At 56.5% G+C, this 56,255-nt stretch carries 53 protein-coding genes, 1 pseudogene and 1 riboswitch (2 of these 55 only partly in view); of the genes and pseudogenes, 30 read left to right on the top strand and 24 right to left on the bottom strand.

All coding sequences use genetic code 11. From position 1 onward, the window contains the following. A protein-coding gene (locus tag AC6I7A_RS20820) for an EAL domain-containing protein (protein ID WP_195910814.1) crosses the window boundary here: on the top strand, window positions 1-1,214 show its 3' portion. 157 nt of this gene lie to the left of the window's left edge; the window shows 1,214 of its 1,371 coding nt (coding positions 158-1,371); the start codon falls outside the window, past its left edge; the stop codon is at window positions 1,212-1,214. 464 nt (window positions 1,215-1,678) lie between these two features. Here the strand turns inward: AC6I7A_RS20820 and AC6I7A_RS20815 are convergent, their stop codons facing one another. Continuing rightward, window positions 1,679-2,353 carry a GntR family transcriptional regulator gene (locus AC6I7A_RS20815; RefSeq protein WP_046102950.1) on the bottom strand — a complete coding sequence of 225 codons (675 nt, stop codon included), beginning with the start codon at window positions 2,351-2,353 and terminating at the stop codon, window positions 1,679-1,681. Window positions 2,354-2,467: 114 nt separating this feature from the next. Between AC6I7A_RS20815 and AC6I7A_RS20810 the strand changes: the two genes are divergently transcribed. From AC6I7A_RS20810 to AC6I7A_RS20795, 4 genes are read left to right on the top strand one after another with little or no spacing between them, the layout of a single operon-like run. Then, the gene (locus AC6I7A_RS20810) at window positions 2,468-3,148 is read left to right on the top strand and encodes a DUF2848 domain-containing protein (protein ID WP_009093024.1); all 681 of its coding nucleotides are present in this window, start codon (window positions 2,468-2,470) and stop codon (window positions 3,146-3,148) included. An 11-nt stretch (window positions 3,149-3,159) separates the two neighbouring features. Continuing rightward, entirely contained in the window at window positions 3,160-4,491 is a 1,332-nt protein-coding gene (locus tag AC6I7A_RS20805) for an amidase (RefSeq protein ID WP_058957819.1), read from the top strand. Next, window positions 4,491-5,126 carry a DUF4286 family protein gene (locus tag AC6I7A_RS20800; RefSeq protein WP_195910815.1) on the top strand — a complete coding sequence of 212 codons (636 nt, stop codon included), beginning with the start codon at window positions 4,491-4,493 and terminating at the stop codon, window positions 5,124-5,126. The genes AC6I7A_RS20805 and AC6I7A_RS20800 overlap by 1 nt, the downstream gene beginning before the upstream one ends. After that, window positions 5,119-6,429 carry an MFS transporter gene (locus AC6I7A_RS20795; RefSeq protein ID WP_058957820.1) on the top strand — a complete coding sequence of 437 codons (1,311 nt, stop codon included), beginning with the start codon at window positions 5,119-5,121 and terminating at the stop codon, window positions 6,427-6,429. The genes AC6I7A_RS20800 and AC6I7A_RS20795 overlap by 8 nt, the downstream gene beginning before the upstream one ends. A 175-nt stretch (window positions 6,430-6,604) precedes the next feature. Here the strand turns inward: AC6I7A_RS20795 and AC6I7A_RS20790 are convergent. Further along, window positions 6,605-6,817: pseudogene (locus AC6I7A_RS20790) on the bottom strand (VF530 family protein); the annotation flags it as partial. A gap of 204 nt (window positions 6,818-7,021) precedes the next feature. Between AC6I7A_RS20790 and AC6I7A_RS20785 the strand changes: the two are divergent. Next, on the top strand, window positions 7,022-8,326 hold the full coding sequence (locus AC6I7A_RS20785; protein ID WP_058957821.1) for an MFS transporter: 1,305 nt from the start codon (window positions 7,022-7,024) through the stop codon (window positions 8,324-8,326). Between the two features lie 369 nt (window positions 8,327-8,695). On the opposite strand, the gene AC6I7A_RS20780 is transcribed toward AC6I7A_RS20785, so the two are convergent. From AC6I7A_RS20780 to AC6I7A_RS20770, 3 genes are all read right to left on the bottom strand, one after another. Beyond that, window positions 8,696-10,162 carry a pyridoxal phosphate-dependent decarboxylase family protein gene (locus AC6I7A_RS20780; protein WP_058957822.1) on the bottom strand — a complete coding sequence of 489 codons (1,467 nt, stop codon included), beginning with the start codon at window positions 10,160-10,162 and terminating at the stop codon, window positions 8,696-8,698. A gap of 14 nt (window positions 10,163-10,176) precedes the next feature. Beyond that, window positions 10,177-11,562: a diaminobutyrate--2-oxoglutarate transaminase gene (locus AC6I7A_RS20775; protein ID WP_009093017.1), complete on the bottom strand. Its 1,386-nt coding sequence runs from the start codon at window positions 11,560-11,562 to the stop codon at window positions 10,177-10,179. A gap of 474 nt (window positions 11,563-12,036) precedes the next feature. Then, a complete protein-coding gene (locus tag AC6I7A_RS20770; protein WP_058957823.1) occupies window positions 12,037-12,612 on the bottom strand; it encodes a TetR/AcrR family transcriptional regulator in 576 nt (191 codons plus the stop codon). A gap of 95 nt (window positions 12,613-12,707) precedes the next feature. Between AC6I7A_RS20770 and AC6I7A_RS20765 the strand changes: the two genes are divergently transcribed. The 8 genes from AC6I7A_RS20765 (at window position 12,708) to AC6I7A_RS20730 (ending at window position 20,725) form a co-directional block, all read left to right on the top strand. Next, window positions 12,708-13,601: an ABC transporter six-transmembrane domain-containing protein gene (locus AC6I7A_RS20765; protein ID WP_058957824.1), complete on the top strand. Its 894-nt coding sequence runs from the start codon at window positions 12,708-12,710 to the stop codon at window positions 13,599-13,601. Between the two features lie 156 nt (window positions 13,602-13,757). After that, window positions 13,758-14,954, top strand: coding sequence for an MFS transporter (locus tag AC6I7A_RS20760; protein WP_058957825.1), 1,197 nt, complete (start codon window positions 13,758-13,760; stop codon window positions 14,952-14,954). A 423-nt stretch (window positions 14,955-15,377) separates the two neighbouring features. Then, window positions 15,378-15,590, top strand: coding sequence for a transcription antiterminator/RNA stability regulator CspE (gene cspE, locus AC6I7A_RS20755; protein ID WP_003855207.1), 213 nt, complete (start codon window positions 15,378-15,380; stop codon window positions 15,588-15,590). A 279-nt stretch (window positions 15,591-15,869) separates the two neighbouring features. Further along, window positions 15,870-16,061: a hypothetical protein gene (locus AC6I7A_RS20750; protein WP_009093013.1), complete on the top strand. Its 192-nt coding sequence runs from the start codon at window positions 15,870-15,872 to the stop codon at window positions 16,059-16,061. Window positions 16,062-16,323: 262 nt separating this feature from the next. Next, a complete protein-coding gene (locus AC6I7A_RS20745; RefSeq protein ID WP_058957826.1) occupies window positions 16,324-17,235 on the top strand; it encodes a DMT family transporter in 912 nt (303 codons plus the stop codon). Between the two features lie 142 nt (window positions 17,236-17,377). Continuing rightward, window positions 17,378-18,607 (top strand): MFS transporter, encoded by a 1,230-nt coding sequence (locus AC6I7A_RS20740; protein ID WP_058957827.1) that lies wholly within the window; start codon window positions 17,378-17,380, stop codon window positions 18,605-18,607. Window positions 18,608-18,633: 26 nt separating this feature from the next. Further along, window positions 18,634-19,698: a TIM barrel protein gene (locus AC6I7A_RS20735; protein ID WP_058957828.1), complete on the top strand. Its 1,065-nt coding sequence runs from the start codon at window positions 18,634-18,636 to the stop codon at window positions 19,696-19,698. Window positions 19,699-19,744: 46 nt separating this feature from the next. Beyond that, window positions 19,745-20,725, top strand: coding sequence for a LacI family DNA-binding transcriptional regulator (locus tag AC6I7A_RS20730; RefSeq protein ID WP_058957829.1), 981 nt, complete (start codon window positions 19,745-19,747; stop codon window positions 20,723-20,725). A 129-nt stretch (window positions 20,726-20,854) separates the two neighbouring features. On the opposite strand, the gene AC6I7A_RS20725 is transcribed toward AC6I7A_RS20730, so the two are convergent. Next, window positions 20,855-21,676: an alpha/beta fold hydrolase gene (locus AC6I7A_RS20725; protein WP_058957830.1), complete on the bottom strand. Its 822-nt coding sequence runs from the start codon at window positions 21,674-21,676 to the stop codon at window positions 20,855-20,857. Between the two features lie 649 nt (window positions 21,677-22,325). Between AC6I7A_RS20725 and fdhF the strand changes: the two genes are divergently transcribed. Then, window positions 22,326-25,298 (top strand): formate dehydrogenase subunit alpha, encoded by a 2,973-nt coding sequence (gene fdhF, locus AC6I7A_RS20720; RefSeq protein WP_498004886.1) that lies wholly within the window; start codon window positions 22,326-22,328, stop codon window positions 25,296-25,298. Beyond that, a complete protein-coding gene (locus tag AC6I7A_RS20715; RefSeq protein ID WP_498004885.1) occupies window positions 25,298-25,783 on the top strand; it encodes a helical membrane plugin domain-containing protein in 486 nt (161 codons plus the stop codon). The genes fdhF and AC6I7A_RS20715 overlap by 1 nt, the downstream gene beginning before the upstream one ends. 15 nt (window positions 25,784-25,798) lie before the next feature. Here the strand turns inward: AC6I7A_RS20715 and AC6I7A_RS20710 are convergent, their stop codons facing one another. The 5 genes from AC6I7A_RS20710 to AC6I7A_RS20690 form a co-directional block, all read right to left on the bottom strand. After that, a complete protein-coding gene (locus AC6I7A_RS20710; protein WP_033736762.1) occupies window positions 25,799-26,206 on the bottom strand; it encodes a GFA family protein in 408 nt (135 codons plus the stop codon). Between the two features lie 150 nt (window positions 26,207-26,356). Further along, window positions 26,357-26,998: an NrsF family protein gene (locus tag AC6I7A_RS20705; protein WP_058958093.1), complete on the bottom strand. Its 642-nt coding sequence runs from the start codon at window positions 26,996-26,998 to the stop codon at window positions 26,357-26,359. Further along, window positions 26,985-27,539, bottom strand: a complete 555-nt coding sequence (locus AC6I7A_RS20700) for a sigma-70 family RNA polymerase sigma factor (RefSeq protein WP_058958092.1) — start codon at window positions 27,537-27,539, stop codon at window positions 26,985-26,987. Before AC6I7A_RS20700 ends, AC6I7A_RS20705 begins: the two co-directional genes overlap by 14 nt. A gap of 47 nt (window positions 27,540-27,586) precedes the next feature. Next, window positions 27,587-28,828 (bottom strand): protein-disulfide reductase DsbD family protein, encoded by a 1,242-nt coding sequence (locus AC6I7A_RS20695; protein WP_058958091.1) that lies wholly within the window; start codon window positions 28,826-28,828, stop codon window positions 27,587-27,589. A gap of 24 nt (window positions 28,829-28,852) precedes the next feature. Further along, window positions 28,853-29,410 (bottom strand): peroxiredoxin, encoded by a 558-nt coding sequence (locus AC6I7A_RS20690; protein ID WP_009092991.1) that lies wholly within the window; start codon window positions 29,408-29,410, stop codon window positions 28,853-28,855. Window positions 29,411-29,776: 366 nt separating this feature from the next. On the opposite strand from AC6I7A_RS20690, the gene AC6I7A_RS20685 reads away from it, so the two are divergent. From AC6I7A_RS20685 to AC6I7A_RS20675, 3 genes are all read left to right on the top strand, one after another. Next, entirely contained in the window at window positions 29,777-30,985 is a 1,209-nt protein-coding gene (locus AC6I7A_RS20685) for an aldose 1-epimerase family protein (protein ID WP_058958090.1), read from the top strand. 201 nt (window positions 30,986-31,186) lie between these two features. Next, a complete protein-coding gene (locus tag AC6I7A_RS20680; RefSeq protein WP_009092989.1) occupies window positions 31,187-31,447 on the top strand; it encodes a type II toxin-antitoxin system ParD family antitoxin in 261 nt (86 codons plus the stop codon). Further along, window positions 31,447-31,755 (top strand): type II toxin-antitoxin system RelE/ParE family toxin, encoded by a 309-nt coding sequence (locus tag AC6I7A_RS20675; protein ID WP_009092988.1) that lies wholly within the window; start codon window positions 31,447-31,449, stop codon window positions 31,753-31,755. Before AC6I7A_RS20680 ends, AC6I7A_RS20675 begins: the two co-directional genes overlap by 1 nt. A gap of 192 nt (window positions 31,756-31,947) precedes the next feature. Here AC6I7A_RS20675 and AC6I7A_RS20670 read toward each other — a convergent pair whose 3' ends face one another. After that, entirely contained in the window at window positions 31,948-32,343 is a 396-nt protein-coding gene (locus AC6I7A_RS20670; protein ID WP_058958089.1) for a hypothetical protein, read from the bottom strand. A gap of 3 nt (window positions 32,344-32,346) precedes the next feature. Continuing rightward, window positions 32,347-33,720, bottom strand: a complete 1,374-nt coding sequence (locus AC6I7A_RS20665; protein ID WP_058958088.1) for an MFS transporter — start codon at window positions 33,718-33,720, stop codon at window positions 32,347-32,349. A 124-nt stretch (window positions 33,721-33,844) separates the two neighbouring features. On the opposite strand from AC6I7A_RS20665, the gene AC6I7A_RS20660 reads away from it, so the two are divergent. The 3 genes from AC6I7A_RS20660 to AC6I7A_RS20650 all read left to right on the top strand — a co-directional run bounded on the left by AC6I7A_RS20660 (window position 33,845) and on the right by AC6I7A_RS20650 (window position 36,829). After that, complete coding sequence (locus tag AC6I7A_RS20660; protein WP_058958087.1) at window positions 33,845-34,753, top strand: LysR family transcriptional regulator; 909 nt, start codon at window positions 33,845-33,847, stop codon at window positions 34,751-34,753. Window positions 34,754-34,919: 166 nt separating this feature from the next. Further along, on the top strand, window positions 34,920-35,690 hold the full coding sequence (locus AC6I7A_RS20655; protein ID WP_058958086.1) for an ABC transporter substrate-binding protein: 771 nt from the start codon (window positions 34,920-34,922) through the stop codon (window positions 35,688-35,690). Window positions 35,691-35,725: 35 nt separating this feature from the next. Next, window positions 35,726-36,829, top strand: coding sequence for a DUF2817 domain-containing protein (locus AC6I7A_RS20650; RefSeq protein ID WP_058958085.1), 1,104 nt, complete (start codon window positions 35,726-35,728; stop codon window positions 36,827-36,829). Here the strand turns inward: AC6I7A_RS20650 and AC6I7A_RS20645 are convergent. Then, window positions 36,788-37,561: a HalD/BesD family halogenase gene (locus tag AC6I7A_RS20645; RefSeq protein ID WP_058958084.1), complete on the bottom strand. Its 774-nt coding sequence runs from the start codon at window positions 37,559-37,561 to the stop codon at window positions 36,788-36,790. The genes AC6I7A_RS20650 and AC6I7A_RS20645 overlap by 42 nt on opposite strands. A gap of 100 nt (window positions 37,562-37,661) precedes the next feature. Between AC6I7A_RS20645 and AC6I7A_RS20640 the strand changes: the two genes are divergently transcribed. Further along, window positions 37,662-38,564, top strand: a complete 903-nt coding sequence (locus tag AC6I7A_RS20640; RefSeq protein WP_058958083.1) for a LysR substrate-binding domain-containing protein — start codon at window positions 37,662-37,664, stop codon at window positions 38,562-38,564. Between the two features lie 41 nt (window positions 38,565-38,605). Here AC6I7A_RS20640 and uca read toward each other — a convergent pair whose 3' ends face one another. From uca to AC6I7A_RS20605, 7 genes are all read right to left on the bottom strand, one after another. Further along, complete coding sequence (uca, locus tag AC6I7A_RS20635) at window positions 38,606-42,211, bottom strand: urea carboxylase (RefSeq protein WP_498004884.1); 3,606 nt, start codon at window positions 42,209-42,211, stop codon at window positions 38,606-38,608. Between the two features lie 163 nt (window positions 42,212-42,374). Beyond that, a complete protein-coding gene (locus AC6I7A_RS20630; protein WP_058958082.1) occupies window positions 42,375-43,010 on the bottom strand; it encodes an urea amidolyase associated protein UAAP2 in 636 nt (211 codons plus the stop codon). A 10-nt stretch (window positions 43,011-43,020) separates the two neighbouring features. After that, window positions 43,021-43,749 carry an urea amidolyase associated protein UAAP1 gene (locus tag AC6I7A_RS20625; RefSeq protein ID WP_058958081.1) on the bottom strand — a complete coding sequence of 243 codons (729 nt, stop codon included), beginning with the start codon at window positions 43,747-43,749 and terminating at the stop codon, window positions 43,021-43,023. Further along, window positions 43,746-44,531 carry an ABC transporter ATP-binding protein gene (locus AC6I7A_RS20620; protein ID WP_058958080.1) on the bottom strand — a complete coding sequence of 262 codons (786 nt, stop codon included), beginning with the start codon at window positions 44,529-44,531 and terminating at the stop codon, window positions 43,746-43,748. Before AC6I7A_RS20620 ends, AC6I7A_RS20625 begins: the two co-directional genes overlap by 4 nt. After that, complete coding sequence (locus AC6I7A_RS20615; RefSeq protein ID WP_009092975.1) at window positions 44,528-45,343, bottom strand: ABC transporter permease; 816 nt, start codon at window positions 45,341-45,343, stop codon at window positions 44,528-44,530. Before AC6I7A_RS20615 ends, AC6I7A_RS20620 begins: the two co-directional genes overlap by 4 nt. A 24-nt stretch (window positions 45,344-45,367) precedes the next feature. After that, window positions 45,368-46,426 carry a putative urea ABC transporter substrate-binding protein gene (locus tag AC6I7A_RS20610; protein WP_058958079.1) on the bottom strand — a complete coding sequence of 353 codons (1,059 nt, stop codon included), beginning with the start codon at window positions 46,424-46,426 and terminating at the stop codon, window positions 45,368-45,370. Between the two features lie 60 nt (window positions 46,427-46,486). Next, window positions 46,487-46,585: riboswitch (guanidine-I (ykkC/yxkD leader) on the bottom strand. A 352-nt stretch (window positions 46,586-46,937) separates the two neighbouring features. After that, window positions 46,938-47,324 (bottom strand): cupin domain-containing protein, encoded by a 387-nt coding sequence (locus AC6I7A_RS20605; RefSeq protein WP_058958078.1) that lies wholly within the window; start codon window positions 47,322-47,324, stop codon window positions 46,938-46,940. A gap of 290 nt (window positions 47,325-47,614) precedes the next feature. Here AC6I7A_RS20605 and AC6I7A_RS20600 point away from each other — a divergent pair, with 290 nt between their 5' ends. Then, the gene (locus AC6I7A_RS20600) at window positions 47,615-48,412 is read left to right on the top strand and encodes a MetQ/NlpA family ABC transporter substrate-binding protein (RefSeq protein ID WP_009092972.1); all 798 of its coding nucleotides are present in this window, start codon (window positions 47,615-47,617) and stop codon (window positions 48,410-48,412) included. Between the two features lie 147 nt (window positions 48,413-48,559). On the opposite strand, the gene AC6I7A_RS20595 is transcribed toward AC6I7A_RS20600, so the two are convergent. Continuing rightward, window positions 48,560-49,267 (bottom strand): phage antirepressor KilAC domain-containing protein, encoded by a 708-nt coding sequence (locus tag AC6I7A_RS20595; protein WP_009092970.1) that lies wholly within the window; start codon window positions 49,265-49,267, stop codon window positions 48,560-48,562. Between the two features lie 377 nt (window positions 49,268-49,644). Between AC6I7A_RS20595 and AC6I7A_RS20590 the strand changes: the two genes are divergently transcribed. Both AC6I7A_RS20590 and AC6I7A_RS20585 read left to right on the top strand, forming a co-directional pair. Beyond that, window positions 49,645-50,079: a 6,7-dimethyl-8-ribityllumazine synthase gene (locus AC6I7A_RS20590; protein WP_058958077.1), complete on the top strand. Its 435-nt coding sequence runs from the start codon at window positions 49,645-49,647 to the stop codon at window positions 50,077-50,079. Window positions 50,080-50,142: 63 nt separating this feature from the next. Next, window positions 50,143-50,616 (top strand): nuclear transport factor 2 family protein, encoded by a 474-nt coding sequence (locus AC6I7A_RS20585; RefSeq protein WP_009092968.1) that lies wholly within the window; start codon window positions 50,143-50,145, stop codon window positions 50,614-50,616. A 45-nt stretch (window positions 50,617-50,661) separates the two neighbouring features. Here the strand turns inward: AC6I7A_RS20585 and AC6I7A_RS20580 are convergent, their stop codons facing one another. Continuing rightward, window positions 50,662-51,057 carry a hypothetical protein gene (locus tag AC6I7A_RS20580; RefSeq protein WP_046102667.1) on the bottom strand — a complete coding sequence of 132 codons (396 nt, stop codon included), beginning with the start codon at window positions 51,055-51,057 and terminating at the stop codon, window positions 50,662-50,664. Window positions 51,058-51,419: 362 nt separating this feature from the next. On the opposite strand from AC6I7A_RS20580, the gene AC6I7A_RS20575 reads away from it, so the two are divergent. The 3 genes from AC6I7A_RS20575 to AC6I7A_RS20565 all read left to right on the top strand — a co-directional run bounded on the left by AC6I7A_RS20575 (window position 51,420) and on the right by AC6I7A_RS20565 (window position 54,434). Continuing rightward, complete coding sequence (locus AC6I7A_RS20575; RefSeq protein WP_058958076.1) at window positions 51,420-52,190, top strand: MerR family transcriptional regulator; 771 nt, start codon at window positions 51,420-51,422, stop codon at window positions 52,188-52,190. A gap of 124 nt (window positions 52,191-52,314) precedes the next feature. Next, the gene (locus AC6I7A_RS20570; RefSeq protein ID WP_009092965.1) at window positions 52,315-52,704 is read left to right on the top strand and encodes a DUF1090 domain-containing protein; all 390 of its coding nucleotides are present in this window, start codon (window positions 52,315-52,317) and stop codon (window positions 52,702-52,704) included. Between the two features lie 455 nt (window positions 52,705-53,159). After that, window positions 53,160-54,434, top strand: a complete 1,275-nt coding sequence (locus AC6I7A_RS20565) for a Glu/Leu/Phe/Val family dehydrogenase (protein ID WP_009092964.1) — start codon at window positions 53,160-53,162, stop codon at window positions 54,432-54,434. A gap of 40 nt (window positions 54,435-54,474) precedes the next feature. Here the strand turns inward: AC6I7A_RS20565 and AC6I7A_RS20560 are convergent, their stop codons facing one another. Continuing rightward, on the bottom strand, window positions 54,475-55,644 hold the full coding sequence (locus AC6I7A_RS20560; protein ID WP_009092963.1) for an ROK family transcriptional regulator: 1,170 nt from the start codon (window positions 55,642-55,644) through the stop codon (window positions 54,475-54,477). 293 nt (window positions 55,645-55,937) lie between these two features. Here AC6I7A_RS20560 and AC6I7A_RS20555 point away from each other — a divergent pair, with 293 nt between their 5' ends. Beyond that, on the top strand, window positions 55,938-56,255 hold the start of the coding sequence (locus AC6I7A_RS20555; protein ID WP_058958075.1) for an extracellular solute-binding protein. The gene runs 930 nt beyond the window's last position; only the first 318 of its 1,248 coding nucleotides appear in the window; its start codon is at window positions 55,938-55,940; the stop codon falls past the right edge of the window.

Here is a 56,255-nt window from a genome sequence, read left to right as displayed (position 1 = left end):
ATGATAAACTATATCTGGCCGCAATATGTTCATCTGTTGTCATGCTAGGAATTTATTCATTATATACAGCATATAAGGGACTTCGAAAAAGAGATGTCTCTATATTTTGCCATCTTATTCTTTTCATTTGCATAATTATTTCCCTTACTGATTATCCACTGGTTAATATCCCGCGTTCATCTCATACATATTTGCTGGTTTATTCAATAGGTGGGTTGTTATTTCTCAGGAATGAATCTGCTTATTTTAAAAACTTTATCCCACTGTTCAGCCTGTTGCTTTACTTCACCTTTTCCGTCTCTGATATTAGCTTTACCTCTGAAAAATTTCATCCTCCCGTGTCGATAATGATCAATGGCGTATATGTTAACTATGCTCTTTGCCTTCTTCTGATATCTGGTATTCTTGTTATATATCGTAGTGATTATTCTAATGAGAAATATATTGAATTAGCGCTGACTAAGGCAATGATAAAGAAAGAATTATTTGTCTGCTATCAGCCACAGATAGATAATAACGGACATATTCGATCAGCAGAAGCGCTACTAAGATGGAATCACCCGACTAAAGGTTTTATACCGCCTGATAGTTTCATCCCCGTAGCTGAAGCTTCAGGGCTAATTATACCTTTAGGGTATTGGGTTCTGGAACAGGTCTGCAGAGATATGCGGGCAATGAATAGTCATAACATTAATATTAAAGTATCTGTTAATTTAAGCCCTTTACAGTTAATGGAACCAGATTTTGATTATAATACCCAAAATATACTTGGCAAAGAATTAATATCATTCAAAGACATAACTCTGGAAATCACTGAAAGTACATTTCTTTACGATAAGAAAAAAGTAGCCATCATTATGAATGATCTTTCAAAAAAAGGAGTGTCATGGTCTCTTGATGATCTCGGTTCTGGTTATGCCTCACTCAATGTTTTGAACGAAATGCCATTCGATGAAGTCAAAATAGACAGAGCGCTTTTGAAAAATGGAATTAATAATTCGAAGAACATTATAATTATTGAGAACGTAATTGAAATGGCAGAAAAAACTGGAATGAGCGTTGTTGTAGAGGGGGTTGAAACTGAAGAGGTCGCACAGATCTTATTTAACATGGGAAATGTTATCCTGCAGGGCTTTCATTACTCCAGACCATTACCTGTTGACGAATTTATTGAATTTATGAAGACGAATCATCAAATCAATGTTTTCAATTAATGTAACATCTCTATGATATACCCTGTCTGTCATTTTCGCGTGACGGCCCGGAAAGTGCTATATGTACCCGTCTTAAACAAACTCTTCGTTTTTTAATGTCACTCTTCTTACCTTCATTTTCAGGAAATGGCTGACATTGCTTTTATAGTGTTCTACTGGTTCAGGCATTAAATTGACACAACACCTGTTGAGCTGCTCCCCGCAGATTAGTTCATCCCGATGTCAGCAATGTCCGCTTCTGACACCAGGCGGACGTGCCCCTGCTTCAACGCGATTGCCCCAGGCTAAACAGCGAACCGGCAACACTCCCCACTGGGCATATCATGCTCCCGAGCGCCGATGCCGCCCTGAAAACTTTATCAGCCGCCAGCCATCATTAGCGCGCTGCCTGCAGCAACCGGGTCTTGCATAAACTGAAATCGATCAGGCGCTGTCAAAACTTGCGACGGCACGCGGTCTGGCCTTTAAGCGGAAAGTAGGGCGCGCTTAAATGAGAAAATATGCGCACGTGCGGCTTCGGCTGCACGTTGTGTGTCCCCTGATTCCAGCGCGGCAATGATTTCATTATGCTCAGCGATCACTTCATCCATGTGCGCCACGTTGGAAAGGGTGGTGGCCCAGAAGCGCTGCGCTTGTGCATGAATCACGCTAAGGATATCGGCAAGATGGCGATTACCGGCAATCTCGGCCAGGACCTGATGAAACTCGCGATCCAGCAGCATCATCTGTTCGCGGCTGCGTAACTGGCTCGCCTCATCAATTTGCTGATTAAGATGACGCAGACGTTCAAGCTGCGCCTCCGTCACCTTCTGGCTGCCAAGCTCCACACAGAGCGTTTCATTTACCAGCCGTACTTCAATCAACTCCAGTGCGTCATCAATCGATAATGGCGCCACCATGACACCTTTACGCGGGATAATTTGCAGTAAACCTTCGGTTGCGAGGCGATGAACCGCCTGATTAACCGGTGTGCGGCCTATCGCCAGATCATCCATCACCTGAGCGGTATTAAGGTATTCGCCAGGTTTATAACGCAACGTAATGAGCTTGTGCCTGAAAGCCAGATAGGCTTGTTCATTAAGAGAAAGGCTTTTATCTGCACGGCCTGGGTTCACATTTTCCGCCACTGATTCACTCATCACCACGTTCCTTTTTTTACCTGTAAGACATCTTACACAAAAATCTGGCATGAAAATCGCTAGTTTAAAATTACTGTGAAATTTCACTGTGATTTTTCAACCGGAGGTTTTCTCATGCAGTTGCGATTCTCTACGGGCGACAAAGCCGCGACCACACTGAACGTGGACATTACGCATTTCATTATTGCTGGCTGGGCCGGCCGCGATAAGGAAGCCGTGTTGCACCATATTCGTGAATTAGAAGCCCTCGGCGTGCCCGCACCCGGTGCAGTACCGCTTTTTTACCGGGTTGCGGTTAATCAGCTCAGCCAGCAATCAGAGCTTGAAGTGGTAGGCGAGCAGACCTCCGGCGAAGCCGAACCCTTCGTTTTCTCGCATCGCGGCGAATTGTGGGTGTCCCTCACGTCTGATCATACCGACCGCCATCTGGAAACCTTCAGCGTTGCGCTCTCTAAGCAGGCGTGTATCAAGCCGGTTGCCAGCGCCGCGTGGCGCATGAGTGACGTTACCGAACACTGGGATGTGCTTGAACTCAGCTCATGGATTAAAGAGCAGGGTAAATGGGTCATCTATCAGCAGGGCACGCTGGCCTCTCTGCTGACACCACAGGATTTGCTCGCGCGCTATTTTGCTGGCGGTGTCGTGGAAGAGGGCGTTGCTATGTCCTGCGGCACGCTGGGCGCCATTGGCGGCATCCGGCCATCCAGCCAGTTCCGCATGGCGCTGCATGACCCGGTGCTTAATCGCACGCTGGAACACACTTACACCACCGGCGCGCTGCCGGTGGTGGCATGAGGAGAGCGCCGATGACCACACTCTGGCAAGCCAGTCAGCAGTTGCAGAGCGGCGATGCTCTGCCCGAAGCCTTTACTGAATCCGCGTTGCAGGCCGCGCAGGATCCTGAACAACAGGGTGCTCTGGTGTTCACGCAACGCTACGCCGCGTCTTGTAGCGCGGCAAACGCCCGCTGGCAGGCAAAGCAGGCGCTAAGTCCCATCGATGGACTGCCAGTCAGCATTAAAGATCTGTTCGATGTCGAGGGAGAGGCGACCACGGCCGGGTCACGCTTACTGGCCGATGCGCCCGTGGCGGCTGCCAATGCCAGCGTCGTCGATAAGCTACTGCTGGCGGGCGCCGCCATCGTTGGTAAAACCACGATGACGGAGTTCGCTTTTTCCGGCCTGGGCATCAATCCCCATTACGGCACGCCAGTCAATCCGTGGCAGCGCGAACATCAACGTATCCCCGGCGGATCGTCCTCTGGCGCGGCCGTGGCGGTTGCTGAGGGCATGTGTCTGGCTGCCGTTGGCACCGATACCGGCGGTTCAGTGCGGATCCCTGCTGCACTCTGTGGCCTGACCGGCTTCAAACCCACGGCAAAGCGCATCAACCAGCGGGGAACGTTGCCGCTTTCGACCTCACTCGACAGCATCGGGGTGATCGCGGACGACGTACGCAGCTGCTGGCTGCTGGATAGCGTCATTGCCGATCGGCCGCTGGCGTTACAGTCGCTGGATGTGCGAAACGCGCGCTTTGCTGTGCCACAAACGCGCGTACTGGATGGTCTGGATCAGCATGTGGCGCAGGCTTGGCAGCGAGCCATCACGCTTCTGAAGCAGGCGGGTGCGACAGTTACCGACATCACGTTGCCTGAGCTGGATGAGCTGAATGCTATGAATGCGCGTGGCGGCATTACGGCTTATGAAGCCTGGCAATGGCATAAAAAAAGCGCGCAGGCACACCCTGAAGCTTACGATCCCCAGGTGCTGGTGCGCATTCAGCGCGGCAGCCATCTCACCGTGCAGGATGCCACTGAGCTTTACCAGCAGCGTGCTGCATGGCAACAGCGCATCAACGCAGCGCTAGGGGATTTTGATGCGTTACTCATGCCAACCGTTCCGCTTGTCGCGCCCACTATCGCGTCACTCAGTGATGCGCAGCGCTATATGGAGATTAACGCGCTGATGCTGCGCAACCCCAGCATTATCAACATGCTGGACGGCTGTGCGCTCTCTTTACCCTGCCATCAACCGGGCTCTGCTCCGGTTGGCCTGAGCCTTGCTTCGACTCATGGTGATGACGCCCGCTTAATCAGCTGGTCGCTTGCCGTGGAAACTGCCCTTAACCGGAGATTCTGATGATGACTCAACCCCACGGCATGCTGTATGTCGCCACCAACATTGGCGCTGAAGATGAGGCTGACTTTAACCAGTGGTATGACCATGAACACGTAGAGGAGCGTGTAGCCATTACGGGATTCCTGAGCGGTACACGCTATCAGGCAGTTAACGCTGAGCATCAGTATCTCGGTTTATATGAAACCGACTCGCTGGACGCCTTTTCCAGCGCCGATTATCACGCCGCATTCACGCACCAGACGGCATGGTCGGTGCAGAATCTGCAAAAAATGGTTAACCCCATGCGCCGGGTGAGCACGGTCGTGCACAAGCATGGCAAAGGCACGGGCAATCAGTTAGCGGTGTTGACGCTGCAGGCGATCGATGGCAGTGCGCTAAGCGCCTGGCAGCAGCAAATAAGCCAGACGCCGGGCTACATCTCCTCCTGCGTGCTGATGCCAGACAGCATCCTGAGTTCGCCGTTACCGAAGGAAAGCCAGGAACAGCGGAAAATGCAGCCGATGCTGCTGATTCATTGCAGCGATGCACGGAGCTGCGATCGCCTCGCTGCGGCCGCGGCACAGCTGTTTGCGGGAGAGATACAGCGTTATGCCCTCAACTGGCAGTTAACAAAACAGGAGCTGACCAATGGCTGATACCGATTCTCTGCAACATGCAGCAGGCGCCGTGCGCACCAAATCGAAGACCGGGCGTCTGGCTGCTGCCAGTTCGATTGGCACCGCGCTTGAGTGGTACGACTTTACCGTTTACAACATCATGGCCGCGCTGGTGTTTAACCATATCTTTTTCCCCAGCTTCGATCCGCTGGTCGGCACCATTCTGGCGTTTTCGACCTACGCGGTAGGCTATATTTCACGTCCGCTGGGGGGCTTCGTGTTCGGCCACCTTGGCGATGTCGCGGGGCGTAAAGCGGTGTTGATCATCACGCTGGTGATAATGGGCATAACCACGGCGTTAATGGGCCTGCTGCCGGGCTATGCGGTCTGGGGCATCTGGAGCCCGGTTCTGTTAGTCGCACTGCGGTTTGTGCAGGGCATCGCGCTGGGCGGCGAATGGGCAGGGGCCGTGTTGTTATCGATGGAGCATGGCGACGCGAATAAACGCGGGCGTAACGCCTCCTTTGCGCAGGTTGGTCCATCCTGCGGCACGCTGATCGGCACGGGCTTTATTACGCTGGTTACGGTGATGATGAGCGCCGATCAGTTTCAGGCGTGGGGCTGGCGCATTCCGTTCCTGCTAAGCCTGGTACTGGTCATATTTGGTCTGTGGCTGCGGCGCGGTGTGGAAGAGACACCCACCTTTGTCGCAATGCAGGAACAGGAGAAAACCACGCACACCCCGTTAAAAGAGGTTTTCGTAAACTATCCGAAACAGCTATTCATTGCCGGAGGATCGCGTATCGGCTCGGATGTCCTTTATGCGCTGGTGGTCGTCTTTACGCTGACCTACGTCACCACCGTGCTGCAATTACCGCGACCGCTGGCGTTAATGGCTACAATGCTGGGCGCAATAGTTAACGCGATTACGGTGCCGATGTTTGGCGCGCTTTCAGACAGGTGGGGACGACGCCCGGTTTACATTACCGGCGCGCTGCTGGCGATTGTATGGTCATTTCTGTTCTTTGTGCTGCTTGATAGCGCGCATCCGGTGTTGATCGTGCTGGCGGTGATTGGCGGTTTGCTGATCCATGCGATGATGTACGGGCCGCAGGCCGCATTTGTCACTGAGCAGTTTCCGGGACATGTGCGTTACGCGGGTTCATCCCTGGCCTATACCCTGGCGGGCATTGTCGGCGGGGGCTTTGCGCCCCTGATCATCACCACGTTATTTAAAGAAATGGGCAGCACGCTGTGGGTCTCTTTGTACGTCAGTTTGGCACTGGCGATTACGCTATTCGCGTTGTGGAAAGCCAGAGAGACAGCTCATCGTCAGGATTAAGATTGTCAGGGCGAAGGATTGCCCTTGTCCGGGCTATCGCTGAAAGCGATGCTGCGCATAATGTTCACCCGCGGGCTTGTTAATGCCTGGAGGTGCAGCATCAGTAACAACAGAGGATAAGCTCAGACTCACCCCGGTTCTGCTTCAGAGAAACAAGTGTGCCGCGTTACGCTTTTAGCGAGGCGAGATAGAGCGCTTCCACTTCCGCCCGCGCCCAGGGGGTGCGTCGCAGAAACTTCAGGCTCGATTTCACGCTGGGATCGTTTTTAAAGCAGTTGATGTTGACCCGATTTCCCAGTTCCGCCCAGCCATACTGCGCGACTAAATGGTTGATCTGCATCTCCAGGGTGACGCCGTGCAGAGGATCTTTTGAGGTGTGCGCGTTCATTATCTTTTCGCCTGATTCAGTCAATGGCGCACATCCTGACAACGGTAAAGCGGATGTGCAAGGGCTGAGGATGAAAAAGGTCTGTCACACCGTGCTATCGCCCTTTTTCTGTGTCCGCGCTAACGTGACGGGCAGAAGCGTGCGCAGCCGGGCAGCGATTGTGCTAATCATAAGCGACCCATGATTGACTGAGGATCGCCTGCCATGTCCGCTTCCGATACTGATCTGCTCAGCTCCCCTCGCCGCAAACGTGCCCTGATTGCCGGTTCGGTCGGAAATTTCATTGAATGGTATGAGTTTGCCGTTTATGGCTTCCTGGCTACCCTGATTGCGGAGAACTTCTTCCGGCTTCAGGGCGAATCCGCGCTGACCGGTGTCCTGCTGACCTACGCCTCTTTTGCCATCGCCTTTTTCTTCCGTCCGCTTGGCGCCGTGCTGTTTGGCCGGATGGGGGACAGGATTGGGCGCAAGCCCACCCTGATATTTGTGCTGATCATGATGACGCTGGCCACCGCGGCTATCGGCCTGGTGCCGACCTATGCCCAGCTGGGCGTGCTGGCTCCCCTGATCGTTACCGGGCTGCGTATTCTGCAGGGGCTGTTTGCCGGAGGCGAGTATGGAGGGGCGGTGTCGCTGATGACCGAATTTGCTCCGCCCGGCAGGCGTGGCCTGTATGGTGCCTGGCAATCCTTTACCGTTGCGCTGGGATTGCTGGCGGGTGCAGCGATCGTTGCGCTGCTTTCGCGGCTGCTGACGCCGGAAGAGATGCTGAGCTGGGGCTGGCGCATCCCGTTCTTTGTTGCCCTGCCGCTGGGGGGGATCGCGCTCTGGCTGCGGGCTGGCATGGAGGAGACTCCGGCGTTTATCCGGCAGCAGACGCAGCCCCGCGAAAAAGTGACCGCCAGCCTGAGTGACACCCTGAAAACGATTCTGCTCGGTATCTGCCGGCTGATGGTGTGGTCGGCGGCCGGGTACACCTGGCTGGTGATTATGCCGACCTACCTGCAGGCCTCACTGCACACCGGCTTTAATGAGGCGCTGCTGATTGCGGTGATTTCGAACCTCGGTTTTGCCGTCACGATTATTCCGGCGGGAATGCTGAGCGACAGGATTGGCCGCCGGACGGTGATGGTCTCGGCGGCGATCCTGCTGCTGGTGCTCTCTCTGCCGCTGCTCAACCTGTTGCAGGCTGAGAACACCGCAACCGGGCTGAAAGGGCTGGTGGTCTTTATCGCAGGGGGTGTAGTGGGCCTGCTGGCCGGGCCGGGACCGGCGATGCTGTCAGAGATGTTTCCGACGCGGGTGCGTTATACCGGTCTGGGCCTGGCCTATTCACTCTCTAACGCGCTCTTCTCCGGCTGTGCCGGTCTGATCATCACCGGGCTGATTAAAGAGACGGGCAATCCCGATATTCCCGCCTGGTATGTCATGGCGACCGCACTGGTCAGTATTGTGGCGCTGATGACGCTGAACAAAGACGATCATAAGCGAGCGCTGGATGAGGGGTGACCGCAGGCTTAGCGGCGTCGCTCAGCGCCCGGAAGGGGCATTCAGGCTGAAAATCTGATCGCGGTTGTGAACCTTGGTTCCGTGACTATCGGCGATCAGGATGATGGCGGCCATTGCTAACGCCAGAAGGAGGATGAAGATTTTACGCATGATAGTAAATGTGTATTCCTGACAGTTCAGTGAGGTCTGATACCGGGGCCGTAACGGCTGGCCAGCTCGGCTTTAATTACAACACCCATAGAGAGTGCCTGATGGCGGGATCGCATTCTTTGATCCTGATACTGAATTGACCGGAAAGCGTGAAAAGAGGGAAACAGCGGCATAAAAAAAGGGCGCCTTCAGGCGCCCTTCAGAGTTTTAGCAGAACTGTTAAACCAGCTGCTGAGCCGTGGTTTCTACCAGCGTCAGCAGGATTTTAATGTCTTCCAGTGTCACGGTCGGGTTGAGCAGCGTCATCTTCAGACAGGTCACGCCATCGTGCTCGGTCACGCCGACGTTAGCGCGGCCCGACTCCAGCAGGGCATCCCCGATACGCTGGTTCAGCAGCGCGATATCCGCGTCGCTGAGGTGCGCCAGATGCGCCGGACGGTAGCGGAACAGCACGCTCGCCAGCTGCGGCTTCATTACCAGCTCCAGCGCCGGCTGCGCATCCACATACGCTGCCACGTGCTGTGCCAGCGTCACACCGTGGTCGATGATGGCGGCATACTGTTTCTGACCCAGGGCTTCCAGACCCATCCACAGTTTCAGTGCATCAAAACGGCGGGTGGTCTGCAGGGATTTCGACACCAGATTCGGTACGCCCTGCGCTTCGTCAAATTCAGAGTTCAGATACGCAGCCTGGTAACGCATCAGCTCGTAATGACGTGCTTCCTTCAGCAGGAAAGCGCCACAGCTGATGGTCTGGAAGAACTGCTTGTGGAAGTCCAGCGTAATGGAGTCCACCAGCTCAATGCCGTCCAGATAGTCGCGATACAGCTCGGAGAGCAGCAGTGCACCGCCCCACGCAGCATCCACGTGAACCCAGATGTTCTCTTCAGCCGCCAGCGTGGCAATTTCACGCAGCGGATCGATCGCACCGGCATCGGTGGTGCCTGCGGTGGCAACAATCGCCAGAATATGCTCGCCGTTGGCTTTAGCTGCGGCCAGCTTGTGACGCAGGTCATCCATATCCATGCGGGCAAAGCTATCGGTTTTCACCTGCGTGACGGACTGATAACCCAGACCCAGCAGCGCCATGTTCTTCTGAACGGAGAAGTGCGCATTTTCTGAACAGAAGACTTTCATCTTCTTCAGGTCACCGGTTAAGCCATCCTGCTGAACAGAGTGACCCTGACGGGCATACCACGCGTCGCGCGCCAGCATCAGGCCCATCAGGTTGCTCTGGGTGCCGCCGCTGGTGAAGACACCGGCATCGCCCGGCTGATAACCCACCTGAGTACGCAGCCATTCGATCAGCTTCATCTCAATCAGGGTTGCAGAGGGCGCCTGATCCCAGGAGTCCATACTCTGGTTGGTGGCGTTGATCAGCACTTCCGCCGCCTGGCTGATCACCAGGCTAGGGCAGTGCAGGTGCGCCACACACTGTGGGTGATGCACCGACAGGCTGTCTTTCAGGAAGTACTCAATGGCACGTTCAATCGCAGCCTGGTTGCCCAGGCCGTCAGGATTGAAGTCCAGCGTAATACGCTCGCGCAGCTCTGCGACGGTTTTTCCCTGATACATCTCAGGTTGTTCCAGCCACTTAACGACCGCCGCGCTACTCTGGGCGATCGCCTGCTGGTAGGCCTCGGTACTCTGAGATGAGGCCGCCAGGATTGGGTTTAACCGGGACATTGCATTCACTCCACTTATACTGGTTTCACGCCAGCTGACAGCAGGGCGTTTTCAAATTTATCCATAAACACGTCAAGTTCAGCATCGGTGATCAGCAGGGAAGGCAGCAGGCGCAATACGCTACCGTGACGTCCGCCGCGCTCCAGGATCAGGCCGTTCTCGAAACATTTCTTCTGTACCAGCGCAGAGAGCTCGCCGTCAGCCGGGAAGCTGCCCATGTGATCAGCGGCTTCGTCAGGTTTCACCAGCTCGATACCGATCATCAGACCCAGGCCACGGACGTTGCCAATCACCGGGTAGCGCTGCTGCAGTTCGTTCAGTTTGCCTTTCAGCAGTTCGCCCTGTGCCGCGACTTTATCTGCGATGTTGTTCTCTTTCAGCAGTTTCAGCGTGGTCAGGCCGGTTGCCATCGCCAGCTGGTTTCCGCGGAAGGTGCCGGTGTGGTGACCCGGTGACCAGGCATCGAACTCTTTCTTAATGCCCAGCACGGCCAGTGGCAGACCGCCACCCACAGCTTTGGACATCACGATGATGTCTGGCTCAATACCCGCGTGCTCGAAGGCGAAGAATTTACCGGTACGGGCAAAGCCTGCCTGAACTTCGTCGAGGATCAGCAGGATGCCGTGCTCCTGGGTGACTTTACGGATGCGCTGCAGCCATTCCGCCGGAGCCGGGTTCACGCCGCCTTCACCCTGAACGGCTTCCAGAATGACCGCCGCAGGTTTACGTACACCGCTCTCAACGTCGTTGATCAGGTTTTCGAAATAGTAGGTCAGCGCTTTCACGCCCGCTTCGCCGCCAATGCCCAGCGGGCAGCGGTAGAGGTGCGGATAAGGCATGAACTGCACTTCCGGCATCATGCCGTCAACGGCTTCTTTCGGTGACAGGTTACCGGTCACTGACAGCGCGCCATGGGTCATACCGTGGTAGGCACCGGAGAAGCTGATAACACCGGAACGGCCGGTGTGCTTTTTCGCCAGCTTCAGCGCCGCTTCCACGGCATCGGCGCCGGACGGGCCGGTAAACTGCAGGCAGTAATCCTTGCCCTGACCTGGTAACAGGGAGAGCAGGTACTCAGAAAACGCGTCTTTTAACGGCGTGGTTAAATCCAGAGTATGTAACGGCAAGCCGCTGGTAATGACATTTTGAATGCTCTGCAGAACGTCTGGGTGGTTATGGCCCAATGCCAGCGTTCCGGCACCCGCAAGACAATCAAGATACTGATTGTTCTCGACGTCGGTGATCCAGACACCCTGTGCTTTCGCAATAGCGAACGGCAATTTGCGCGGATAACTTCGAACGTTAGATTCAAATTCGGCCTGACGGGCTAAATAGGTCTCATTGGTTGCGTTTAATGTCTGTGCATTCGAACTGTCAATACGGACTTTATCCGTCATCATATCTCTCCTACAACCGCGACGGGAGTAACGTCTCAGTTGAATAAATGAATTAAAAAAGTCATGGGTATGTTTAAAGCGCGGCCAATATAGGGGTTTTTAAGGTCCGACTCAATGATTAATTTGATCAGATAAAAAGTACTTCTTTGCTATAGTTATCAACCAGTTGTTGAGTTTATGACCGCATGCTTTACTGCCGCTTCGCTAAAGGTTAAATAATAAATGGCGAAAAAACACCGGCTTACAGCTCACAGCCTGTGCTAAGTCAATGATAATAATCTGTGTAAACAGCTGTTTCGGAGCCGAAACGCTATCAAAAAGGGCGCTTTTCAGACAGAAAAAGCATAAGTCAGTTTAATTAGCGAAGCTGCATATATCCCGCTATAGATGTAATGACCAATTAAAATAATAAACCTTTTTTTAACATTTAATTAAAAACGTCCCGTTGCAGTTGAGTCAGTGTGCGGATTAATCCCTTTATCCCAGCACACAATCTATAAACTGGTTTAAATCCGCCAGCGCTTCACGTGCCTTCGCCTCTGAGGGATTAACCGTCAGTAAGTCGGCATAACCGTTAAGCATGGCGCTGATCTGCCTGGCGGTGCGGGCGATATCGGCGCAGCGCAGTGTCCCGTCAGTGACGCCGTCACGGATAATCGTCTCCATCAGTTCCTGCCACTCTGCCGTCATCGTCTCTGCCAGCCCGGCATAGGGCTGATAGTGTGCTGCACTCTGCCAGAAGGAGGCATAAAGCTGCCAGGTGGCATCCGGTGCGGCGGGCAGATGGCTTTCAAAGAGGCGCAGCAGTTTCTGACGCGGCATGAGGCCGGACAGGGAATCTGCGAAGGCTTCATAATCCTGCCGCATGAAGCGCTCCAGTGCAGCCAGACAGAGGCTCTGCCAGTTACTGAAGTAGTGATAAATGTGGCTGCGTGAAATGCCTACCGACTCGGTCAGCTCGCGGGTGGTGACCTTTTCTATCCCTTTCTCAATAAATAATGCTATCGCGGCATCCAGGATTTTTGTCTTCAGTGCTTCTGCTGACGCTTTCATCATGACTCTCACATTGACTTTGAGCAAATGCTCAAATAGACTCTTTTTCATCCTTGAGCAACCGCTCAAGGATAACACTATCAGAAACTGAAACGATGTCTTCCTCTAAACTTATCCTTCCCGTTGCGGCTCCCCGCAGCGCTATTCTGACACTGAAAGCACTTGGCCGTCGCCATCGCCGCAAGCTCTTCTTCACGCTGCTGCTGGTGGTCGCGGAAAATGTCATGTATCTGCTTTATCCGCTGCTGGCGGGCTTTGCTATCAATGCCATCCTCTCCGGCAGAACCTGGCAGGCGATACTCTATGCGGCGATGGTGTTTACCATGTGGGCGATTGGCGCAGCCCGGCGCAGCGTCGACACCCACACCTTTGCCCGCATCTATGCGGAGCTGGCGGTGCCAGTGATTGTGGCGCAGCGCAGCGAAAATCATAGCGCGTCGACGATTGCGGCAAGGGTGGCGTTATCACGCGAGTTTGTCGATTTCTTTGAGAAGCATCTGCCGGTGCTGATTACCTCGCTGGCGTCGATGACCGGGGCGGCGGTGATGCTGCTGGCCATTGAGTTCTGGACTGGCGCAGGGTGCCTGGCGATCCTGCTGTTTTTCGCCTGTTTTCTGCCAGGCTTTACCCGCAAAAATGATGCGTTGTTTAATCGACTTAACAACCGGCTGGAGAAAGAGGTGAATTTCGTTACCCATGCGAACGCCGCTTCACTCAGCCGTCATTATGGGGTTTTAGCCAGCCTGCGTATCCGTCTCTCTAATCGGGAAGCCTGCGGTTATCTGGCCATCGGCAGCATGGCCGCGCTGCTGTTTGCTGGCACCATCGCGTTAATGGCGGGCCGGGGTGGCACCAGCGCGGGTCACATCTATTCGGTGATGACCTATATGTGGATGTTTGCCATGAGCCTCGATGATGGCCCTCAGCTGCTGGAGAAGTATTCCCAGCTGAAAGACATAGGCCGTCGGGTGAATACCGGCATGCCATAGTCGCCTGTGCGGATGGAATGTGCGCCAGATCACAAAATGGGTTGCCATGCGCGGCCTGACTTTTTATAGTCTGGCCGCTTCATCCGGACGGAACACGCTCTGCTTCCTTCCTCCGGCTCACTTCAGTTTTTCAGCTCAGGCCATTGGGAATCCATTTTGTTAAGAAAAGATCATAAAACCGACGATGCCGGTTTTGTCCGCTGGGCATTGCTGGCCCTTGCACTGGGCGGCTTCGGCATCGGAACCGGCGAATTCATCATGATGGGCCTGCTGCCGGACGTGTCGCGCTCGCTCGCCATCACCGAACCGCAGGCGGGCAACGCTATCGCCAGTTATGCGCTGGGGGTGGTGGTTGGCGCGCCATTTATTGCGGTGCTGGCGGCGCGGATGGCGCGTAAATCGCTGCTGCTCATCCTGATGGCACTGTTCAGTATCGGCAACGTCGCCAGCGCGATGGCCGACAGTTACCACGGCCTGATTGTGGCGCGTTTTCTGACCGGCCTGCCGCACGGCGCTTACTTTGGCGTGGCCTCTCTGGTCGCGGCGTCACTGGTGTCGCCGGCGCGGCGGGGCCGTGCGCTGGCCTCGCTGATGCTGGGACTGACGGTGGCCACCCTGATCGGAGTGCCGCTCGGCTCCTGGATAGGTCAGCTGTTCAGCTGGCACGTGGTCTTCACCTTTGTCGGCGCGATTGGTCTGCTGACCTGTCTGCTGATTGGCCGCTATGTGCCTTATACAGCTGGCGATACAGAGGCTCATCCGCTGCGTGAACTGGGTGCGCTGAAAAACGCGCAGGTGCTGCTGACTCTGCTGGTGGGCGCCGTCGGTTTTGGCGGCATGTTTGCGATCTTCAGCTATATCGCGCCGACGCTGATCAATATTGCGGGTATCTCTCCCTCGCTGATCCCGTGGGCGATGGTGGCGTTCGGGCTGGGGATGATCATCGGTAATCTGGTCGGTGGCCGTCTGGCGGACGGGCCGGTGCTGAACATTATCGGCTGGACACTGCTCTGGAACGTGCTGGTGATGCTGGCCTTCCCGGTGCTGGTCCAGCATGTGGCAACCGGCCTGCTGGCGACCTTCCTGATCGGTACCTGTTCAGTGCTGCTGCCATCACTGCAGATCCGCCTGATGGATGTTGCCAATGAGTCACAGACCCTGGCGGCCGCGATGAACCATTCGGCGCTGAATATCGCCAATGCGATGGGCGCCTATCTCGGTGGCCTGACGGTGTCGCTGGGTTATGGCTGGCTGTCAACGGCGTGGGTTGGCGTGGCGCTGGGGGTCGGCGGCCTGATGGTCTTTGTGATGACGGCGCGGCATGCCGCCCGCCAGCAGGCTGAACTGGCCTGATAGCCGCCGGGCAGGGCGCAGCGGCAGCCGGGGTTGTCGCTGCGCGGGGCTGGCTGAAACCCGTGGGAAACGGGGTGCAGCCAGCCTCAGAATCGGGTTGCGGCTTTAAAGATTCAGCGTTCGTTATCTTTTCCGCCGTCCCGGAAATAAAAAAGGCCAGACAAATCAGTAAAGATGCCTGGCCGTCTGGATGTTAAAATTAAATTAAAATAATGTTTGCTAATGTCGGGCAGGCATGACTTAATAGCGTCATCGGTTTGGAACACAGACCTTATCAAAGCAGTTTTAGTCAAGCAGTCCTCAGTGCAAGCGATATCTCAAGATACCCCTTCTTCGTGAGTCTCCTCCTAAAATCCTGGTAAGTTTATTTCTGGAAGACAGGCCATCTCTGCCACCTTGTGGCTCATTATTAAGGAAGTATCGATGTCGAATAAAATGACTGGTTTAGTAAAATGGTTTGATGCGGGCAAAGGTTTTGGTTTTATCTCCCCGCAGGATGGCAGCAAAGATGTATTCGTTCATTTCTCTGCCATTCAGAGCAACGATTATAAAACCCTCGATGAAGGTCAGCAGGTCGAATTCACCATTGAAAACGGCGCGAAAGGCCCATCAGCGGCAAACGTTGTCCCGATGTAACGTCTGATGATCAATGCGGCTTACGATAGCGATGACGGCAACAGCCTGAGCAGTTAAGCGAGCATTGATGATTGAAAAAACCCGCCCTGTGCGGGTTTTTTGCGTTAATGAAGATGTGCTCAATGCCGGGGATGCACACAGACGAGTAAAAATATTTGTTTACCCTTATCTGCTTCCCGAAGCCAGGTGAGGATTTGTATTTTATCAATCAGGCCATGTCACCGCTTACCGATGATGTTCCTGACCTGTTGAAGTAACGATAATAAAAGGGATTAACCGATGAAAAAGTTTGCTTCACTGCTGTTTATCGAACTGCTGTTTCTTTTATTTTGCATTCCTGTAGGTATGGTATGTGCCGCTCTTAACCTGTCTGAAAGCGCAATGGGTGGCATCATCGTGAGCTACGTGTTTCTGTCAATGGCCCTCGTGCCTGCAATCAACAAACGATTCATTTTGAAAGAAAACCTGTGAAAATGGTCAGGCGAATCGATCCAACCGCAGCATACACCTCACTGACTCCTGTTTCGTTGTAAACGTCATCAAGCCTGCCATTAAGCCACTCCCTCCTGACAGCGGATGAGCCGCTGACCTCTTCATGCCGTAAAACGGTGAGAAAAAAAGATAAAATGCCGTCAGCAGGCTTATCGCGGCAGATAGCCGTTTATCGCTGTGCGACTATAGAGGCAAAGAACTTCTCCTGCTGACGTTTACCACCCGGAAGGTTATCTGCTCTATGAACGCCTCTGCTGGCATCGCAATGAAGGTCATGGCTGCGCTGAGCTCCACGCTGATGCTGGCCTGTGTGAAACAACTGGATGGGGCGATACCGGTTGGCGAAGTGATCTTTTTTCGCTCGCTGCTGGCGCTGGTGCCGCTGTTAATCTGGCTGCGTATCCAGGGCAGCGTGCTGGACGGCATCCGCACCCGTAACATTCGCGGCCACGTTGTGCGTGGGCTGGCGGGGACCGGTGGGCTCTATTTCAGCTATCTTTCGCTGCTTTATATCTCACTGACCGATGCCACCGCGATCAACTATGCCGCGCCGCTGTTTACCGTGCTGCTGGCGGCGCTGCTGCTGCGTGAAAAAGTCCGTCATCACCGCTGTGTTGCCGTGTTTATGGGATTCACCGGCATTCTGGTCATGTTCTCCGGGCATCTCTCGCTGACGCAGCAGGGCAGCTTCTCGCTCTCCGCGTCGGCCGGGATCCTGCTGGCGTTAATGGCGGCCTTCTGTACCGCCTGCGCACTGGTTCAGATCCGCTTTCTTAACGGCAAAGAGAAACCGGGCGCTATTGCTTTCTGGTTCGCCATCACCACTGCATTAACGTCGCTGATTACGCTGCCTGCCGGATGGAAGGTGCCGCAGGGCAATCAACTGGCGTTGCTGGTGGGCTGCGGGTTGCTGGGCGGCATCACCCAGATTCTGATGACGCTGAGCCTGCGCTACGCCGAGGCCTCACTACTGGCCCCGTTTGACTACACCACCCTGATCTGGTCGGTGGCGGTGGGCTATCTGCTGCTGGGCAGCCTGCCGGACTCGGCCACCGTGGTCGGTGCGATCCTGGTGGTAACAGGGGGTCTCTACGCCGTGCTCTATGAGCGTTACCGTTTCCGCAAAACGCAGATGGCGAATGTCAGCTCATGATCTGCAGCGTCCGGCGCGTGTGTAAAGTGCGCAATGATAACGCAGCGTTAATAATTTGTGATCCCGGCGAGAGAAGCTCATTTTGTAATCGATTACTTTTACACTCAGACAAGGTAATCGATGACTTACGGGTGAGGTTCCTATGATTGCAACGGTGCAGGAGAGTGCAGGCCAGCGGGTGCAGCATAAGCTGCTGGTTCCGCGCCTCTCTCTGATGATGTTTATGCAGTTCTTTATCTGGGGCAGCTGGTCGGTGACGCTGGGCCTGGTCATGACCCGCCACAACATGCCGTTGCTGATCGGGGATGCCTTCTCTGCCGGGCCTATCGCCTCGATACTGTCGCCGTTTGTGCTCGGCATGCTGGTGGATCGCTTTTTCCCTTCCCAGAAGGTGATGGCGGTGATGAATCTGGCCGGTGCGATGATTCTCTGGTTTGTGCCACAGGCGCTTATGGCAGAGAACGGAGCGCTGCTGATCGCGCTCTTATTTGGCTACACGCTCTGCTTTATGCCGACGCTGGCGCTCGCAAACAACATCGCTTTTCACAGCCTCGCCAGCAGTGAGAAGAGTTTTCCCATCGTCAGGGTTTTCGGCACGATCGGCTGGATTGTGGCGGGGATCTTTATTGGCGTCGCCGCGATCGCCGACAGTGTGGCCGTGTTCCAGCTGGCCGCACTCTGTTCCGTGCTGCTCGCTCTTTACAGCCTGACGCTGCCGCACACGCCAGCGCCGGCTAAAGGTCTGCCGTTGAAAGTCCGCGATCTCTTCTGCGCGGATGCCTTTGCCCTGCTTAAACAGCGTCATTTCTTTGTCTTCGCCTTGTGCGCCACCCTGATCTCGATTCCGCTGGGCACCTACTACGCCTTCACCGCCTCCTGGCTGGCGGATGCCGGTGTCCGCAACGTCAGCACACTGATGTCACTGGGCCAGATGTCTGAAATTCTCTTCATGCTGATCATCCCGCTGCTGTTTCGCCGCCTCGGCGTGAAGGCGATGCTGCTGATTGGCATGTCAGCGTGGTTTGTGCGTTATGCCCTGTTTGCACTGGGCATGAGTGATGAGACGCGCACCCTGATCTACCTCGGCATTCTGCTGCATGGCGTCTGCTACGACTTCTTTTTTGTGGTGGGATTTATCTACACCGATCGCATCGCCGGTGAAAAGGTTAAGGGACAGGCACAGAGCATGGTGGTGATGTTCACCTATGGCATCGGCATGCTGCTGGGTTCGCAAATCTCCGGCGCGCTCTACAACCATCTGGTTGCGGGCCAGGTGAGTGCGCAGAACTGGGCGCTGTTCTGGTGGATCCCGGCGGGCGCCGCCGCGCTGATCGCGATTATCTTCTTCTTCTCATTCCGTTACCGTGAATAAGCGCTGGCGGCGCGCAGGAGCGACAGATGAAAACAGTTAAAGGGCCGGGACTCTTCCTGTCACAGTTCATTACCTCTCAGCCTCCGTTCAACTCGCTGGCCGGGCTGGCGGAATGGGCAGCGGGACTGGGATACCGGGCGCTGCAGATCCCCTGCCATCAGCCCGCCATTTTTGATCTTGAACAGGCGGCGGTGAGCCAGACTTACTGCGATGACGTGCGGGGGATGCTGGCCGATTCTGGCCTCGAAATCAGCGAACTGTCGACGCATCTCGAAGGGCAGCTGATTGCCGTCAATCCCGTCTTTGATAGCGCTTTCGATAATTTTGCACCGGCAACGCTGCGTGGCGATCCGGCCCGGCGCACGGAGTGGGCGATGACCACCCTCAGACGTGCCGCAGCCGCGTCGGAAAGGCTCGGCCTGCGCGCTCACGCCACCTTCTCCGGCTCGCTTGCCTGGCCCTGGTTCTATCCCTGGCCGCCCCACAATGCCGCGCTGTTTGCAGAAGCCTTTGCCGAACTGGCGCGCCGCTGGTTGCCGCTGCTGGACGTTTTTGACCAGCACGGTGTTGATCTCTGTTATGAGATCCATCCCGGCGAAGATCTGCATGACGGTGTCACGTTTGAACGTTTTCTGGCTGAGGTCAATCATCATCCCCGCTGCAATATCCTGTTCGATCCCAGCCATCTTCACCTGCAACACATCGATTATCTGCAGTTCATCGACCACTACCATTCACGCATCAAAGCCTTTCACGTCAAGGATGCGGAGTATCAGATTAACGGGCGTAGCGGGGTCTATGGCGGCTATCAGCCCTGGCTGACGCGCGCCGGGCGTTTTCGCTCGCCGGGCGACGGCCAGATAGACTTCGGCGGCATCTTCAGTAAGCTGGCGCAGTATGACTATGACGGCTGGGCGGTACTGGAGTGGGAGTGTTGCCTGAAGGCGGGTGAGACGGGCGCGCGGGAAGGTGCGGCGTTTATCCAGCGTCATATTATTCCGGTGGCCGATCGCGCCTTTGATGATTTTGCCGCGTCCGGTGAAAACCGCCCGTCAGTGCGTCAGCAGCTGGGGCTGGATCGCGACGCGTGAAGTGCGCGGATAACCGGAACCGCCCAGGATTAAAACAGGGAGCGCTATGTCTGTTCAGAAAATCGCCCGGATGGCCGGGGTGTCCGTCGCCACGGTTTCCAGAGTGCTGAATAACAGCGACCGGGTTAAACCGGCCAACCGGGAGAAAGTGCTGGCGGCGATAGAAGAGAGCCGCTATCAGCCCAATCTGCTGGCGCGACAGCTGCGCACCGCCCGCAGCTCGATGATTCTTGTGCTGGTCTCCGATATCTCTAACCCCTTCTGCGCTGAAGTAGTTAAAGGCATTGAGGCGCAGGCGGAGCAACAGGGGTATCGCATTCTGCTCTGTAATTCGGGGGCCGATATCGCCCGATCGCGTTCCAGCCTGCAACTGCTTTCCGGCAAGGTGGTGGATGGCATCATCACCATGGACGCTTTCAGTAAGCTGCCGGAGCTGAGTCAGCTGATTGGCGCTGCGCCCTGGGTGCAGTGCGCCGAACACGATGATGAGGGGCGGGTCTCCTGCGTCGGCATTGACGATCAGCGCGCCGCGCAGGCTGTGGTGCGACATCTGGCCGCCCGGGGACGCCAACGTATTGCGCTGATCAATCATGATCTGAGCTACAAATATGCCCGGCTGCGGCAGCAGGGCTACCTCCGGCAGCTGGAAGAGGAGCAGCGGGAATGGCAGAGAATCATCTGCGCCAGCGCGTTGAGTTTCAGCGCCGGTAAAGCGGCGATGCTTGCGCTGCTGGCCGGGGAGACGCGGCCCGATGCGGTGTTTGCCGTGTCTGACACGCTGGCAGCAGGGGCGATGGCGGCGATCCAGCAGGCGGGCCTGCGGATACCCGATGATATTGCCGTGGTGGGGTTCGATGGCAGCGACCTGGCGGAGATGGTGTCACCCCCGTTAACGACCCTGGCACAGCCTTCAGGCGTGATGGGGCGCCGGGCCTGCGAGCTGCTGCTGCAAAAAATTGCCCAGCCCGATGTGCCGCCGCAGCGGGTAGTGATGCCAGCTGAGCTGGTGGTGCGGGCCAGTGGTTAAAGATGCGGATTCCGGCATAATGACGTGAGGTGACGCGACAGCGGGGGACAATCCGGCATGAACCGGCTGCCGCTGGCAAGGCGCTCAGGCGGGTGAAAAGGGCGCAGTCGCGGCTGCGCCCTGTTTTGATCAGAGTGCGTTCAGGAAGGCCAGCAGATCCTGATTCAGCTGATCCTGATGCGTTACCGCAAAACCATGCGGCGCATTGTCATAAACCTTCAGTTCCGCCCCCTCAATCATCTCCGCCGCCACTTTGCCGGTAGACTCAAACGGAACGACCTGATCGTTGCTGCCATGAATCACCAGCGTTGGCACTTTCACCTTCGCCACGTCTGCACGAAAATCGGTTTCGGCAAAGGCCGTCACGCAATCCACGGTGCTTTTCAGCGAGGCCAGCAGGGCAATGTTCAGCGTCTGCGTCAAAACGCCCTCGGAAACGGTCTGCCCGGCGTTGGTGCCGTAGAAGGGGGTGGCAAACTCTTTGATAAACTGGGCGCGATCCTTAAGCAGGCCGTCGCGGATACCGTCAAAGACCGACATATCCACCCCCTGCGGATAGTCTGCCGTTTTACCGAAGATGGGTGTGACGGCACCCAGCAGCACCAGCGCCGCCACGCGATCGCTGCCATACTGGCCGATATAGCGCGTCACGTCGCCGCCACCCATAGAGAAGCCGACCAGCGTCACCTGCTGCAGATCCAGATGGGTGATAAGATCGTTGATATCTGAGGCAAAGGTGTCGTAATTATTGCCGTTCCAGGGTTGATCGGAGCGACCAAAACCGCGGCGGTCAAAGGCAATCACGCGATAACCGCGCCCGGCCAGGAAGTTCATCTGGCTATCCCACATATCCGCGTCCAGCGGCCAGCCGTGACTGAATAAAACAGGCTTACCGGTGCCCCAGTCCTTAAAGTAGATTTGCGTGCCGTCGGTTGCTTTAAAGGTGCTCATGATATTGCCCTCTGTCTGACGTGATGGATGATATGTCGGTGATGCGCCCGTTAAACCGGGGCCACCACCCGCTGAGACGGGTCGGCCTTACGCCCGCAATTGAATAAAGCTTTAACGTGATGCTCAACTGCTGAAAACGCCTCTCAGTCTGTATGCCGGCGGTTAAGACTCTGCATCATCAATAGTAATCCGGTATTCGGGATTCATCATGAGAGGGTAGCACCTGTATGGCTTTCGCCCCTGCAGAGTCTGTCCTGAATTCAGTGGTCCAGAGACGAGCAGATTAAGCAGAAATCTATTACAGGCTAAAGTCGGTTGACCTTTCTCATTCATCATCGAGTACGGAGATATGAGCTTTTCGTGTTTCTAGTTACAACATACTTTAAAGGTTTTCATCAGCCCACTGAAACAGTGTGCGGATAGGGTCACTTAGCCCGAAGGGGAAGTTCAGCGTAATCAACCCCCCTGAATGAAAGCGGTAAAAAGTCATTACATTTAAAAAAGCCTTAACTGTCAGCGATTAACCCCGATAAGCGTAGCGGTATTGATGGCGCGCTGGCTAATCCTCACTAAGCTTGTGAGGCAACCCTCTAAATTCAGGGGTATTTTTCCAGCCGAAAGCTATTCGCAATGTCGTCATGGGGCTTATATGAGTGAAAATTACTGCACTATTGTTTTCAATGGTGAACGGATGCAGGGCCTGGCCGACCAGCCGCTGATCGATTTTCTGGATGCCCAGGGAAAAAAATTGCCTCATGTCTGTTACCATCCGGCGCTGTCGCCCTTACAGAGCTGTGATGTCTGCTGGGTGGAAGCCAACGGTGAGCGGGTGCGGGGCTGTACGCTGCGAACCGAAGAGGGCTTAACGGTGCAGAGTGAAGGCCAGGTGCTGGAGGCGATGCAGCAGGAGGGGATGGATCGCCTGCTTAATCGTCATGAACTCTACTGCACCGTCTGCGAACACAATACCGGGGACTGCACGCTGCATAACGCCGTGGCCGATATGCACATTCCGATTCAGTACTATCCTCATCAGCCCAAGCCCTACGCGAAAGATCACTCTAACCCGTTTTACACCTACGACCCTGACCAGTGCATCCTGTGCGGCCGCTGTGTTGAAGCGTGCCAGAATGTCGAGGTTAACGAGACGCTCTCTATTGACTACACACAGGCGCACCCGCGTGTGCTGTGGGATGGCGGCACCGAAATCGCCGGTTCCAGCTGCGTCAGCTGTGGTCACTGCGTCACCGTCTGCCCCTGCAATGCGCTGCTGGAAAAAACCATGCAGCCCGATGCGGGGCCGTTCACGGCGATGGATGAAGGGCTGAAGCGCCCGCTTATCGACTTCGTCAAAGCGCTGGAGAGCAGCATTGGCATGGAGCCGATCACCGGCGTTTCAAAAATGGATGTGGCACTGCGGCAGTCGGAAATCAAACGGACCAAAACGGTCTGTACTTACTGCGGCGTTGGATGCAGTTTTGAAATCTGGACCCGCGATCGCCACATCCTGAAAATTCAGCCGGTGGCAGAGGCCCCCGCCAACGGTATTTCGACCTGCGTGAAAGGCAAATTCGGCTGGGACTTCGTGAACAGTCCTGAACGACTGACCACCCCGCTGATCCGTGAGAACGGACGTTTCCGGCCCGCCAGCTGGGATGAGGCGCTGCAACGGGTGGCAGAAGGGTTGCAGGCCGTGGCGCGGCGTCACGGCGGGGATGCGATTGGCTTTATCGGCTCCAGTAAAGCCAGCAACGAAGAAGCCTATCTGACGCAGAAAATTGCCCGGCTGATCTTCGGCACTAATAACGTCGATAACTCCTCCCGTTACTGCCAGAACCCGGCGACAGAGGGACTGTTTCGTACGGTGGGCTATGGCGGAGACGCCGGAACGATTGCAGACCTGCAGCAGACGGAACTGATAGTCCTGGTGGGCAGTAACCTCTCTGAAAACCACCCGGTCATCGCCTCTCACATCAAACAGAGTCACAAACATCGCGGTCAGAAGCTGCTGGTTGTCGATCCGCGCCGTCATGAAATGGCCGAGCGTGCCGACTGCTATCTGCGCATCCGTCCCGGCACCGATCTGGTGTGGGCCTCAGCGATGGCGAAATATATGTTTGACCACGGTTATGCCGATGAATCGTTTCTGGCGCAGCGGGTTAATCAGGTGGAGGCGTACCGGGCTTCACTGGCTCCCTTTACCCTGGCTTTTGCCAGCGAGATTTGTGGCCTGAGCGAACCGGCGCTGATCGAAGCCGCAGAGATGATCGGCCAGGCGGGCAGTGCCTGTATTTTATGGGCGATGGGCATCACGCAGCACAGCCACGGTGCAGACACCAGCACGGCATTGTCGAATCTGCTGCTGGTTACCGGCAACTATGGCCGGCCCGGCACCGGTGGCTATCCGATGCGCGGCCATAACAATGTGCAGGGCGCCAGTGACTTTGGCTGTCTGAGTAATCTCTACCCTGGTTATGAGAAAGTGACCGATCCGGCAATGCGTGAAAAATGGGCGCGTGCCTGGGGCGTGGCACCGGAAGCGCTCTCCGATAAAGTGGGGGCCGATAACTTTAAAATGGTGAAAGAGGCCGGAGACGGCACGATTCGCGCGATGTACATCACCGGGGAGGATACGGCGTTTGCCGATGCCGATTCCGCGTCGGTGCACGCTGCCTTCAGTAAACTGGAATTTTTGGTGGTGCAGGACATCTTTATGTCGCACACCGCCGAATTTGCCGATGTTGTTTTGCCTGGCTGCCCGAGTGTTGAAAAAGAGGGCACCTATGTCAACACCGAGCGGCGTATCCAGCACTTCTCTCCGGCGATGAAACCCCTGGGTGACAGCCGGCCTGACTGGCAGATCTTTACCGAACTCGCAGCCCGTCTGGGCCACCCATGGCACTATCCGAATCCCGGTGCGATCATGGCGGAGGCCGCAGGGATTGCAGAAATCTTTGCGGGCGTCAGCTATGAACAGCTGGTCGGCTGGCAGTCGCAGCTCTGGCCGGTGAGCGCGGCGGGCGAAAGCACTCCGCGGCTCTATACCGAGCGGTTTAACTTCCCGGATGGCAAAGCCCGGCTCTATCCGCTGAGCTGGCAGCCTCCCGCCGAGCAGGAGGATGCGGAATATAATCTGCTGCTGAATAACGGCCGGATGCTGGAGCATTTTCAGTCGATGAATCAGACCGGGCAGGGCGGACGCATGCTCTCACTCTCGCCCAACGCCTTTGTGGAGATCTCACCGGCGCTGGCGGCGTCGCGCAGCCTGACCGAAGGGGAGTGGGTGCGTATCACCTCGCGGCGCGGTTCGGTGGATGTGCCGGTTGTCATTACCGAACGTGTGGCCGGTCATATTCTCTTTATGCCAATCCACCACGGAAAGGATGGCGTTAATGCCCTGACCGGGGAACATCACGATCCTGATGTCAACACACCCGCCTATAAAGAGATTGCCGTCAATATGAAGCGCATTGACCGCCGGCCGCAGCCCGATCCGATGCCGCTTCACAACTTCCGGCACGGCAGCCGGACCCCACTCGATCATCTGCCCATTGAGCAAAAGTGGCAGCAGGCCGGCTATCGTGAGCCACCTGAACATGTTGAAAAACCGGAGAAATTTTAATGGCTGAACGGATAAAATTTCAGGTCACGCCTGCGCGAACCGAACCGACCGCCAGAGAGGCGATGGATGAGCTGATTGAAAATCTCCACCAGCACGGTTTTCTGCGCCTGGCGAACGATCTGGTGAAGTCGAATAGCGAGGTGGGTAAGATTCTGGTATCGGGTCTTAATCAGCCGGGCACGCAGAATGCCCTTCAGAACATTTCGCTGCTGATGATGACGCTGGGCAGCGTACCGCCCGAACGGTTCAATCATCTGTTGCAGGCGATCCGTGATGCGGCAATGGCCGTCAAACCGGCGCGGGAAGAGGCCCGTCAGGAAAAAGCCGCGCCGGGCATTCGCGGCATCATCCGTCTGCTCAATGATGAGGAGCTGTGGCGCGGCCTGCGACCTCTCCTGACGGCGCTGGATGTCTTCTCTCAGCAGATCGACAGGGAAGAGGAGAAGCCCATCACCCGTTTCAGCGGCAAACCGAGCCGGGAATAGTGCTTCCCGGCTGGCTCAGCGGGTCGGCGTGTAAACCAGATGACCCGCGATCCCACCGGCACCGCCATCTTTGGGGTGATTCATGCCATCGGAGACCGGCACGTCGGTGAAATCAAAGGGCGAAACCCCGTCCAGGCAGGCGACGTTCACGCCGAACTGATCGGGTTGCGAGCGGCTCTGATGGAAGGTGTAGATGCCGCAGATCGAGCAGAAGTAGTGTCCCACCTGTTTGCTGTTAAAGCGATATTCGGTGAGCTGCGCGTCACCCTGCGTTAACGCCACGTTAGTGGCAAATACCACGACTGCGCCGCGCATGCGGCAAAATGAGCAGTTGCAGCGGCGCACCGTGTTAAACCCATCTTTCAGCGTCACCCTGAATGCCACTGCGCCACAGTGGCATTGAGCCGTTAGTTCTTCGTGCATTGCCTTCTCCCGTGTCGTAATTCCAGCCAGCTTTCAGCCTACGCCAAAGCCTGAGTTTTGGCAGCCTCCGCGCCGGATTTGTTGCTAACACGGAGAGCGGGGGGGGGCAGCGCGGGGTAAAGTGGCTGCAGAGTGTGAACGCCGTCGCGGTTACCTCTCCAGCCTGACCCAGCGGCGGCCCGCCAGCACCGTCAGAGCCACTATGGTCAGGCCTGCGGCCAGATGCATGGAGAAGTCAATGGCATGCAGGTGGGTTTCATGGCATAGCGACAGCAGCATAGATGAGGTGAACGCGCTGCTGCAGCCGGTCAGGGCCAGACTGCGCGCCGGATGAAGTGACCGGGTGCGCTGCAGGGCAACCACAGAGATCAGCATCATCGGCACACTGGCAGAGAGCATAAACAGATAGCAGTGTATCCCTTCACCAAACCGGCCTGCTGCCGCTGGCGGTTCCGACGATGACATGTTGATCAGATTCAGCGCCAGCCAGATCGCCGTCAGCACCGCCGAACCGCGCAGGCTGAGGGGTTTCCTGCCCGCAATGCTCAGTGTAAAGGCTGCCGCCAGCATGTTGCCCGCGATGATAAGTGACAGTACCAGGCCGGTAAGCGCCAGTAACGCGCCGGGCTGTGACCAGTCTGTCTGCCTGGTGTGAAATGCCCAGCTGCTCAGCGCACCGCATGGCAGGGCCAGCGCGATCCAGCCCGCCACCCGCCAGGGTGTTGGCCACACCCGTCGTACCGGCTGCGCAGAGGCGCTGAGCTGATTGATTAACTGGTCATGATTTTTCATGATGACCCCGTCCATATTTACGAAGATTAACCATTGCGCGATGCAACAGGGATTTAACCGCAGAGAGCGACTGATGCGTTTCAGCGGCCGCCTGCGCCAGGCTCTGCTCACGCAGATGTACGGATTCAACAATTTCCCGCTGACGCAGCGGAAGGGTGTTCAGATAACCCGAGAGGATATCGGCATCGGCGGCGGTGTCAGCCCCGGCAGCAGGCTGGCGTTGCAGCACCTCCTCATCCTGGACTTCCTGACGTCGGCCGTGCTGACGCAGCGCATCAATGGTCCGGGCAGCAGTGATAGCCGCTACCCAGGGGAGGATAGGCCGCTGCGGATCGTAGGTATGCCTCACCCGGTGGATCGCCAGCAGCGTCTCCTGAATCACATCCTCAACCAGGGCCTCGTCGCGGATTTTTTTGGACACCAGCGCCCGGATGGCCGGAACCATCGCTTTCAGTAACTGGTTATAGGCCGCTCTGTCGCCCGCCTGTGCGCGTGCCATCAGCGCTGGCCACTGCTGTGCGCGCTGATCAGTTTCTGGCATCGGACATCAGCCGGTCAGCGCCCCAGGCGCGTGTTGGTTCAGTCGTTTCAGGTTTTCTTTCCTTTTTCCGTCGCCTTATCCAGCGCTGAAATGACAATACCCGGCGTCAGCACCTGTGGCAGCACTTCCGGTTTCCCCCCGTTGGCCGGGTAGACCACGTAGAGCGGAAGTCCGCCACGACCGAAGTCGCTGAGTGCCTGTTCCACATCAGGATTGTACTGGGTAGAGTCCGCCACCATGTAGATCGTACTGGTGCGCGCCATCGCGGCTTTTACCGCCTGCGTCGACAGCGAGGTGCGGTCGTTGACCTGACAGGTGATACACCAGGAGGCCGTGAAGTTCACTAAAATGGGCTTGCCCTGGCCTTTGATCGCGTCAACGTTTTGCGGTGACCAGGCAACGGCAGCGGCCGCCTGTGAGGCGGTATCTGTGTCGGCAGGCGCGGCGGCAAAACTGTTAAGGTTCATCAAAGGCACCACGACCAGCGCGAGGAAAATCGCGGTGGCAACATGCAGCATCCCGTGACGCTGACCCATCATACGGCGTTTCTGCGCCATGCCATACAGCCACGCTGCAAAACTCAGCAGCAGGCAGCAGGCCAGAATTGCGGCCAGAGCGGCTGAGCCTGCCTGACGTTCCAGTACCCAGATCAACCAGCCCACCGCGCCGAGCATCGGGAAGGCCAGGCCCTGTTTGAGCGTGTTCATCCAGGCGCCCGGTTTTGGCAGGATCCGCGCCAGTACCGGGAAAAAGGAGATCAGGGTGAAGGGGGCAGCGAAGCCCAGCGCCAGCGCGATAAAGATCACCAGGCTGACCAGCGGGGGCTGCGTCAGCGCATAGCCTACTGCGCTCGCCATAAAAGGTGCGCTACAGGGCGTGGCGACGATAATAGCCAGCGCGCCGGTCAGTGCCGACCCCACCAGACCACTGCGGTCGCTTCCCACGCCGCCAACCCGCTGTATCGACAGCCCGACTTCAAACAGACCGAGCAGGTTCAGCGCCGACCCCAGCATCACCAGAATCAGGGCAGCGATGACCAGTGGCGATTGCAGCTGAAAGCCCCAGCCCACCGATGCACCGCCTGCCCGTGCCAGCAGCAGCACCGCCGTCAGGGCGACCATGGTCACCACGACGCCCAGCAGAAACGCCACGCCTTCCGCTCTCGCGTGCGAAGGGGTGGCATGATGGCGGATCAGGCTCAGCGCTTTCAGTGAAATCACCGGAAACACGCAGGGCATGAGGTTCAGAATAATGCCGCCCAGAAAGGCGGCTGCAATCGCAGTCAGCATGATTTACCTGCTCAGATGATGAAGTTATGCCGGGTTGGCCTGACGATATTTCTTAACGGCATCCATGGCTTTCTGGATATGCGCGTCAGGGTTTTTATCGGTGTAGCTCAGCAGGATTTTTCCATCGGGCGCGATGACGTAAGAGGTGCGGTCTGACACCTTCTGCCCCTTCATCTCCATCGTGCTCTTATACTCTGCGGCAACTTTCGCACCCGGATCGGCGGCAACGGTAAATTTGTCACGGCACTCAAGCTGAGAGAACTTCGCAATCTGATCGGTGTTACCCGCGGTCACGCCAATGACGGTCGCACCCAGTTTACTGAACTCGTCGGTCGCTTCAGCAAAATCATGCGCTTCCAGCGTACAGCCCGCACTGAAGGCCGCAGGGAAAAAGTAGAGCACAACCGGGCCTTTTTTCAGGGCCTGTTGCAGTGAAAAGGTGGTGGATTTACCCGCCAGGGCCGCATCCAGTTTAAAATCTGGCGCTTTCTCTCCAGCCTGTAATGCCGCAAAGGCGGAGGTTGCCGGAACACTCAGTGCCAGCAGCGTCGCGACAGCCAGGGTTTTCAGGGTCTTTTTCATTGGCTTTACTCTCTCCATTGACGATCAGACGGGGTTGTCTGACGTCCCTGTTAACAGGTTCGTTTAAAACTGGAAAAAGTTGCGGCGTCTGAAAATTTTTTTATCGTTTTTTTAATCCACTGTTATTTGCCGGTTAAGTGAACAGTGGGTGTCATTCGCTGAATCGAGTAAAGCCAGGCCTGTTCAGTTTCACAAAATCCGTCGTGATTATTCATTTCCGGACGCTTTTTATGTGATTCAGCCCGCATTACTGTCGCTAAAACAGAGCCATTTCACGCCGGGTGAGCATCGTCACGTTTCTTTTAACCTTCAGTCAGTAAATTTTACTTATGTTATGAAAAAACGATTCAGCTAACGGAGCGATGAATGAAGATTAAACTGGCGTTAACGGTACTGGCGGTGCTGGTTTCAGGTTCTGCTGCGGCAAAAACCTGGGTGCTGACGAGTGCTGAACAGGGCACTGAGCAGGGAAACTGGCAGATTTCCAGCAGTGAGCTGAAGTTGCAGGGTAAACCGTTCAGCATCGAACAGAAAGTGCTTCATGGCGGTAAGCAGGAGGGCAGTAAGATCCTGACGATTCGCAGTCAGGATGGCCTGACCATTACGCTGAGTCCGACCCGCGGGATGAATCTGTTGCGCGTGGAAGGTTTTGGTTCCCGTATGGGCTGGGATTCTCCCGTGAAAGAGGTGGTCAACCCGGCTTACATCAATCTTGAAAGCCGTAATGGCCTGGGCTGGCTGGATGGCTTTAATGAGATGATGGTGCGCTGCGGCTATGAATGGACCGGTCATCCGGTGACGGACGAAGGGCGCATCTATACGCTGCACGGCAAAGCCGGTAACACACCCGTCTCTCAGCTGGAAGTTGAAGTGGCTGATGCGGCACCCCATGAGATTCGCATTCGGGGTCTGATTAAAGAGAGCACCTTTAAGAAAGCCGATTTGCAGACCCTGACCGAACTGCGCTATGTGCCGGGCAGTAACAGCTTCAGCCTGCACGATGTGCTGACCAACCATGCTGACTATCCGCACGACTATCAGATCATCTATCACAGCAACTTCGGCACGCCGATTCTGGAAGAGGGCGCACGCTTCCTGGCACCGATGTCCGGCATCAGTCCGTTCAACGACTATGCCAAAGCCGGATTAAAAGAGTGGCAGACCTATAAAGGTCCGACCAAAGATTTTGATGAGATGGTGTTTAACATCAAGCCGCTGTCGGACAGCAATCACCAGACCGTTGCCGCAGTCATCAATAAAGCCGGGACAGGCGGTGCCTCAATTCAGTTTGATACCCGCCAGCTGCCGCTGCTGACCCTGTGGAAAAATACCGACACCCTGAAACAGGGTTATGTCACCGGCATTGAACCCGGTACCAGTTATGCCTATCCGGTGACGATTGAACGTGAGCAGAAGCGCGTGAAGCAGCTGCAGCCGGGTGCAAGCACCGCGTTTGATCTGACTTACACCCTGCTGCACAGCAGCGAGCAGGTCAGTGACGTTGAGAAACGCATCAGGAGCATTCAGGGCAAGACGAAGATTGACGAGAGCGAGACGCCGATCGCGAAAGAGTAACGCGTGATTCTGACCCCGGCTAAATTGCCGGGGTTTAACGTTATGTATCAGCAGTGCCATTGCGAGAGCACACCGTTGGCCGATGCAAAGTTACTTATTCGGCAAAATTGCCGGAACTCATGAAGCCGAAAGTTGATGGGGAAAGATAACTCTGAAATACTAATAGTTATTAACTGATAGTAACCCGGAGGGAGTGTCATCATGCCAACAAGCGTAGCCCTAAGCCCTTATTTTGAAGCATTTATACGAGACCAGATAGAAAGCGGGCGATATAACAACACCAGTGAAGTGATCCGTGCGGGACTCAGAGCGCTTGAAGAACGTGAGCAACAGATGAAACTTGATGCTCTGCAAAAAGCAGTCAGCGCTGGCATAGAGAGCGGCGAGAGTAAAAACGCGGAAGAGGTGTTTAGTCGCCTTTCGCAGAAATATCGGCGGCAGGCCGAGGGTGGTAAAGCGTAATGAAACTGGGTCTGTCGCCTCTGGCAGAACAGGATCTGGAGGCCATCGGTGACTATATTGCGCAGGATAACCCGATCCGTGCGATAAGTTTTATGGAAGAACTGTATCAGCAGTGTCTGCTGATAGCGGAGTCCCCAGCTATCTACCGGGAAAGACCGGAACTGGGTCAGAGCATCAGAAGTTGTGCTTACGGACGATATCTTATTGTGTTCAGGGTGATGGATTACGAAGTACGTATAGAAAGATTTCTGCATAGCTCGCGGGATGTTATTACGCTTTTATCTGAGCGGGAGCCGCCAGAAAGCTAATTTTGACCGGACTAACTGAGTACATCACCGCTGAAATTAATCATAAAAACTCTTCCGGAGGTAACGCTACTGCCTCCATGTGACTAAAGAACCTGAACAGCAGGTGAGTTGATGTCGCATCGACCCCCCTGAATGTCTGAGAGACCTTATTTAACATAAGATAGATTATGCGCATTTAGCAGCCATCTGATTTTATGCCTGCGGCAACGCTGTCTCGTGCAGATGGCGCCATCGTATATTGCCATCATCCTCTGATTCAAACACCACGGTAGAAAAACGGAGCGTGGCGCTTTGTCCGGGAAGCTGCTGCCACTCTTTATAGACGACGGTGGCAGATTTTTCGCCTTCGGCAATGACCTGCATATCGCCGATATCAATGTTCAGGCCCGGTCTTGCCCCGCGCTGCGTGCGGAAAAAAGCGTTCAGAGCAGCAAAGTCCAGCACGGCGCCGCCCGGTGTCACCATGGAGAATGCAGGACTAAAACGGCCCAGCAGTTTCTCGCAAACGTCATCGTGAGCCGCTTCATCGCCGAGCCAGCGGCTGATCAGCGTATGGGCATCCAGAACTTCCTGACAGTAACGGTTCATTTTTCACTCCTCATTAAGTGCACTGACAACCTTTTGATTTGAAATACGAAAACAGCACAGCACAGGAACGACAGCGCTGCATGCTGCTATAACAAAACAGAGATGATAAGCGCGCATCACCGGGAAGCCTGTATTCACCAGCAGGTTAAACAGCAGGCTGACCAGTGTGACACCCAGGCAAAAACTGAGTTGCCGGTTGATATTCCATATGGCACTGGCATCAGCCAGATCGTTATGGGTGATTTGAATAAATGCAGAACTCTGAGCCGTGCTGCTACACAAGCTGCCACCCAATCCCATCAACGTGAATGCGATGACAAAAACAACGGCATCTGCTGTCTGGTCTGTCATTGCCAGCATACCAATGCCTGCAGCCTGCACCAGACATCCAGCGATAAACAGCGGGCGCGGTCCCCAGAGGTTAAATCGCCTGCCGGTCAGACTGATGGCGGCAAAGGAAGCCAGTGACCATGGCAGCATCAGTGCGCCCGCAAAGCCTGCGTGCATAGCAAGCTGGTTTTGCAGATAGAGCATGGTGAGCATACTGACCCCGGTGAACACCCCGGGTATGAACTGATAAATCAGCATGGCGGTCTGCAGAAGCGGCTCCCTGACAAGGTGCAGGTTAATCAGGGGATGGCGCTTTCCCAGCGCGTTCTTCACGTAGCCAGCCAGCGTTATCACACCCATAAGCAGCATCCCTGCCCCCAGAGCAAAGCGGTCAGCTTCACCCAGCGCGGTCAGCCCGAGAAGGATTAGCGTGAGCGCGGTACAGCTGCTGATTAAACCCACCAGGTCCAGAGCTTCAGATGATTCCTGCGCCCTCTCTGCTTTCAGCCAGCATGCCGCCAGGACAAACGCCACACCCGCGAGTGGCAGGCTGATCAGGAACACCCAGCGCCAGCTCAGGCTCTCAACCAGCACACCCCCCAACAGAGGCGAAAGTGCAGGTGCGAGCAAAGCTACCAGCATGACGGCAGACGATAACTTTGCGCGTTCACTGCTCCTGTAGAGCTGATAAGTCATCGTCTGACCCAGAGGGATCAACAGTCCACCACCGAGACCCTGGATGAAACGCCACAGGATGAGCTGAGCCATTGAGGTTGATGCGCCTGTGCCACAGGTGCCAGCCATAAAAACCAGCAGTGAAAGCATAAACAGGCGTCTGGACCCTATACGTCTGGCCAGCCAGCCACTCAGCGGGATGACCAGTGTCAGACCCAGGATGTAACCATTACTTATCCACGCCAGCTGGCTTACCGGTGCATCAAACTGTCTGCCGATCTCAGGGTATGCCACATTGGCGATAAACATATTCACTAAGTCGACGAAAAAACCCAGCAGATAAAGGCTGGCCACGCGCCCGCGATAACTCATATTTTTTCCGGCGTAGAGAACTGAAGGCACGCAGTATAGGGGGAGCCAGTATGGGGATAAATTCACTCCCGCTTGTTACACTGTCAAAATTATTTTGACAATGGTCTCATCCAAAGGAAGCACAATGATCAATATGCAGCGGCTGGGAATCTTCGTCGCCGTCGTCGGGGCTGGCAGTTTTACCGGGGCCGCTCAGACGCTCGGACTTACCCGGGCCGTCGTGAGCTTCAACATCAAACAGCTTGAAGAAGAGCTGGGTGTCTCGTTACTCATCAGAAGCACCCGACGTGTTTCAGCCACCGATACCGGCGAACGATTTTATCATCGCTGCCTTCAGCTGCTTCAGGATGCGGAAAGCGTGCTGGAGGATGTTCGCGGCGATCACACAGGATTAAGCGGCTCACTCAGGATTACGACTACCCCTGAGTATGGTGCGCGCGTCATCGTGCCAGCCCTGGCTGCGTTTGCGGAAAAACACCCTCAGCTGCGGATACAGCATGTGTCATCGTCTCAGACCGATGACCTTATTGCCGGGCGCTTTGATGTGGCGATACGTCTGGGTCATCTTGCCGATTCGACTCATCATGCGCGACGCCTCGATCAATTTGCGATTTATGCGGTCGCAGCGCCCTCTTACCTCAACACCCTGGCTGACTACGCCATCCAGAATCCCGAACAGCTCGCGTCAGCAACATGGATAGCGCACAGTCGTCTGTCGACGCCCTTAAGCTGGCAGATAGTGACCCCGGATGGAGAGAGTGTGCTTCTGAGCGCCCGTCACCCCGCCAGGATTGTCGCCGACAGCGCTTCATCTTTACGGGCTTTTGCGTTATCAGGGGCAGGTGTGGCGATCCTGCCTGAGTGGCTTGTCGCAGATGACATTGCGAATGGCGGATTAGTTCGCTTGCTGGCCGATCATCACTTTCCGCAGCAGGGGATTTATGCGCTCTACCCCAATACGCGCCATGTGCCTGAGAAAGTTCGATCGTTTATCGATTTCCTGCATCAGCGGCTCACGTCCCTCAGAGGATAATGGTCCGTCATTAAGCAAAAGTTAATACCGCATAAAAACCCGCTAACCCATTTATTACTATAAGATTTTGCTCTGGTTCAGTGCGGTTATTCGCTGGTGATGAGAGAACCCCCATGCTATTAAATCTGAGGTCACTATGACATTCACCTGACTCCGGGAAATAAACATGAAAAAGAACGTCTCTCTCGCGTTACTGTTTTCGCTCACTGCTTTCTCACAGGTGGCTCTGGCGCAGCAGACGCTGCGCTTCGGGGTTGACCCGACATTCCCCCCTTTTGAATCTAAGGCGGCAGATGGGTCGCTGCAGGGTTTTGACATCGATATTGGTAATGCCATCTGTGCACAGGCAAAGGTGAAGTGTCAGTGGGTGCAGATGGGGTTCGACAGCAGCATCCCTGCCCTTCAGGCGAAGAAATTTGATGCCATCCTGTCAGCGATGTCGATGACCGATAAGCGTCGCCAGCAGGTGGCTTTCAGTGACATGCTCTACAACACGCCCAGTGCGTTACTGGCACCGGCGGCCAGTAATCTGACGACCGACGTTGCCTCACTGCGCGGCAAGACGATCGGGGTGGCTCAGGGCACCATTCAGGAAACGTACGCCAAAACTAAATGGGAAGGCCAGGGCGTGAAAGTCATCTCATACCCTAATCAGATGGAGGTCTATCCCGATCTGGTTGCCGGGCGTCTCGATGGCAGCCTGGCCAACGCGGTCTCCGCTGAGCAGGGATTTCTCACCACTCAGGAAGGTAAGCCCTACGCCATTAAAGGCACCCTGGTGGATAAAGCGATATTTGGCGATGGTGTGGGTATCGCGTTACGCAAGGGCGATGATGCTAACCTGAAGATGATCAACGCGGCGCTGGCGGAGCTTCATCACAACGGCACCTACGACCAGCTGACCAGAAAGTACTTCAGATTCAGGGTTTACCCGTGACGGTCCCGCGCGACGATTGCAGGCGTCTGGAAACTATGGACTTGCCCGACTATCAGGTTCAGCGCGCACGCTTTCTGGTGGCTGCAGAGCGCACAGGTGCGGTGGTGACCTCTCACCGCCATCCCCTGCCTGGCCCGCAGGGCGAGGCGCTCTATACGGATGTGGCCCGACGGGGTCCTGCCGACGCGTCACGCGTGATGCTGGTTATCTCCGGCATACACGGCGTCGAAGGTTATTATGGTTCGGATTGCCAGATAGCCTGGCTGGAGACGCGCGACGAAAACGCGCTCCCTGCTGACACGGCGCTGGTGCTGGTGCATCTGCTTAATCCCTGGGGTGCGGCCCATCTGCGGCGCGTCAATGAAGATAATATCGATCTTAACCGTCATTTTATCGACTTCAGCCAGCCGCTGCCCGCTAACCCCGCCTACGCCGGGTTACACTCCCTTTATCATGGCGATCGTGACAGCGCTGATCGGCAGCTGGCCGAAGTCCTGCGTGACACCGGCTGGCTGGCAGTTAAACGCATTGCAGAAGCGGGGCAGTATACGTCTGCTGAAGGCTTTTTCTTTGGTGGAACACAGCCCGCCTGGTCCTTTAACACGATGGCGGAGATCGTTGCGCAGCATCTCTCCGTGGCGAAAACCATCATCAGCTTCGATCTCCACACCGGAGCCGGAGCCTGGGGCCATCCCATGCTGCTCTCCATTGCAGAGCAGCATTATGCCGCCCATGAGTGGGGCAAAGACATTTATGGCGAGTGGCTGACGCTGCTCTATACCGGTGCCGGGCGGGACAGCGCCACCGGCATTACGGCAACCGCGACAGGCTATCTGTCACAGTATCTGCTGACCTCCCTCACCGGCACGCTGATTTTACCGCTGGTGGTCGAATGCGGAACTTATGAAGGGGAAGAGATGCATCGGCGGGTGCGGGACGATCACTGGCTTCATCTCTCTGGCGACCCCGCCAGTGCAGAGGGCCAGAGGATCAAAGCAAACCTTGTCGAAGGATTCTGGCCCTGCGATGCAGACTGGCGGGCGTTAGTGGCTTTCCGCACGCAACAAATCTTTGAGCGCGGCTGGCGTGCTCTGATTTCACAGTCTGCCGTAAAAAGTCATCCGCGCGGTTTCGGATAGCGCAATGCCGGGCTGCGTGTTGTAAGCCAGCACCGCCAGCATGCGGGTCACCTCACCTTCGGTCGGGGTCACGCGGTGCAGGGCGTTGCGCCCGCGAAACAGCACCAGATCGCCGGGCTCAATCGCCAGGGCCTCGACCGGCTGGCGTTCATCCAGCACCGCCGCGACGCCTGCATAATTCATCTCACCGGCATCGGCATCCCGCAGATCCTTCACATACTGAAACACCCCGCCCGCTAGCGGTTTTTGCACCAGCAGGGTGATAGCAAAAGAGGAGTTGTCAAAGTGCCAGCCCAGCTCCTGGCCGTGAGGCGCATAATGCAGGTTAATAGACGAAAGCGGATCGGCATAGGGATAGAGCGCGTCCTCTCCCAGCACGTCGCACAGGAACTGTTTGAACAGCTCATCCGTATAAAGCTGACGCAGCGGGGAGTCGGTCGCGATAGCGTCATCGGTAATGCAGCCTTTGGTGCTGATCACGTCACGATTGCGCGGATGATCGGCGCTGAAGGCCGCATCAGGTTTCATCAGATAAACGTTATGTTTGCTGAGCGTGTGATAAGCCAGGTGACGCTGCGCGTTGCCCTCCTGAACTATCGCTTCCAGAGCGGCGGTCTGTAAGAACTGACGCAGGACCAGCGCCCCAGCGTGATTTAATTGTTCACGACAGCGGTGACGCCAGCCGCGATCGGCCAGCGGATGAAGATCGAGACGAACCAGGGAGTCAGTCATAGCAACAGTTCTCATCATGAGCAGGAGTGATGCTACTCTACCTGTCGCCTGGTAAGCCTGTGTAACGATAAAAACTTAATACCCTGATAAGGAAGCGTTAATGCCTGCCCACTTACCCCGGTTGCCCAAAATCAGTGTTATCCAGTCCTTTAAAGTGGCCGCCGAACTGGGCAGCCTGGCGAAAGCGGCGGCCCAGCTGGCATTGACGCCGGCGGCGGTGAGCCAGCAGATTCGTCAGCTGGAGGAGCAGCTCGGCAGTGCGCTCTTTTTACGCACCCAGAGCGGCGTGATGCTGACTGATACCGGCAAGGCCTATCTGCGCTACGTCACCGAAGCCTTCGATATCCTGCACCTGGGTCAGCAGAATATCCGCCATGCGGCGAAAGCGCCGACACTCACGCTCTATGCCTTACCAGCGCTGGCGTCCAAATGGCTGTTGCCCCGGCTGGCGAGCTGGCGCGCCTGTTGCCCCGATAGCGATCTGTCGTTACACGGCACGCACGCGCAGGTTGATTTCACGGCGATGCCTGCAGACTTCGTCATCTGCTTTGGCGAAGATCGCTATCCGCAGCTGGACAAACAGTGGTTATTCCATGATGAGGTGCTGCCGGTTGCCAGCCCCGCCTTACTCCAGCGCTATACGCCAGAAACGATCTTCCGTCAGGCACCTTTAATTCACCTCGACTGGGGCAATGAGGGCCGGTTTCTGCCGGACTGGCGAAGCTGGTTTCAGGCCAGAGGCGTGGACGAACCGGCTCCGCAGCCCGCATTCAGTTTCAATCTGACCTCGCTGGCAATTGATGCTGCCGTGGCGGGGGCCGGTCTGCTGCTGGGGCAGCGCCGCCTGATCGCGGCGGAGCTGGCGCGGGGCGAACTGGTGATTGTCGACGATTTCAGTCTGCCGCTGAGCAACCCCTATTATCTTGCCTGGCCGCAGCGCACGCTGAGTCAGCCGGGCAGCGAGGCGCTGATTACCTGGCTGCGTGAAGCGGTCGCAGGCTAAGAACCTTTCTGCGTGACAGGTGACCCTGTCACGTAGGGCTGTTAAGACCGATCTTCAAGGATGATGGCCACCCGCTGTCCTGCCCGCACGGCGCTGCCCGGCTGCACGCTGACCTGCTGAATCACCCCGTCACAGGGGGCCAGCAGCGGAATCTCCATTTTCATCGATTCCAGCACCACCAGCGTATCGCCTGCCTTCACGCGGCACCCCGCTGCCGTCTGAACCTGCCACAGGTTGCCGGAAACCGGACTTTCAACGCCCTGCTCCCCGGCCTGAAGCGGCGCGTCTCCCGTTTCCGCCACCTCACTCTCCTGCGTGGTGTAATGTGCCTGTCCGCTGGCTATCCAGCGGTCACGCTCAGCATTGAACGCCTGTTGCTGATGTTGACGAAACGCGCTGATGCTCCCGGCTTCACGGTCGAGGAAATGCTGATATTCCGCCAGCCGCAGCGTGCCCTGTTCTATGCGCAGCGGATAGCGTCCTACGGGAAAATCGCGACGGATCTGCAGCAGCTCATCAGCCGAAACCGGATAGAAACGAATCTGGTCGAAAAAGCGCAGCAGCCAGGGCTTACCTCCAAAATCGGCGACATCGCGATAGCGATTCCACATCTGCAGCGTGCGGCCAACAAACTGATAGCCGCCAGGCCCTTCCATGCCGTAGACACAGAGATAAGCCCCGCCAATGCCCACCGAGTTTTCGGCTGTCCAGGTGCGTGCCGGATTATATTTCGTCGTGACCAGACGATGGCGGGGATCCAGCGGTGTGGCGACGGGCGCGCCGAGATAGACGTCGCCCAGCCCCATCACCAGATAGCGGGCATCAAACACCGTCTGCCATACGGCTTGTTTATCCGGCAGATCGTTGATCCGGCGGATGAACTCCAGGTTGTCCGGGCACCAGGGGGCGTCCTGCCGCACGGTGGTCATATATTTTTCGACCGCTTTCTGACAGGCGGGATCGTCCCAGGAGAGCGGCAGATGCACCACGCGCGTCGGCACCTGAAGGTCATCACTTGTGCAGACCCCCTCCCACGCCTCCCGCACCCACGCCAGCAGCGCCTCCGGGGTCAGGGTTTCCGGCTGGAAATGGATCTGCAGGGAGCGGATGCCGGGCGTGATATCAACGACCCCCGGACGGGATTGCGCTTCCATCGCCTGCATCAGCGCGTGGATGCGAAAACGCAGCACCAGATCCAGTTCCGGCTCGCCAGCTTCCAGCAGCAGATGCGTATCGCCTGAGAGACGCGCCACCAGACGCTTATCCTTTTCACCGCAGGTCATCACGACAGGCGACGTGAGCGGTGCCGGCTGCCAGGCGATCGCCTGTGGCTCGAGCGTTGCCAGCTCGGCACGTCCTCCTGCGGCCAGTCGGCGGGCGGTGGGAATATCCACCGCCACAAACTGCACCTTATCCCCGGCTTTAAGCTGCCCCAGCTGCCAGAGGTCTGCTTCGATGACCGTCACCGGGCAGACGAAGCCGCCCAGGCTGGGGCCATCGGGGCCGAGAATGACCGGCATGTCGCCGGTGAAATCCACTGCGCCAATCGCGTAAGGATTATCATGAATGTTGGAAGGATGCAGTCCCGCCTCACCTCCGCTCTCGCGAGCCCAGATTGGCTTCGGTCCAATCAGGCGAACACCGGTACGGCTGGAGTTGAAGTGCACTTCCCATTCGGTGGCAAAGAAAGTCCCGATATAGTCGGGCGTAAAAAACTCCGGCGCGCCGTGGGGGCCATAAATCACCCTCAGTGTGCGCACCGCGGCCAGCCCCGTGCAGAGCGAGGCGGGCAGTGCTGTGCCCGTCACGTCTGCCGGGCGCGGTGCCAGGTGAAGCACATCGCCGCTGCGCAGCGCCCGGCCTCCGTGTCCGCCGAACTGACCGAGCGTAAAGGTGCTTTTGCTCCCCAGATAATCCGGCACCTGAATCCCGCCGCTCAGGCAGAGGTAGCTTCTGACGCCTGAACCTGCGATCGCGCCCAGCTTCAGCGTTGAGCCTGCCGGAACAGCAAAGACGGTATTCATCGGCTGATCGACCCCCTCCAGCGTGACGGGGAGCGGCGCTCCGCAGACCACCGCCTGCACATCGGTATTCAGTTTCAGGGTCGGGCCGTTAAGGGTGATCTCCAGCGCGGCGTCGCCCTCAGCGTTGCCCAGCAGGCGGTTGCCGAAGCGCAGCGCGCGGTCATCCATCGGTCCTGAAGGCGGCACCCCCACCGCCCAGTAGCCCAGACGGCCGGGATAGTCCTGCACGCTGGTCTGGGTTCCGGCACTCAGCACCTCCAGCGTAGCCGCCTGATAACTGAGCTGCTCCAGACAGCGGGTCCAGGGTTCCCCTGTGGTGAATGGCGCAAAAGCCAGTATCTGCAGCAGATAGAGGCGATTGGTCTCGACGCCATATAACCGGGTTTCCGCCAGCGCCTGAGCGAGCGTGGCAATGGCTTCGTCGCGAGTGGGACAACAGGCGATGGTTTTCGCCAGCATCGGGTCGAAAAAGGGCGGCACTTCACTGCCCGCCTCTACCCAGCGGTCGATACGCAGCGTCTTTCCTCCGGCTGGCGGAAAAAAAACATCGGTCAGCAGACCGGGTGATGGCTGAAACTGCCGTCCCGGATCTTCCGCGTAGATCCGAGCCTGAATGGCGTGGCCCTGTGGTTTCAGCGTGGCGGCTAAACGATCCAGCGGCGGGAGCTCCCCGGCGGCCAGTTCGATCATCCACTGCACCAGGTCAACCCCCCACACCTGCTCGGTGACCCCATGTTCGACCTGAAGGCGGGTGTTCACTTCCAGAAAATAGAAGTGCTGCGCCGCGCTGTCATAGACAAATTCCACCGTTCCGGCGCTGCGATAGTTCACCGCTTTGCCCAGCGCGATGGCGGCGGAACAGAGTGCCTCTGCCATGCCGTCAGGCAGATTGGGTGCAGGTGTCTCTTCAATGACTTTCTGATTACGGCGCTGAACCGAGCAGTCACGCACGCCGAGCGCGATCACTCCGCCTTCGCCATCACCGAAAATCTGCACCTCAAGGTGACGGGCGCGTTCGATATATTTTTCGAGAAAGACCCCGGCATCGCTGAAGTTGTTCTGGCCAAGACGCTGCACCGTGTCAAACGCGTCGGCGAGTTCATCCTCATCGCGGCAGACGCGCATACCGATGCCGCCGCCGCCTGCGGTGCTTTTCAGCATGACCGGATAGCCAACCTGGGCCGCTGCCCGGCGGGCTTCATGGCGGTCTGCCAGCAGTTCACTTCCCTCCAGCAGCGGAACGCCTTCGGCTTTCGCCAGCGCGCGTGCCGTGTGTTTCAGGCCGAAAGTACGCAGCTGCTGGGGCGTGGGGCCGACAAAAATCAGGCCCGCCGCCTCACACGCCTCGGCAAAGGCGGCATTTTCCGAGAGGAAACCGTAACCGGGGTGGATCGCTTTCGCCCCGCTCTGCCGTGCGGCGGCGATGATTTTCTCCACCACCAGATAGGTTTGCGCGGCGGGCCCGTCGCCCAGGCTGATCGCGCTATCCGCCTCACGGATATGCAGGCTGCTCAGGTCAGCCTCAGAGTAAACGGCGACGCCTTTCACCTGCATGGCGTGCAGGGTACGCAGAATGCGGCAGGCGATCGCGCCGCGATTGGCAATCAGTAACGTATCAAACATAGGTGATGCTCACAGGGAGGCGGGTCGTCCCGCAGAATTCGCTATTCCCTGGGGCCGTCCCCGGGGATGACCGGCACCTGACAGTGCAGCGGCGGTAGAGGCAGACAGGCGATCGATCAGAGCGGGAATGTCAGGCCCGGCTGTCGCGCTGTCGGATGCAGATTCAGTTCCACACCAGCACCTCTGCAGGCGTCGGGTTCCAGCCGTTGCAGGGATTATTGAGCTGGGGACAGTTCGAGATCAGCACCATCACGTCACACGCCGCGATCAGATCAACATATTTGCCAGGGGCTGACAGTCCATCTTCAAAGGTCAGCCCCCCTTCCGGCGTCACCGGAACGTTCATAAAAAAGTTGATATTGGCGCCGATATCGCGCTTGTGGAGGCGGCCATCATGCAGGCAGGCGCAGAGAAAGTTATCCCGGCAGCTATGCATGTAGCGCTTATCGTGGGCATAGCGCACCGTGTTGCTCTCCTGGGAGCAGGCCCCGCCCAGGGTGTCGTGGCGTCCGCAGGTATCGGCAATCAGGGTCAGCAGCGGATTACCGAGATTGGAGTAGAGCACGCTGCCAGTGGTCAGATAGACCTTTCCCTGACGACGCAGGGTGCGCTGGGGATCGTAACGCTCGCGGGGGTTATCGGCGCGATAGAACAGGGTATCGATCGCCTGGTTACCTTCGAGGTCGAGCAGCCGCAGCCGCTGCCCTTTTTTGACCTCGAACAGACAGGGCTCCCCGGCCGGGATCACATGACGCCAGACTGCCGTTTCAGGATGATAATCAGGGGTAATCGCTGTCATCACAGCCTCCTTACAGGGAAAAGTGTTGGGTGTTTTGCATGGCGCGCTGATTTTCATCGCGGGTGAAAATGACGTCGCTGAGGGCCTGACCCGCATCGGCCTGATACCAGTTCAGCTGAATCGGGCGCGGCAGATACTCAGTGGCGGGATCCTGAGGGTGAGGCAGCGCGGTCAGGACGATCAGCACGTCCATCGGCGCATACAGCTCAACGAAATCGCCGGGCCGACTGTTGCCTGAAATGAAGGCAAAGCGCCCCGCCTCATCCACCGTGACTTTGCTGAAAAAGTTCACCACCATCAGCAGGTCTTGCAGGCCGAGATCCCATTTACCCATCTCCACCAGCAGGTTATCGACGCCGTTACGGTAGAAACCGTTGCGCAGTTCCTGATAGCGTCCGCTGCCGTACTTGTCGTGCGTCTCTTCGGCGTTAAGGACGCCGCCGAACGGGTCATGCCAGCCGCAGCTGTCCGCCACGATAGCCGCCAGGACGCGACCCATATCAGAGTAAAAACAGTGGCCGGTGGTCAGCCGCGCGGTGTGCTGACCCTTGAGGGTGTCGGGCAGGTTCAGCCGTTCACTTTTTTCGTGCGGATTGAGCATCATGGCGCTGACGTTAGCCCCGCCGTCGATATCGGTCAGGCGCAGGATCCCGCCCTTACGCAGGATCAGCGAGGTATGCGCGCCGCCAGGAAGCTGCTCTTCGCGCAGGCTGGGGCCGGAGTGAAAAAGTGCCGTCATTGAGCGTTCTCCTTTAAGGGGTAAATGTTGTCTTTGCGGCCGGTCGCCAGCTGGGACAGCCGCGTTTCGTTGAGCGGAATGTCATAGGTGATACGCGCCCCCCACGCATTGGGTGCCTGGGGATCGAGGCGCACCTTGTCAAAAACCAGCAGCCGGGTGCCCAGGTTGAACCCTTCGGCAAGGTCGTGCGTGACCATAAAGACGTTCATGCGGGTTTCGCTCCAGAGCTGAAGCAGCAGGGCGTGCATATCTTTGCGGATGCCAGGGTCAAGTGCGCCAAAGGGCTCATCCAGCAGCAGCACCCGTGGCTGCATGACAAACGCCTGGGCAATCGCCAGCCGCTGCTGCATCCCGCCCGACAGCTGCGCCGGATATTTGTCGAGCGCATGGCTCAGCCCCACTCGCTCCAGCATCTCTCTGGCCTGCTGACGCGCCTGACGTTTTCGGGCGCCCAGCAGCCGGCCCCACAGCGGTGACGCCGGGAGTTCCAGACCGATGGTGACGTTATCCAGCACGTTGAGATGAGGAAAAACCGAGTAGCGCTGAAAGACCACGCCGCGACTGCGATCGGGCTCCGCCGGCAGCGGCTCACCATCGAGCGTGATGGTGCCGCGCGTTGGTCGCTCCTGACCGAGCAGCAGTCGTAAGAAGGTCGATTTTCCGCAGCCGGAGGCGCCCACCAGCGAGCAGAACTCCCCTTCCCTGACCTGCAGATTGATGCGCTCCAGCACCACGTGATCGCCATATTCCTGCCAGATGTTTTTGATATCGATAAAACTCATTCCCGGCCTCCTTCCGCCCACGGGAAACAGGCTTTGTGCAGCTGACGCAGCGCCAGATCCATCAGCCAGGCCAGCAGGGTTATCCAGATGACATAAGGAATGATGACGTCCATCGCCATGTAGCGGCGGACGAGGAAGATGCGGTAACCCAGCCCGGCGGTGGCAGAGATGGCTTCGGCGGAGATCAGGAACAGCCACGCCGAACCCAGCAGCAGGCGCAGCGAGGTAATGAGTCGCGACAGCAGCTGGGGCAGCACCACCCGCAACACCACCGTCCAGCTGTTCGCGCCCAGCGTCTGGGCTTTGATGAAAAGCTCGATCGGGATCTCCCGAGCCCGCTGTTCCAGGTCGCGGGCCAGCATCGGGGTGATGCCGATGACGATGAGCATCACTTTTGACAGCTCATCCAGCCCGAAGACGATAAACAGCATCGGCAGCAGCGCCAGCGGCGGGATCATCGACACGACGGTCATAAACGGCGACAGCGCTGCGCGGGTCATGGGAAATACCCCGGCGGCTATACCGATGCCCAGGCCGATCAGCGCAGAGATCATCAGGCCCGTCAGCAGACGGGTGAGACTGATCAGCGTATCCGCCCACAGCAGAAACTCACCGCTGCGTTTATCGGGCGTGAACGCCATCCGGTCAACAGCAGCGATCATCTGCGACAGACCGGGCAGCAGTTTATCCTGCGGGTTTGCTTCCAGCCGCACCGCCGAGCTGATAAACCAGGCGGCGATCAGCAAGACAAACGGCAACAGCATCAGCGTCAGGCGCATTCCCTGTCGGGGATAACGGTTAATGTGGCGCATGGCGTAAGCTCCTCAGCCCGGAAGTCAGAGCTGGCCTGCCGCGGCCATCTTCAGATAGCTGTCGTCAAAGCGCAGTCTGATGTTGGCTTTGTCGCCGAGGGTCTGGTTGCCGGGAAAGGCCATACCGATGAAGTCAGCGCTTTGCGCACCCTCGCCGAGCAGCCCCTTATCAAAAGAGAACGCGGCCACGCGCTGCATGGTTTTTGCCAGGTCGGGCGAAGCGACAAAGGCTTCTGTATCGGCAGGGGTCCAGAAGAGATGGGTGGTTTTGAGCTGTGCCTGATAACCGGCGAGGTCAGTGCCGGAATCCGCGGCCATCGCACTCAGCGCCTGGGTATCGCCCGCCTGCATTTTTGCCATCATCTCAAACCACGCACCGGTCAGCGCTTTGCCCAGTGCGGGGTTATCGTGGAGGGTTTCTGTGTTCACGACCATCATATCGATCAGCTCGCCCGGCACGGCGGAGGAGCTGAACACTTCTGTGGTCTGCGGACTCTTTTTGATGACGGAAAGCTGTGGGTTCCAGGCCACTGCGGCTTTGACACCGCTGGTGCCGAAGGCGGAGACGATATCGGCATCGGAGGTGTTCACGACCTTAACATCCTTCTCCTGCAGTCCGGCCTTTTCCAGACCGCGCACCAGCAGATAGTGCGATACGGACAGCGCGGGCAGATAAACCGACATGCCTTTCAGGTCGCTGAGTTTTTTATTCACGCCTTTCAGAACGATGCCGTCGTTACCCTCGGAGTAGCTGCCGGTGATCAGCGCCGTGGAATCGACGCCGCCCGCGGCGGGAATGGTCAGGGCATCCATATTTGTCATGGTGCAGCCGTCGAACTGCCCTGCGGTGTACTGGTTGATCGATTCGATATAGTCATTCAGCTGGACGATATTGATTTTAATGCCATATTTGCTGGCCCACTTATCGATGATTTTTTCATTAGCGATCGTGCCCCAGGGCATCCAGCCCGCATAGATGGTCCAGCAGACGTTGAACTCTTTTTTAACTGCGGCGAAAGAGGGCACACTGGCCAGCAGTGCCAGGGAGAGAATGAGCGTGCGGAGAAGGGAAAATGTCTTCATGGTTGACCTCTGGTTGGCACAAAAAAACGGGAGCAGCGCAAGACACCAGATGGTGCCGCTGTCTCCCGGGCTTTTGTCCCGCCGTGTAACCTCGCAGAGGTCGCCAGCTCTCGGACCAGACATTCACCTGCGTGAACCGGAACCCTAGCCAGCTATTCAGTATCAGTTGTGTAGTGCGCTGCTTACTGAACGGGTTATTGCAATTGGCGTACCAGAATTTAAATTCTATTTAATCATGCACTTATAAAGGCTGTAAAACGACAGGCCCCGTGATGGTGAGTCAGCAGCGTGCGTTGCACATAATCAGTGCCGGGATTCACTCCTCTTCACGATGCCATTTCTGAGCGCAGGTGAACTCAGCTGTGACGCGCCTCGCCTGTCGCTAAAACAGCGGTTTCAGGATGTGGATATGCAGGCTCTGGCGAATCGCTTATCAGGGAAGTGAATAGCGGCGGCGCTGCGGGCGGGATGAATAACGGCAGCGCGCTGCACTGCCGTTTTTGCAAGAGTGTCAGAACTCTTCGGGTTCCCCCGGCAGTGGCTCGGTCAGCGCCTGTCCTTTGACACCGGCATAGGTAATCACCAGTTCGGCGGGCTCCTCCAGCGTGTAGCCACGGTGCGCACTGTTGACCGTCTCATTCAGCGCTTCTCCGGCGTGGAAGGTACGCTGCTCCCCGCTCGCTTTGTCTTCCACAATCAGGGTGCCTGAAAGGATAAACGCCGCATTCGGCATCGGATGCGTGTGCCACGGCAATGACGTATGGGCAGGCAGTGACAGGCGCATTACGGTCAGTTCCGGCTCGCCGTGCGGATAGGATTCAATGACCTCTCCGTTCCAGGCCTCCCCGCTGCGCATGACTTCAACCGCTTCGATCCCGTTCTCTTCATCTTTTGACATCAGTATTCCCTGTTAACAATCAATGCAATGCTGCGAACCGCAGGCTTTAAGCGTAGAAGAGAATGCGCGTACTGGCTGAGGGGATGTTGACCGGATGAGTGCGCCACAGGAATAAAACCGCCCGGACGGCCGTGAATGACATCGGTTAATTCACGGGCATAAGCCGCCATCCTGATGAATTAATGAACAATATCCGGTATGTGGTTATAAGATATATCCCTCCGTCAGTTCGCAACCTGACATTTCTGTATTATCTTTGAAGCCATCAATTCTCTGAGGGATTTCTGATAATGAAAGGTTTGTTTGCCGCATTACTGGCCAGTTCTGTTTTATTATTATCCGCCTGCTCTAAAGATGACGATAACAAAGTCAAAGTGGCGATTAATACCGGGCCGGACGAAGCGATCTGGCAGGTGGTGAAACAGGTTGCAAAAGATAAATATCAGCTCGATGTCGAAGTGCTGAACTTCAATGACTATGTACTGCCGAACGAAGCGCTGAATAACAAGGAAGTTGACGCCAACGCTTTCCAGAGCCTGCCTTATCTGGAAGATCAGTCTAAAGAGCGCGGCTATAAATTTGCGGTAGTTGGCAAGACGTTCGTCTTCCCGATTGCTGCCTATTCGCACAAAATCAAGAACATCAGTGAGCTGCAGAATGGTGCGACAGTGACCATCTCTAACGAAGCTACCACCCTGGGACGCAGCCTGCTGCTGCTGCAGGCGCAGGGCCTGATTAAGCTGAAAGAGGGTGTGGGTTATTTACCCACCTCACTGGATATCATCGAAAATCCTAAAAACCTGAAACTGGTTGAAGTGGATACGCCGCAGCTGACCCGCACGCTGGATGATCCGAACGTGGCGTTCTCGATCATTAATACGAACTTCTCGGCTCAGGCGGGATTATCCGCTCACCGCGATGGTTTATTTATGGAGAGCGCCTCTTCGCCTTACGTCAATGCCCTGGTTTCACGCGAAGACAATAAAGACAGCGATAAAATTCAGAAGCTGAAAGCGGCGCTGCAGTCGCCTGAAGTCGCGGCTAAAGCGGAAGAAGTTTATAAAGGCGATGCAATTAAAGGCTGGTAATCGCCCGCAACGCATCCCTGGGATCAGGAAAATCAAAAAAGGCCGCATTCCGATGCGGCCTTTTTTATGTCAGCACAGTATGAGCGGATGCCTGCGCCTTACCCTCTGCCAGTCACGCCGCGCCAGCCCGCCAGGCCAGAGGCACCGCTACGCAGCGGCCCCTTTTGGCTGAGCGGAAAGATGCGCTGCCCACAGGCTGGCCACCCATTTCACCCCTTTTGCGGTAAAACGCGCCTGTGAGAAGGCGTGCTGGTTTTCGCCGGTGCCGGTGTGCAGCGTAAAGTAGCCGGCCTGCAGATGGTAATGCTGCGGCGTCAGGGTACCTTTGGCGCGGTACATGATATTGCGCTCCAGCAGAAACTGACGAAACTCCGGCTCTTTCGCTTTCAGCATTTTGCAGAGCTGACGAAAGCCCAGCGAGTCATCCACCTGAACGAAGTTATCAAAGAAGGCGGCCTTAGGCGCGGAGAGAGCCAGCTGCTGCTCCGCCGCCTGCCGCTGTTCAAACTGTTCAGCCCAGGCACGTGCAGCCTCAGCCGGGTTGGTAAAGTCCGGCAGATGGGTGGTTCTTTCCCGGTCCTGCCAGCGATCCAGCACTTCGGCCGTAAAGCCTGGCGACAGGCGTGCCACGGCCAGCAGGGAGTCACGCTTGCTCAGGCGGTACTCCTGACGCACCTCCCCTTCGCGCTCATAGTCATTCACTTTGAGCGGCTGAGAAAGACGCTGAGCCGTTTCCAGACTTTTGATTAACCGCTTCACTTCTCCATGTGTAATACCGGTCATCTGAGCCAGCTCACGGCTGCTCATTGTGACCGATTGTTCCAGAGATTTGAGGCTTTCAGTCGAAATCATCATGGGTTCACCCCTCGCTAACGCTACCAATACCCGGCGGGCAGTCCATTTATTATACAAAATACTGTTCAGATATCCAGTATTTTATTTAAGCAGTTTCATAACCGGAAGCTGTTACGCAAACCGGGCGGTGAAAGGGATTTTGCGGGCAGGATCAGGCGTCTGAACGGCTCTGGCGGTTGTCTGACAGGGTTTAATGCCCGCAAAGAGAGGAAAGGTTATTCACACATAATGACAATGGTGGACACAGGCTGTTTACATTACAGTATAGTGATGAGAGTCAGCAGGTTACCGGCCTGTCCGGCTTAACGTTTCATCCGGGGTTCAGGGACGTCATCGCGCTCATTACCACGGGATATTACCTTTTACTGGAGTAAGTCATGCAGCCGTTGAAAGTCGCCTTTATTAAAGCTAACTGGCATAGCGAAATCGTTTCTCAGGTTCTGACCGGATTCGAACAGGAGCTGGAGAGCCGGGGAACCTCCTGTGAGATCAAAACCTGGGATGTGCCAGGCGCCTTTGAGATGCCGCTGCTGGCACAGCGTCTGGCGCAGACCGGCAACTTTGATGCGATTGTCTGCGCAGCGCTGGTCGTGGATGGCGGCATCTATCGCCATGACTTTGTGGCTCAGGCGGTGGTGAGTGGTCTGATGCAGGCCCAGCTGGCCACCAACGTGCCGGTCTTCTCGGTCTCCCTGACGCCGCATAACTTCCAGCCTTCGGCGGAGTTTATCGACTTCTACACCCAGCACTTCGTGAAAAAAGGTCAGGAAGCGGCCCGTGCCGTCTGCCAGATCCACGCGCTTGAACTTTAATATGGCCGTAACTCAGCCCGGCTAGCGATAACATCCGGGCCTTTGCGCCATTAAGGAGAAACATTGGAAACTTCACGTCCGCCCTTACCCCCTTTTACCCGGCCTGAAGAGGCGGCAGAGAAAGTGCGTCTGGCTGAGGATGGCTGGAACAGCCGCGATGCCGGACGGGTAGCCCTGGCCTATTCTGTGGACAGCCAGTGGCGCAACCGCGATACCTTCCTGACCGGCCGCAGTGAGATCATCGCCTTTCTGGAGCAAAAATGGCAGCGGGAGCAGCAGTACCGGCTGATTAAGGAATTGTGGAGTTTCGATCAAAACCGGATAGCGGTGCGCTTTGCCTATGAATGGCACGATGAGCGGCGGCAGTGGTATCGCTCTTACGGCAATGAGAACTGGGCGTTTGATGAGCAGGGTCTGATGAAGCAGCGCTTTGCCAGCATCAACGATCTGAAAATCAGCGAAGCGCAGCGGCTTTTCCACTGGCCGCAGGGACGCCGGCCTGACGATCACCCTTCCCTGAGTGAACTCGGCTTATAACCGCGGCGCGTTCAGCGGAGAGCGTTGCTCTCCGCTGTGCTCTGCTCAGCCCTGCTCGTCCTTGTTCTCGACAAAGGTGGCTTTGTTACGGGTGACCGTATAGGCCACTTTCTTGACGTCCTGAGGTGACGTGGTCACTTCCACCGGTGCTATGGTGACACGCCCCATCCCGAACAGCGTCGGTACATAACCGCCAATCTGGTGTTTTCCGGCCGGAACGTGCAGCAGCATGCTTTCGCCATTCGGTAATTTACCGGCATCTTTGCCATCTACCGTCAGGAAGACGCTTGAACCATCATCGGCACGGGTTTTAATGTGTGAGACATCAATCTGCGTCGGACCCGCAGCAAATTCATCTGGCGTATCGCTGGGCGTCTGTTTCGCACAGCCGGTTAATAACGCAGCAACCGTCAACGCGGCGAAGGTAAAACGATAAGGCATTGGGCACTCTTTCTCCTGATCATCAGAACCCCATATTTTAGTCGTTTGCCTGGCAGATAAAAGAGGAGGAGAGATCGGTATCCTCTTAAAAAAGTTAAAATATCCCTGGTTTGCCCGGTATAGTTGCGTAAAGAATTTTTACTGAATAAATAAACAGTCTTTTTTTTCACGAGCCGCAGATATTTTAACCTGCTGATCAGCCTCAATTTACCCGGCTGCTCACGACGAATAAGCGCAGCGTCACGCCGCGGGGACGCTGTTTTTCCTCCGGAGCCCCCCTGTTCATTAGCGGTTATCAGGTTCATAGTAGACGTTCATCCCCGGTTAACCCCGGCGGCCATTCCCTCAACAGAGGGCACGATATGCTTTTTCATACAACGGAAACGGTCTGTGCAATAACCGGCACGCATCCTGCGAACCTGAAGCGCTGGGTGAAGCAGGGGTTACTGACGCCCAGACAACACGCTGAACACTGGAGTGACGCACAGCTCAGTGAAATCCGCACGCTGGTTGACTTAACTGCCACGGGCGCGACGCCCGAGGAGATCAGACAGGGTCAGCAGACCGCCACCTCGATCATGACCCACGGCTGGGCGGCGCGTAAAGGTGACATGCTCTGGCAGCTTGAGTTCGGGACACCCCTGTCGCTTTCGCGTCAGATGAACAATATGTCCGGTAACTACAGCGGGGATGACTTCATTATTAATCTGCTGCGCCCTCTGAGTGTCTGGCTTCACGCAGACCGGCGTCAGGGGGCCACACGCCGTCTTGCCCGGTTTGAAAAAACGGTGCAGCTGCAGGCTGACCTGATGATGCGTGACGCGGCGCGAAACCACGCCTCTGTTCCGCTGTTTCTGGAAGCCGTGAGCGTCCTGGACAAAACCGAAATCTGGCTGGAAGCCATTCGTCTGACCGCGATGGGTTTTACTGTCGAGGTGGATGCCAGTGCCAGCGGACAACCGGCGTTTAACACCGGACGCCATGCGCATCATGTCATGTGGTGTGGTGCCGGCATCAGTCAGGTGATGCAGGACTATTTCAGACAGCAGAGTCAGCAGGGGCATCCCGTCATGCTCAGTGGTCCTGATTGCCGTCTTAGCCTTGCTCAATCAACCGCCTCAAGCGCTGCCTGACAGCAGGCAGCCTTTCCCCCTCTCCGCTTTTTCCGCGCCAGTGAATATTTTTTTCTGTTAAGAACCGCTTAAGGCGGCTTCGTATACTGTTGTCTCCACCTCCTGACTCACAGATGAGAAGACAATGAAAAAGACCTTACTGGCCCTCAGCCTTTGCCTGCTGCCCCTGACCTTCACGGCGGCGCATGCCGACTCTGCGTTAACCGGTTGTGCAGCAAAAAAGCAGGAGATTGAGACGCAGCTCTCCTTTGCCCGACAGCACAATAATTCTCACCAGATTGCCGGGCTGGAAAAAGCGCGGCGTGAGGTTGAAGAGCACTGCACCGAAAGCGGCCTGCTGAAGCAACGTCAGGAAAAAGTGGCCGAAAAGCGCAGCAAGGTTCAGGAGCGCGAACAGGAACTGGCTCAGGCGAAAGCCGAAGAACGCAGTGCCAGCAAAATCCGCAAGCGTGAAGAGAAGCTTGCTGAGGCGCGTCAGGATCTGAAGGAAGCGGAACAGGCGCTGACTCACTAATCTGATAAGGCCAGCCAGCAGCGCTGGCCTCTTATTTTTTAATTTTTCCCGTCTGTTTTCTAACCTGCTGAATAATCACCGCTATTCACCTTTTATCCATTACTTAATGTAATCGGTTGATTACTTATTCTCATGCACTTAATTGGTGCAATAAAGTCAATATCGCGTCGATCAATTCTTTAACTTTTTGAACGCCTTCAAAGAATTGAAAGATAGCGAGTTTTCTCACGCTATGCACAAAATACGCACTTCACGCGCATCATTATTCGCCTTGTGCGGGGTGTAATCAGCAAACTATTCACTTTGTCTGCCCCAGAATGGGGCATAACCCGGTCGGGAACGGGCGCCTGCCACATCTTATTTGTTTCAGGAGTGTTAGATTATGACGGCGCAAAACAGTACGCGCGTCATCCACGGCTCCACACAATAAATAACTTCATTAAGAAAGGTTTTTTATGGATAAGTTATCTTATGCGTCTGAAAGCAGCACATCTGCCTGGTCAACCTACCTGCAGCAAATCGACCGGGTGGCGCCCTATCTGGGCGATCTTTCACGTTGGATAGATACTTTACGTCATCCCAAGCGGGCACTGATTGTCGACATTCCCCTGCAGATGGATGATGGCTCAATTCGCCATTTTGAAGGGTATCGCGTTCAGCACAACCTTTCACGCGGTCCCGGCAAAGGGGGCATTCGCTATCATCCGGATGTCGACCTTAACGAAGTCATGGCGCTTTCCGCCTGGATGACCATCAAGTGTGCGGCCGTCAACCTGCCCTACGGTGGCGCAAAAGGGGGCATCCGCGTCGATCCTTTTAAACTTTCTGAGGGCGAGCTGGAGCGTCTGACACGCCGGTATACCAGTGAGATTGGCATCATCATCGGGCCGCAGAAAGATATCCCGGCTCCGGATGTCGGCACCAACGGTAAAGTGATGGCGTGGATGATGGACACCTACTCCATGAACCTCGGCACCACCGTCACCGGCGTCGTCACCGGTAAACCCATTCATCTGGGTGGCTCGCTGGGCCGTGAGAAAGCCACCGGCCGCGGGGTGTTTATCACCGGACGCGAAGTGGCGCGTCGCGCAGACATTGAAATTGAAGGTGCCCGCGTGGCGGTTCAGGGGTTTGGTAATGTCGGCAGTGAAGCGGCCCGACTGTTTGACGAGGCGGGCGCGCGCGTGGTGGTGATTCAGGATCACACGGCCACCCTGTTCAATGCCGACGGTATCGACATGGCAGCCCTGACGGAATGGCAGATTGCGCACAAGCAGATCGCCGGTTTCCCGGGCGCGCAGAGCATTGAGAAAGAGGCGTTCTGGACGACGGAGATGGACATTCTGATCCCGGCGGCGCTGGAAGGTCAGATTACCCGTGAGCGTGCTGAGGTGCTGAGCTGCAAAATCGTGCTGGAAGGCGCGAACGGCCCCACCTACCCTGACGCCGACGACATGCTCGCTTCGCGCGGCATTATCGTGGTACCGGATGTGGTCTGCAATGCGGGCGGCGTAACCGTCAGCTACTTTGAATGGGTGCAGGACATGGCCAGCTTCTTCTGGAGTGAAGATGAGATCAATCGTCGCTCAGACAAGATCATGACAGAAGCGATGGTTCACGTCTGGGACAAGTCGAAAGAAAAAGCGTGCTCGCTGCGCACCGCGGCCTACATTGTGGCATGTGAGCGTATCCTGATGGCGCGTAAAGATCGCGGGATCTATCCGGGCTGATCCCGGTGGCGCTGTTGTCTGCAACAGCGCCATTTCCTCTCTACTTCATCAGCACCTGAAACTGCGGGTTAAACTCATCGAAGATGGGCAGCGCGGCGGCACCCAGCGCGGCGGTATCGCTGCCGGTCATGCCGGTCTTCAGTCGCATCGCATTCAGATAGCGTCCGCGCACCGACTGATAGAGCGGCGGTAACTGTGCGACCATCTGCTCCAGCAACGGCGCGGGCATCATCCCGCCGATAATCACCGCTTCTGCATCAAACACCGACTCCAGAATATTGATTGCCTGGCGCAGTGGCGTCTTTATGCTTTCAATCCAGGCACTGAAACGCGCAGGATCAATCTGCAGCAGGTCGTCAGGCAGCGCCCGCATCGGATCGAGGCCGCAGAACTCATAGGCCGCCTGTAACGAGACATAACGCTCAAGACAGCCCTGATTGCCGCAGTAGCAGTCGCGCCCGCCCGGCTCGACCACGATGTGGCCGATCTCCCCCGCGTTATGGGCATGGCCGGTATAGATATGGCCATCGGTAAAGATCCCCGCGCCCAGGCCGGTGCCGATATAGAGATAGATAAAGGAGTTAAGCTGACGGGCGATGCCATGAAACCGTTCACCAATGGCGGCCACGGTGGCGTCATTCTCCAGCGTCACCGGCAGGCCACTGATCGCGCCAAGTTCAGCTTCGATATCGACCTGCTCCCAGCCGTTCAGGGTGGTCGGCCCCACCGATGAGATGCCCTCTACGCCAAACGGTCCCGGCATCACCACGCCTATGCCTAATACCTTCTGCCACTGCGCGCCGAGAAAGGCCCGCATCTCCGTCAGCACGTCAGCAATGCACGCCAGGGTGGCAGCAGGCTGGGGTTTCTGCACCAGCAGGAGGCGGCGGAAGTGGACTTCGCCGCTGAGATCGACCAGAACCAGCAGCAGGGTCTGGTGATCGAGGTGAATCCCGATCGACCAGGCACTGGTCGGATTCAGCGTGACCGGAATGGAGGGCTGACCACGCCCGCTGCGGCGAGGCTGGCGGCTGGTCAGCAGTTCAGCCTGCTCCAGCTCTGCCACGATGTTGGAGACGGTCTGCGGCGTCAGCGCCGTCAGCCGTGCCAGTTCGGCACGGGTCAGCTCGCCATGCAGACGAATCGCTTCAATCACCACACGGCGGTTATGCGCCCGCGCATGTTCAAGGTTGGTGCCCGAGGTTCTCATGTTGTTTTCCCTTACAGCGCGACCTCACAGTATTGGTATGCGGAGGAATGGAGGCAAACAATATCTTTGATCGTGTACGCAATTTCTGCGGTTCAGGATAGGCAAGGCGGCGATAAAAGCGCAGGCTGGGCGCCAGCGTTGTTACGACGTTGTTAATGTTACCGCGCTTTACTGGCACGTCCTTTGCTTAATTCCTGACAGGTCAGCCTGCCCGCTGACCATTACGTCCCTGATTAAATCAATCAAATTGATTTAATTAACCGACAGCCTGTTGCTGCATAGTGGAGAAGACCATGTCACAGCGTTATACCCCCCGACTCAAAGCCGGCTTTGCCGCCTTACTGATGTTAAGCGCAGGCAGCGCCGCGGCGGCCACGCAGATTAATGCCCTGTTTATGACGCAGGCCGCCTATAGCGAAAATGATATCCGCGCCATGACGCAGAACTTTCAGAAAGCGCATCCGGATGTCAGCGTCAATCTGGAGTTTGTTCCCTATGAAGCCCTGCATGACAAGATCGTGGCGGCGCGCGGTGCGGGCGGCAATGGTTATGACGTGGTGCTGTTCGATGCCATCTGGCCGGCAGAATTCAGCCGTTTCGATCTGCTGCAG

This window comes from Type-F symbiont of Plautia stali, from assembly GCF_059731105.1.
This window is presented reverse-complemented; position numbering and strand designations above follow the sequence as displayed.

Coding starts and splice junctions, on each gene's coding strand:
- AC6I7A_RS20805 (WP_058957819.1), top strand. CDS start 3,160: ATGACCACACTCTGGCAAGCCAGTCAGCAGTTGCAGAGCGGCGATGCT.
- AC6I7A_RS20775 (WP_009093017.1), bottom strand. CDS start 11,562: ATGATGACGGATAAAGTCCGTATTGACAGTTCGAATGCACAGACATTA.
- AC6I7A_RS20600 (WP_009092972.1), top strand. CDS start 47,615: ATGAAAGGTTTGTTTGCCGCATTACTGGCCAGTTCTGTTTTATTATTA.
- AC6I7A_RS20560 (WP_009092963.1), bottom strand. CDS start 55,644: ATGAGAACCTCGGGCACCAACCTTGAACATGCGCGGGCGCATAACCGC.
- AC6I7A_RS20695 (WP_058958091.1), bottom strand. CDS start 28,828: ATGCTGACTGCGATTGCAGCCGCCTTTCTGGGCGGCATTATTCTGAAC.
- AC6I7A_RS20645 (WP_058958084.1), bottom strand. CDS start 37,561: ATGACTGACTCCCTGGTTCGTCTCGATCTTCATCCGCTGGCCGATCGC.
- AC6I7A_RS20595 (WP_009092970.1), bottom strand. CDS start 49,267: ATGATGATTTCGACTGAAAGCCTCAAATCTCTGGAACAATCGGTCACA.
- AC6I7A_RS20700 (WP_058958092.1), bottom strand. CDS start 27,539: ATGCCAGAAACTGATCAGCGCGCACAGCAGTGGCCAGCGCTGATGGCA.
- AC6I7A_RS20665 (WP_058958088.1), bottom strand. CDS start 33,720: ATGAGTTATCGCGGGCGCGTGGCCAGCCTTTATCTGCTGGGTTTTTTC.
- AC6I7A_RS20815 (WP_046102950.1), bottom strand. CDS start 2,353: ATGAGTGAATCAGTGGCGGAAAATGTGAACCCAGGCCGTGCAGATAAA.
- AC6I7A_RS20625 (WP_058958081.1), bottom strand. CDS start 43,749: ATGACGGCACTTTTTCACTCCGGCCCCAGCCTGCGCGAAGAGCAGCTT.
- AC6I7A_RS20690 (WP_009092991.1), bottom strand. CDS start 29,410: ATGAAAAAGACCCTGAAAACCCTGGCTGTCGCGACGCTGCTGGCACTG.
- AC6I7A_RS20660 (WP_058958087.1), top strand. CDS start 33,845: ATGATCAATATGCAGCGGCTGGGAATCTTCGTCGCCGTCGTCGGGGCT.
- AC6I7A_RS20705 (WP_058958093.1), bottom strand. CDS start 26,998: ATGAAAAATCATGACCAGTTAATCAATCAGCTCAGCGCCTCTGCGCAG.
- AC6I7A_RS20615 (WP_009092975.1), bottom strand. CDS start 45,343: ATGCGCCACATTAACCGTTATCCCCGACAGGGAATGCGCCTGACGCTG.
- AC6I7A_RS20765 (WP_058957824.1), top strand. CDS start 12,708: ATGTCTTCCTCTAAACTTATCCTTCCCGTTGCGGCTCCCCGCAGCGCT.
- AC6I7A_RS20565 (WP_009092964.1), top strand. CDS start 53,160: ATGGATAAGTTATCTTATGCGTCTGAAAGCAGCACATCTGCCTGGTCA.
- AC6I7A_RS20570 (WP_009092965.1), top strand. CDS start 52,315: ATGAAAAAGACCTTACTGGCCCTCAGCCTTTGCCTGCTGCCCCTGACC.
- AC6I7A_RS20810 (WP_009093024.1), top strand. CDS start 2,468: ATGCAGTTGCGATTCTCTACGGGCGACAAAGCCGCGACCACACTGAAC.
- AC6I7A_RS20740 (WP_058957827.1), top strand. CDS start 17,378: ATGATTGCAACGGTGCAGGAGAGTGCAGGCCAGCGGGTGCAGCATAAG.
- AC6I7A_RS20710 (WP_033736762.1), bottom strand. CDS start 26,206: ATGCACGAAGAACTAACGGCTCAATGCCACTGTGGCGCAGTGGCATTC.
- AC6I7A_RS20630 (WP_058958082.1), bottom strand. CDS start 43,010: ATGACAGCGATTACCCCTGATTATCATCCTGAAACGGCAGTCTGGCGT.
- AC6I7A_RS20655 (WP_058958086.1), top strand. CDS start 34,920: ATGAAAAAGAACGTCTCTCTCGCGTTACTGTTTTCGCTCACTGCTTTC.
- AC6I7A_RS20650 (WP_058958085.1), top strand. CDS start 35,726: ATGGACTTGCCCGACTATCAGGTTCAGCGCGCACGCTTTCTGGTGGCT.
- AC6I7A_RS20745 (WP_058957826.1), top strand. CDS start 16,324: ATGAACGCCTCTGCTGGCATCGCAATGAAGGTCATGGCTGCGCTGAGC.
- AC6I7A_RS20685 (WP_058958090.1), top strand. CDS start 29,777: ATGAAGATTAAACTGGCGTTAACGGTACTGGCGGTGCTGGTTTCAGGT.
- AC6I7A_RS20610 (WP_058958079.1), bottom strand. CDS start 46,426: ATGAAGACATTTTCCCTTCTCCGCACGCTCATTCTCTCCCTGGCACTG.
- AC6I7A_RS20640 (WP_058958083.1), top strand. CDS start 37,662: ATGCCTGCCCACTTACCCCGGTTGCCCAAAATCAGTGTTATCCAGTCC.
- AC6I7A_RS20750 (WP_009093013.1), top strand. CDS start 15,870: ATGAAAAAGTTTGCTTCACTGCTGTTTATCGAACTGCTGTTTCTTTTA.
- AC6I7A_RS20605 (WP_058958078.1), bottom strand. CDS start 47,324: ATGTCAAAAGATGAAGAGAACGGGATCGAAGCGGTTGAAGTCATGCGC.
- AC6I7A_RS20735 (WP_058957828.1), top strand. CDS start 18,634: ATGAAAACAGTTAAAGGGCCGGGACTCTTCCTGTCACAGTTCATTACC.
- AC6I7A_RS20715 (WP_498004885.1), top strand. CDS start 25,298: ATGGCTGAACGGATAAAATTTCAGGTCACGCCTGCGCGAACCGAACCG.
- AC6I7A_RS20785 (WP_058957821.1), top strand. CDS start 7,022: ATGTCCGCTTCCGATACTGATCTGCTCAGCTCCCCTCGCCGCAAACGT.
- AC6I7A_RS20670 (WP_058958089.1), bottom strand. CDS start 32,343: ATGAACCGTTACTGTCAGGAAGTTCTGGATGCCCATACGCTGATCAGC.
- AC6I7A_RS20730 (WP_058957829.1), top strand. CDS start 19,745: ATGTCTGTTCAGAAAATCGCCCGGATGGCCGGGGTGTCCGTCGCCACG.
- AC6I7A_RS20770 (WP_058957823.1), bottom strand. CDS start 12,612: ATGAAAGCGTCAGCAGAAGCACTGAAGACAAAAATCCTGGATGCCGCG.
- AC6I7A_RS20580 (WP_046102667.1), bottom strand. CDS start 51,057: ATGCCTTATCGTTTTACCTTCGCCGCGTTGACGGTTGCTGCGTTATTA.
- AC6I7A_RS20680 (WP_009092989.1), top strand. CDS start 31,187: ATGCCAACAAGCGTAGCCCTAAGCCCTTATTTTGAAGCATTTATACGA.
- uca (WP_498004884.1), bottom strand. CDS start 42,211: ATGTTTGATACGTTACTGATTGCCAATCGCGGCGCGATCGCCTGCCGC.
- AC6I7A_RS20780 (WP_058957822.1), bottom strand. CDS start 10,162: ATGTCCCGGTTAAACCCAATCCTGGCGGCCTCATCTCAGAGTACCGAG.
- AC6I7A_RS20725 (WP_058957830.1), bottom strand. CDS start 21,676: ATGAGCACCTTTAAAGCAACCGACGGCACGCAAATCTACTTTAAGGAC.
- AC6I7A_RS20795 (WP_058957820.1), top strand. CDS start 5,119: ATGGCTGATACCGATTCTCTGCAACATGCAGCAGGCGCCGTGCGCACC.
- AC6I7A_RS20675 (WP_009092988.1), top strand. CDS start 31,447: ATGAAACTGGGTCTGTCGCCTCTGGCAGAACAGGATCTGGAGGCCATC.
- AC6I7A_RS20800 (WP_195910815.1), top strand. CDS start 4,491: ATGATGACTCAACCCCACGGCATGCTGTATGTCGCCACCAACATTGGC.
- fdhF (WP_498004886.1), top strand. CDS start 22,326: ATGAGTGAAAATTACTGCACTATTGTTTTCAATGGTGAACGGATGCAG.
- AC6I7A_RS20620 (WP_058958080.1), bottom strand. CDS start 44,531: ATGAGTTTTATCGATATCAAAAACATCTGGCAGGAATATGGCGATCAC.
- cspE (WP_003855207.1), top strand. CDS start 15,378: ATGTCGAATAAAATGACTGGTTTAGTAAAATGGTTTGATGCGGGCAAA.
- AC6I7A_RS20590 (WP_058958077.1), top strand. CDS start 49,645: ATGCAGCCGTTGAAAGTCGCCTTTATTAAAGCTAACTGGCATAGCGAA.
- AC6I7A_RS20575 (WP_058958076.1), top strand. CDS start 51,420: ATGCTTTTTCATACAACGGAAACGGTCTGTGCAATAACCGGCACGCAT.